This window comes from Parachitinimonas caeni (assembly GCF_030129945.1).
In the GTDB taxonomy this organism is placed as follows: Bacteria; Pseudomonadota; Gammaproteobacteria; order Burkholderiales; family Chitinimonadaceae; genus Parachitinimonas; species Parachitinimonas caeni.
The window spans coordinates 288,358-345,044 of record NZ_JARRAF010000001.1 but is presented as its reverse complement, the minus strand read 5'-3'; the positions used below and the strand labels follow the sequence as shown (position 1 = coordinate 345,044).

General features: G+C 60.2%; 57 protein-coding genes (1 of these 57 running past the window's edge). 47 read left to right on the top strand and 10 right to left on the bottom strand.

Annotated elements, in window-relative coordinates:
- Positions 1–1,711 carry the 5' portion of a PAS domain S-box protein gene (locus tag PZA18_RS01520; protein ID WP_284098999.1) on the bottom strand. Its footprint begins 2,309 nt before the window's first position, so the window shows 1,711 of its 4,020 coding nt (coding positions 1–1,711); the start codon lies at positions 1,709–1,711; its stop codon lies beyond the left edge, outside the window.
- An 823-nt stretch (positions 1,712–2,534) separates the two neighbouring features.
- Between PZA18_RS01520 and parC the strand changes: the two genes are divergently transcribed.
- From parC to PZA18_RS01470, 10 genes are all read left to right on the top strand, one after another.
- Positions 2,535–4,901 (top strand): DNA topoisomerase IV subunit A, encoded by a 2,367-nt coding sequence (gene parC / locus PZA18_RS01515; protein ID WP_284098998.1) that lies wholly within the window; start codon positions 2,535–2,537, stop codon positions 4,899–4,901.
- A gap of 747 nt (positions 4,902–5,648) precedes the next feature.
- Complete coding sequence (locus PZA18_RS01510) at positions 5,649–5,843, top strand: hypothetical protein (RefSeq protein ID WP_284098997.1); 195 nt, start codon at positions 5,649–5,651, stop codon at positions 5,841–5,843.
- A gap of 82 nt (positions 5,844–5,925) precedes the next feature.
- Positions 5,926–7,014 carry a Rossmann-fold NAD(P)-binding domain-containing protein gene (locus PZA18_RS01505; protein WP_284098996.1) on the top strand — a complete coding sequence of 363 codons (1,089 nt, stop codon included), beginning with the start codon at positions 5,926–5,928 and terminating at the stop codon, positions 7,012–7,014.
- Positions 7,011–8,885 carry an asparagine synthetase B family protein gene (locus tag PZA18_RS01500; RefSeq protein WP_284098995.1) on the top strand — a complete coding sequence of 625 codons (1,875 nt, stop codon included), beginning with the start codon at positions 7,011–7,013 and terminating at the stop codon, positions 8,883–8,885. Before PZA18_RS01505 ends, PZA18_RS01500 begins: the two co-directional genes overlap by 4 nt.
- Before the next feature lie 63 nt (positions 8,886–8,948).
- Complete coding sequence (locus tag PZA18_RS01495) at positions 8,949–9,869, top strand: transketolase (protein ID WP_284098994.1); 921 nt, start codon at positions 8,949–8,951, stop codon at positions 9,867–9,869.
- Positions 9,870–10,147: 278 nt separating this feature from the next.
- Positions 10,148–11,080, top strand: a complete 933-nt coding sequence (locus PZA18_RS01490) for a transketolase family protein (protein ID WP_284098993.1) — start codon at positions 10,148–10,150, stop codon at positions 11,078–11,080.
- 9 nt (positions 11,081–11,089) lie between these two features.
- Positions 11,090–11,932, top strand: coding sequence for a galactosyltransferase-related protein (locus tag PZA18_RS01485; RefSeq protein WP_284098992.1), 843 nt, complete (start codon positions 11,090–11,092; stop codon positions 11,930–11,932).
- Positions 11,925–12,935, top strand: coding sequence for a glycosyltransferase (locus PZA18_RS01480; RefSeq protein WP_284098991.1), 1,011 nt, complete (start codon positions 11,925–11,927; stop codon positions 12,933–12,935). Before PZA18_RS01485 ends, PZA18_RS01480 begins: the two co-directional genes overlap by 8 nt.
- Before the next feature lie 242 nt (positions 12,936–13,177).
- A complete protein-coding gene (locus PZA18_RS01475) occupies positions 13,178–13,657 on the top strand; it encodes a type III secretion system chaperone (protein WP_284098990.1) in 480 nt (159 codons plus the stop codon).
- A 9-nt stretch (positions 13,658–13,666) separates the two neighbouring features.
- Positions 13,667–14,560: a hypothetical protein gene (locus PZA18_RS01470; protein WP_284098989.1), complete on the top strand. Its 894-nt coding sequence runs from the start codon at positions 13,667–13,669 to the stop codon at positions 14,558–14,560.
- A 31-nt stretch (positions 14,561–14,591) separates the two neighbouring features.
- On the opposite strand, the gene thiE is transcribed toward PZA18_RS01470, so the two are convergent.
- Positions 14,592–15,236: a thiamine phosphate synthase gene (gene thiE, locus PZA18_RS01465; protein ID WP_284098988.1), complete on the bottom strand. Its 645-nt coding sequence runs from the start codon at positions 15,234–15,236 to the stop codon at positions 14,592–14,594.
- The gene (gene thiD, locus PZA18_RS01460; RefSeq protein WP_284098987.1) at positions 15,237–16,067 is read right to left on the bottom strand and encodes a bifunctional hydroxymethylpyrimidine kinase/phosphomethylpyrimidine kinase; all 831 of its coding nucleotides are present in this window, start codon (positions 16,065–16,067) and stop codon (positions 15,237–15,239) included.
- 57 nt (positions 16,068–16,124) lie between these two features.
- Here thiD and PZA18_RS01455 point away from each other — a divergent pair, with 57 nt between their 5' ends.
- The 9 genes from PZA18_RS01455 to PZA18_RS01415 all read left to right on the top strand — a co-directional run bounded on the left by PZA18_RS01455 (position 16,125) and on the right by PZA18_RS01415 (position 24,223).
- Positions 16,125–16,289: a rubredoxin gene (locus tag PZA18_RS01455; RefSeq protein WP_407951168.1), complete on the top strand. Its 165-nt coding sequence runs from the start codon at positions 16,125–16,127 to the stop codon at positions 16,287–16,289.
- Positions 16,290–16,356: 67 nt separating this feature from the next.
- Positions 16,357–16,593 (top strand): NINE protein, encoded by a 237-nt coding sequence (locus tag PZA18_RS01450; protein WP_284098986.1) that lies wholly within the window; start codon positions 16,357–16,359, stop codon positions 16,591–16,593.
- Between the two features lie 486 nt (positions 16,594–17,079).
- Positions 17,080–17,997, top strand: coding sequence for a DnaJ domain-containing protein (locus tag PZA18_RS01445; RefSeq protein WP_284098985.1), 918 nt, complete (start codon positions 17,080–17,082; stop codon positions 17,995–17,997).
- Positions 17,994–18,818 (top strand): M48 family metallopeptidase, encoded by an 825-nt coding sequence (locus PZA18_RS01440; protein WP_284098984.1) that lies wholly within the window; start codon positions 17,994–17,996, stop codon positions 18,816–18,818. Before PZA18_RS01445 ends, PZA18_RS01440 begins: the two co-directional genes overlap by 4 nt.
- Positions 18,819–18,857: 39 nt before the next feature.
- Complete coding sequence (hemJ, locus tag PZA18_RS01435) at positions 18,858–19,268, top strand: protoporphyrinogen oxidase HemJ (protein ID WP_284098983.1); 411 nt, start codon at positions 18,858–18,860, stop codon at positions 19,266–19,268.
- 33 nt (positions 19,269–19,301) lie between these two features.
- The gene (locus tag PZA18_RS01430; RefSeq protein ID WP_284098982.1) at positions 19,302–19,781 is read left to right on the top strand and encodes a CYTH domain-containing protein; all 480 of its coding nucleotides are present in this window, start codon (positions 19,302–19,304) and stop codon (positions 19,779–19,781) included.
- On the top strand, positions 19,771–21,054 hold the full coding sequence (gene hemL, locus PZA18_RS01425) for a glutamate-1-semialdehyde 2,1-aminomutase (RefSeq protein WP_284098981.1): 1,284 nt from the start codon (positions 19,771–19,773) through the stop codon (positions 21,052–21,054). Before PZA18_RS01430 ends, hemL begins: the two co-directional genes overlap by 11 nt.
- 357 nt (positions 21,055–21,411) lie before the next feature.
- The gene (locus PZA18_RS01420; protein WP_284098980.1) at positions 21,412–23,724 is read left to right on the top strand and encodes a patatin-like phospholipase family protein; all 2,313 of its coding nucleotides are present in this window, start codon (positions 21,412–21,414) and stop codon (positions 23,722–23,724) included.
- 61 nt (positions 23,725–23,785) lie between these two features.
- Positions 23,786–24,223, top strand: a complete 438-nt coding sequence (locus PZA18_RS01415) for a CesT family type III secretion system chaperone (RefSeq protein WP_284098979.1) — start codon at positions 23,786–23,788, stop codon at positions 24,221–24,223.
- Positions 24,224–24,344: 121 nt separating this feature from the next.
- On the opposite strand, the gene PZA18_RS01410 is transcribed toward PZA18_RS01415, so the two are convergent.
- Positions 24,345–25,439, bottom strand: a complete 1,095-nt coding sequence (locus PZA18_RS01410) for an NAD(P)H-dependent flavin oxidoreductase (RefSeq protein WP_284098978.1) — start codon at positions 25,437–25,439, stop codon at positions 24,345–24,347.
- A gap of 104 nt (positions 25,440–25,543) precedes the next feature.
- Positions 25,544–26,152, bottom strand: a complete 609-nt coding sequence (gene gstA / locus PZA18_RS01405) for a glutathione transferase GstA (RefSeq protein WP_284098977.1) — start codon at positions 26,150–26,152, stop codon at positions 25,544–25,546.
- Between the two features lie 110 nt (positions 26,153–26,262).
- On the opposite strand from gstA, the gene PZA18_RS01400 reads away from it, so the two are divergent.
- A complete protein-coding gene (locus PZA18_RS01400) occupies positions 26,263–27,180 on the top strand; it encodes a LysR family transcriptional regulator (RefSeq protein ID WP_284098976.1) in 918 nt (305 codons plus the stop codon).
- Between the two features lie 71 nt (positions 27,181–27,251).
- Here the strand turns inward: PZA18_RS01400 and PZA18_RS01395 are convergent, their stop codons facing one another.
- Positions 27,252–27,527 (bottom strand): accessory factor UbiK family protein, encoded by a 276-nt coding sequence (locus tag PZA18_RS01395; protein WP_284098975.1) that lies wholly within the window; start codon positions 27,525–27,527, stop codon positions 27,252–27,254.
- A 295-nt stretch (positions 27,528–27,822) separates the two neighbouring features.
- Between PZA18_RS01395 and glnK the strand changes: the two genes are divergently transcribed.
- The 10 genes from glnK (at position 27,823) to PZA18_RS01345 (ending at position 36,731) form a co-directional block, all read left to right on the top strand.
- The gene (gene glnK / locus PZA18_RS01390; RefSeq protein WP_284098974.1) at positions 27,823–28,161 is read left to right on the top strand and encodes a P-II family nitrogen regulator; all 339 of its coding nucleotides are present in this window, start codon (positions 27,823–27,825) and stop codon (positions 28,159–28,161) included.
- Between the two features lie 18 nt (positions 28,162–28,179).
- On the top strand, positions 28,180–29,643 hold the full coding sequence (locus PZA18_RS01385; RefSeq protein ID WP_284098973.1) for an ammonium transporter: 1,464 nt from the start codon (positions 28,180–28,182) through the stop codon (positions 29,641–29,643).
- Positions 29,644–29,789: 146 nt separating this feature from the next.
- The gene (locus PZA18_RS01380; protein WP_284098972.1) at positions 29,790–30,410 is read left to right on the top strand and encodes a glutathione S-transferase family protein; all 621 of its coding nucleotides are present in this window, start codon (positions 29,790–29,792) and stop codon (positions 30,408–30,410) included.
- Positions 30,411–30,503: 93 nt separating this feature from the next.
- Positions 30,504–30,995 carry a 5-(carboxyamino)imidazole ribonucleotide mutase gene (gene purE, locus PZA18_RS01375; protein ID WP_284098971.1) on the top strand — a complete coding sequence of 164 codons (492 nt, stop codon included), beginning with the start codon at positions 30,504–30,506 and terminating at the stop codon, positions 30,993–30,995.
- Positions 30,992–32,125: a 5-(carboxyamino)imidazole ribonucleotide synthase gene (locus PZA18_RS01370; protein ID WP_284098970.1), complete on the top strand. Its 1,134-nt coding sequence runs from the start codon at positions 30,992–30,994 to the stop codon at positions 32,123–32,125. The genes purE and PZA18_RS01370 overlap by 4 nt, the downstream gene beginning before the upstream one ends.
- Positions 32,126–32,132: 7 nt before the next feature.
- Positions 32,133–32,915 carry a hypothetical protein gene (locus tag PZA18_RS01365; RefSeq protein WP_284098969.1) on the top strand — a complete coding sequence of 261 codons (783 nt, stop codon included), beginning with the start codon at positions 32,133–32,135 and terminating at the stop codon, positions 32,913–32,915.
- A gap of 25 nt (positions 32,916–32,940) precedes the next feature.
- Positions 32,941–33,819 carry a phosphoribosylaminoimidazolesuccinocarboxamide synthase gene (locus PZA18_RS01360; protein ID WP_284098968.1) on the top strand — a complete coding sequence of 293 codons (879 nt, stop codon included), beginning with the start codon at positions 32,941–32,943 and terminating at the stop codon, positions 33,817–33,819.
- A gap of 106 nt (positions 33,820–33,925) precedes the next feature.
- On the top strand, positions 33,926–35,344 hold the full coding sequence (locus PZA18_RS01355; protein WP_284098967.1) for an EAL and HDOD domain-containing protein: 1,419 nt from the start codon (positions 33,926–33,928) through the stop codon (positions 35,342–35,344).
- A gap of 239 nt (positions 35,345–35,583) precedes the next feature.
- The gene (locus PZA18_RS01350; protein ID WP_284098966.1) at positions 35,584–36,342 is read left to right on the top strand and encodes a BPSS1780 family membrane protein; all 759 of its coding nucleotides are present in this window, start codon (positions 35,584–35,586) and stop codon (positions 36,340–36,342) included.
- 2 nt (positions 36,343–36,344) lie between these two features.
- Positions 36,345–36,731: a diacylglycerol kinase gene (locus PZA18_RS01345; RefSeq protein ID WP_284098965.1), complete on the top strand. Its 387-nt coding sequence runs from the start codon at positions 36,345–36,347 to the stop codon at positions 36,729–36,731.
- A 174-nt stretch (positions 36,732–36,905) separates the two neighbouring features.
- Here PZA18_RS01345 and PZA18_RS01340 read toward each other — a convergent pair whose 3' ends face one another.
- Positions 36,906–37,853 (bottom strand): alpha/beta hydrolase, encoded by a 948-nt coding sequence (locus PZA18_RS01340; RefSeq protein ID WP_284098964.1) that lies wholly within the window; start codon positions 37,851–37,853, stop codon positions 36,906–36,908.
- Positions 37,854–38,019: 166 nt separating this feature from the next.
- Here PZA18_RS01340 and PZA18_RS01335 point away from each other — a divergent pair, with 166 nt between their 5' ends.
- A complete protein-coding gene (locus PZA18_RS01335) occupies positions 38,020–38,988 on the top strand; it encodes an alpha/beta fold hydrolase (protein ID WP_284098963.1) in 969 nt (322 codons plus the stop codon).
- Here PZA18_RS01335 and PZA18_RS01330 read toward each other — a convergent pair.
- Entirely contained in the window at positions 38,963–39,733 is a 771-nt protein-coding gene (locus PZA18_RS01330; protein WP_284098962.1) for a LytR/AlgR family response regulator transcription factor, read from the bottom strand. The two genes, PZA18_RS01335 and PZA18_RS01330, sit on opposite strands and share 26 nt — an antisense overlap.
- A gap of 551 nt (positions 39,734–40,284) precedes the next feature.
- On the opposite strand from PZA18_RS01330, the gene PZA18_RS01325 reads away from it, so the two are divergent.
- From PZA18_RS01325 to PZA18_RS01280, 10 genes are all read left to right on the top strand, one after another.
- Complete coding sequence (locus PZA18_RS01325) at positions 40,285–40,710, top strand: organic hydroperoxide resistance protein (RefSeq protein ID WP_284098961.1); 426 nt, start codon at positions 40,285–40,287, stop codon at positions 40,708–40,710.
- Between the two features lie 48 nt (positions 40,711–40,758).
- Positions 40,759–41,214 (top strand): MarR family winged helix-turn-helix transcriptional regulator, encoded by a 456-nt coding sequence (locus PZA18_RS01320; protein WP_284098960.1) that lies wholly within the window; start codon positions 40,759–40,761, stop codon positions 41,212–41,214.
- A 122-nt stretch (positions 41,215–41,336) separates the two neighbouring features.
- Positions 41,337–44,216: a M16 family metallopeptidase gene (locus PZA18_RS01315; RefSeq protein ID WP_284098959.1), complete on the top strand. Its 2,880-nt coding sequence runs from the start codon at positions 41,337–41,339 to the stop codon at positions 44,214–44,216.
- Positions 44,217–44,344: 128 nt separating this feature from the next.
- Entirely contained in the window at positions 44,345–45,616 is a 1,272-nt protein-coding gene (locus PZA18_RS01310) for a glutamate-5-semialdehyde dehydrogenase (protein ID WP_284098958.1), read from the top strand.
- Positions 45,603–46,613: a DUF2804 domain-containing protein gene (locus PZA18_RS01305; RefSeq protein ID WP_284098957.1), complete on the top strand. Its 1,011-nt coding sequence runs from the start codon at positions 45,603–45,605 to the stop codon at positions 46,611–46,613. Before PZA18_RS01310 ends, PZA18_RS01305 begins: the two co-directional genes overlap by 14 nt.
- 313 nt (positions 46,614–46,926) lie before the next feature.
- Positions 46,927–48,090 carry a methyl-accepting chemotaxis protein gene (locus PZA18_RS01300; RefSeq protein WP_284098956.1) on the top strand — a complete coding sequence of 388 codons (1,164 nt, stop codon included), beginning with the start codon at positions 46,927–46,929 and terminating at the stop codon, positions 48,088–48,090.
- A 143-nt stretch (positions 48,091–48,233) separates the two neighbouring features.
- Positions 48,234–48,905, top strand: a complete 672-nt coding sequence (nadD, locus tag PZA18_RS01295; RefSeq protein WP_284098955.1) for a nicotinate-nucleotide adenylyltransferase — start codon at positions 48,234–48,236, stop codon at positions 48,903–48,905.
- Positions 48,902–49,282, top strand: coding sequence for a ribosome silencing factor (gene rsfS / locus PZA18_RS01290; protein WP_284098954.1), 381 nt, complete (start codon positions 48,902–48,904; stop codon positions 49,280–49,282). Before nadD ends, rsfS begins: the two co-directional genes overlap by 4 nt.
- Positions 49,283–49,294: 12 nt before the next feature.
- Complete coding sequence (gene rlmH / locus PZA18_RS01285) at positions 49,295–49,762, top strand: 23S rRNA (pseudouridine(1915)-N(3))-methyltransferase RlmH (protein WP_284098953.1); 468 nt, start codon at positions 49,295–49,297, stop codon at positions 49,760–49,762.
- 8 nt (positions 49,763–49,770) lie between these two features.
- Entirely contained in the window at positions 49,771–50,361 is a 591-nt protein-coding gene (locus PZA18_RS01280; RefSeq protein ID WP_284098952.1) for a Maf family protein, read from the top strand.
- Between the two features lie 116 nt (positions 50,362–50,477).
- Here the strand turns inward: PZA18_RS01280 and PZA18_RS01275 are convergent, their stop codons facing one another.
- Both PZA18_RS01275 and pyrE read right to left on the bottom strand, forming a co-directional pair.
- Positions 50,478–51,092, bottom strand: a complete 615-nt coding sequence (locus PZA18_RS01275) for a DUF4124 domain-containing protein (RefSeq protein WP_284098951.1) — start codon at positions 51,090–51,092, stop codon at positions 50,478–50,480.
- Positions 51,085–51,732 carry an orotate phosphoribosyltransferase gene (pyrE, locus tag PZA18_RS01270; protein ID WP_284098950.1) on the bottom strand — a complete coding sequence of 216 codons (648 nt, stop codon included), beginning with the start codon at positions 51,730–51,732 and terminating at the stop codon, positions 51,085–51,087. The genes PZA18_RS01275 and pyrE overlap by 8 nt, the downstream gene beginning before the upstream one ends.
- A gap of 77 nt (positions 51,733–51,809) precedes the next feature.
- On the opposite strand from pyrE, the gene PZA18_RS01265 reads away from it, so the two are divergent.
- The 6 genes from PZA18_RS01265 to PZA18_RS01240 all read left to right on the top strand — a co-directional run bounded on the left by PZA18_RS01265 (position 51,810) and on the right by PZA18_RS01240 (position 56,589).
- Entirely contained in the window at positions 51,810–52,580 is a 771-nt protein-coding gene (locus PZA18_RS01265) for an exodeoxyribonuclease III (protein WP_284098949.1), read from the top strand.
- On the top strand, positions 52,570–53,799 hold the full coding sequence (locus PZA18_RS01260) for an AmpG family muropeptide MFS transporter (protein WP_284098948.1): 1,230 nt from the start codon (positions 52,570–52,572) through the stop codon (positions 53,797–53,799). Before PZA18_RS01265 ends, PZA18_RS01260 begins: the two co-directional genes overlap by 11 nt.
- Before the next feature lie 65 nt (positions 53,800–53,864).
- Entirely contained in the window at positions 53,865–54,164 is a 300-nt protein-coding gene (locus PZA18_RS01255; RefSeq protein WP_284098947.1) for an STAS domain-containing protein, read from the top strand.
- 624 nt (positions 54,165–54,788) lie between these two features.
- Positions 54,789–55,694: a helix-turn-helix domain-containing protein gene (locus PZA18_RS01250; protein ID WP_284098946.1), complete on the top strand. Its 906-nt coding sequence runs from the start codon at positions 54,789–54,791 to the stop codon at positions 55,692–55,694.
- Positions 55,691–55,879 carry a hypothetical protein gene (locus PZA18_RS01245; protein WP_284098945.1) on the top strand — a complete coding sequence of 63 codons (189 nt, stop codon included), beginning with the start codon at positions 55,691–55,693 and terminating at the stop codon, positions 55,877–55,879. Before PZA18_RS01250 ends, PZA18_RS01245 begins: the two co-directional genes overlap by 4 nt.
- A 17-nt stretch (positions 55,880–55,896) precedes the next feature.
- Positions 55,897–56,589 carry an autoinducer binding domain-containing protein gene (locus PZA18_RS01240; protein WP_284098944.1) on the top strand — a complete coding sequence of 231 codons (693 nt, stop codon included), beginning with the start codon at positions 55,897–55,899 and terminating at the stop codon, positions 56,587–56,589.
- Positions 56,590–56,687: the final 98 nt, after the last annotated feature.

Sequence of the window (56,687 nt, the reverse complement as noted above, 5' to 3'; positions counted from 1 at the left end):
GCTCGGCAATCCGCCAGTCCCAGACGCCGTGGCCCGCTGCTTCGAGCGCCATCATCCAGCGCGCCTCGTTCTCAACCAGGGTGATGCGGGCATTCTCACGTTCGGTCACATCATGCTGCAGGCCAACGTAGTGGCTGAGCTGACCCCGGTTATCAAACACCGGGGCAATGCGCAGTTCGTTCCAGTACAGGCTGCCGTTCTTGCGCCGGTTATGCAGCAGTACCGTACAAGAGGTTTTCTGGCGGATGGCGTCGCGCAAGGTTTGCAGGACATCCTGATTGTCCATGCCCTCATGCAGTAGTCGCGCATTACGACCCAGCACCTCGTTGGCGCCGTAGCCGGTAATCTGGGTGAATGCTGCGTTGACATAGATGATCGGCATGTCCGGCTCGCTGGCGTCGGCAATCAGCACGCCGGACGAGGCGCTATCGACAATTTTCTGGAACAGCTTGAGTGATTCGCTCTTGCGTCGCTCTTCGGTGATATCGGTCAGGGATACCGCAACCGCGCTGAACTTGAGGCGACCTTTGCCATCACCGGATAGTGGTTCGGTATTCACCGCCAGCCAGCGAATGGCGTCATCGCGATAGGGAATGCCGACCACGACATTGCGACCCGGCAAGCCGGTAAACAGGGTATTGAGGGCCGGGTGCAGGTGCCGGTCAAACGGTTGGCCATCTTCATTCACCGCCTGCCAGAACGGATCGGTACTACCACGGCTCTGCGATTTGGGCTGATTATCCAAGCCCAGCATTTGCCGGGCCGCCCGATTGGCCGTCACGATCTTGCCAGTACGGTCGTATAGCAGCAGGCCCTCGCTCAGCGATTCCACCAGCGAGCGATGGCGTTCTTCACTCTCGCGCATGGCGCGTTCGGCCACCACGGCATCGGTGACATCGGCCGCCATCACCGCCAGGTAGTAGGCATTACCGGCCCAGACCCGTTCAATTGACAGACGCAGATGGTGCAGCCGTCCCACCTTGTCGTGCAGCGGCCACAAGGGCCGGTCATCATCCCGGGCGCCCGAGCCGGCTTCCTCGCCCGCGCAAGGGGTACCCAGCAGGGCCGAGGCCGGCATGATCGACAATTCATCCAGCGTCTTGCCCAGCACATCCCTGGCACTCTGGTTGCAATCGACGATCAGATCACGCAAGGGGTCTATCAAAAAGAACAGGTCTTTGGCCTGATTAAGAATGCCGTGGTAGAGCGCCTCGCTCTCGCGCAGCGACTTGAACAGACGCAGCCGCGATTCCCAGTTGGCCAGCAGCAAGCCCACCGAGTCGAGCAGCAGGTTTTCCGAGAGCAGGAAAGGGCCATCGTCGCCCGCCGGACACAGCTGGCTATAGCCAACCGCCAGATAGCCAAACACTTCGCTGCCGGCAACAATATTGACCAGCCGTACATCGACCATCTGGTCCGACCAGCCATCGGACTGATAATCCACATCACCGACCACCAGCCGGACTTCTGCCAGATGCGGAAAACGATAGGCCGGCGGCAGCCACTGTGCGATGCGGCGCAAGGTATCCAGATTGCAGGATTCGGCGGCATCAACGATCTGCATGATCGAGAACAGGCACTGCAGGCTGCGAAAGCGCACCGTCAGCTCGGGCGTGACCGTACCACTGCTCCGTTCACCCAGACTGCTCGCGTCGTTGTAAGTCAACACTATGATCTCCCCGGCTTCAGCACGGTCCTGTGGCGGGCGCATGGCCCGCCAACGGCAATTTGGCTCCGGTAGCACTTTTGCCACGGCAAAAGGCCAAGAGCCCTCAGGCAGTAGAAGGGGAGTGTCAACCGTCAGAAAGCACCCATCCCGCCCGTCGCGGGGCTTGGGTTGCCCGCCACGGCAGCCAGTGCGTCAAGACACCTGATCGGCATCCCTGCCTTGCTTCGTCCACCAGGCGTTTGCAGGGCCAAGCCGCCCCCCTGGCGCTATCGCACCCCAGGGTGCTGATTGCCCAATACGCTTGCGCAGACGGTGCAGGGAACCTCCTCCCCACGACTACCGCCGACTCCGCCGCAACCGGGTAAGACCGGGCGGTCGTCAGCACTGACAGTCTGGCTCGATGGCGGCATGTCGCCACTTCTGGCTCGTTCCGCCCTCCGGCACCGGGGCGGCGGCCAGCATCGGCCTCTCTGAATTTTTCAAAATACTTCTTGTTTCAACATTTCGGTTTCAACATTTCGGGCGCAGCATGCGCCCAGCCACCACGCCAGCAGGGTTCCGCCCTGCCGGATTTGGCACCACGATCCGGCACAGCACCCCACCTCTGTTGCGAAGAAGTCCGGGGTGCAATGCAGCAAGCGCGCCCGCCTTTGGCGCGGCCAGTTACAATTACCGCAATAAGCACCGCATGCGCGGGCTTGCCGACCTTGGTGCAAGGGCTATCCTGCCTTGTTTCGGCATAGCCAAAGTCTGTGGTTTAAGCAAACCATTTCACCGCGCAAATAAATGATTCGGCGGATTTTTTCGCCAAAATCCGCCATTGGACCCAGCAGGCTGTTCACTTATGTAGGACAGCAGACAAACGATGACTGACACACCTGATCTATTAGATTTTCCCGAAGAACCTGCCGCCAGCGATGGTGGTCAGGGTGGCCGTTATGTCGTGGCTCAGCCCAGCAGCGAGCCGGATGACGGCCAATCGGTGCAACTGGGCCTCTACGCCGAGCGCAGTTACCTCGAATACGCGATGTCGGTGGTCAAATCCCGCGCGCTGCCCGAGGTGGCCGATGGCCAGAAGCCGGTTCAGCGACGTATTCTCTACGCGATGCACGAGCTGGGGCTCGACCACACCGCCAAGCCGGTCAAATCGGCCCGTATCGTTGGTGAGATCCTCGGCAAGTACCACCCGCATGGCGATGCTTCGGCCTATGACGCGATGGTGCGCATCGCTCAGGACTTCTCGCTGCGTTACCCGCTGGTCGATGGCCAGGGCAACTTCGGCAGTCGTGACGGGGACGGTGCCGCCGCAATGCGTTACACCGAGGCCCGCCTGACACCGATCGCCGATCTGTTGCTGGGTGAAATCGACCGGGGAACCGTCGATTTCGTGCCCAACTACGACGGCGCCTTCCGCGAGCCGCAAGTGCTACCGGCCCGGCTGCCGATGCTGCTGCTCAATGGCGCTTCCGGCATCGCTGTCGGCATGGCGACCGAGATCCCCTCGCACAATCTGAGTGAGGTGGCCGACGCCGCCGTCGCCCTGATCGAAAACCCCGAACTCAGCGTTGCCGAGCTGACCCAGTACATCCCCGGCCCGGACTTCCCCGGTGGCGGCCACATCATTTCACCGGCCCGCGACATCCTCGCCGCCTACGAAACCGGCCGAGGCTCGCTCAAGCTGCGTTGCCGCTGGCAGGTGGAAGACCTGGCGCGTGGCCAGTGGCAGATCATCGTCACCGAGCTGCCGCATGGCACCTCAACCCAGAAAGTGCTGGAAGAAATCGAAGACCTGAGCAATCCCAAGGTCAAGAAAGGCAAGAAAGCCCTCTCGCAGGAACAGCTGCAAACCAAACAGCTGATCCTGTCGCAACTCGACCGCGTGCGCGACGAATCGGGGCGCGACCAGGCGGTACGGCTGGTGCTCGAACCCAAATCCTCCCGCCAGAAGCCGGAAGAGCTGATCAATCTGCTGCTGGCCCATACCAGCCTGGAGACTTCCTGCTCGATCAATATGGTGGTCATCGGCCTCGACGGCCGACCGGCGCAGAAGTCGTTGAAGGGTGTGCTGGCAGACTGGGCCAGCTTCCGCTTTGACACCGTCACCCGGCGCTGCCGTTATCGGTTGGGCGAGGTCGATGACCGCATCCACATCCTGGAAGGCCGGTTGACGGTCTTTCTGAATATCGACGAGGTCATCCGCATCATCCGCCAGGCGGACGAACCCAAGCAGGAGCTGATGGCCGCGTTTGCACTGACCGAGCGCCAGGCCGACGACATCCTTGAAATCCGCTTGCGGCAGCTGGCGCGACTGGAAGGCATCAAGCTCGAACGCGAGTTGGCAGAGCTGAAGACCGAGAAAGCCGAGCTGGAGCATCTGCTGTCGAGCGAAACGGCCATGCGCCGGCTGGTGATCAAGGAAATCCAGGCCGACCGCAAGAAGTTTGGCGATGGCCGCCGTACCCTGATCGAAGAAACCGAGCGTGCGCAGATTGCGGTCGCCGTGGTGGACGAACCGCTGACGGTGATCCTGTCGCAAAAGGGCTGGATACGCAGCCGTAACGGCCACGGTCTGGACCTGCAGAATCTGAGTTTCAAGGAAGGTGACAGCCTGTTGGCGACACTCGAATGCCGCTCGGTCGATTCGGTGGCCTTGTTTGGCTCGGATGGCCGGGTCTACACCCTGTTGGCGGGCAATCTGCCGGGAGGACGTGGCGATGGCGTGCCCCTGGCCAGCTTGATCGACCTCGCCGCGAAAACCCGGATTGTGCAGATCCTCTCCGCCAAGCCGGAAACCGAGTTACTGATCGCCGGCAGCTCGGGCTACGCCTTCCTCTGCAAATTCGACAACCTGCTGTCGCGGCAGAAAGCCGGTAAAGCCTATCTCTCGCTTGAGGCGGACGAAGAGCTGTTACGCGTGGTCAGCTACACGCCCGACCCGGCCAATCTGTGCGCCTGCCTCTCCAGCAACGGCAAGCTGCATTGCTTCCCACTGGCCGAGCTGAAAACGCTGGCAGGTGGGGGGCGCGGCATGATTGCGATGGCACTGGACGATGGCGACAAGCTCGCCGCCATCACCGTTTCAGACGGCAAAACCCTGGTACTCAACGGTACCGGGCGCGGTGGCAAGCCACAGAGCCTGACGCTGGATGCCAACGACCTCGCCCCCTACATCGGCAAACGAGCCAAAAAGGGCAAGCCCATCATTGCCGGCCTGAAATTCCCAGGCTTCTAGGTTCTGTTGACGTAACCTTCCGCCCCAAACGCCCGGCCTTTGCCGGGCGTTTGGCTTTGGTGGGGAATTCTCCGAACGCCGCAGTACCCTCACGCATTTTTTTCATTTAAACATCAATAAATACAAACAAACCTGACCGTTCGAACGACCGTCTCTTCGTGGGCATGCATATGCCTTGCCTCAACCCGACGACTCGCCTAAGATCGGCCAAAAATAAGGATTTCGGCGTAATCAATTGCCTGACCCCCTTGGCCAGACGAGGAGGCTCTCACACAGGAAATCGCTTTCAAGAAGTAGAATTTCTCGCCAAAATTCGCTTAAAAAGTCAAATTTTTTGTTTATACCACGCCCTTCCCTGGGACCGTCCGCTACACTGCCCACACCCCCTCTCACCAGCCGACCCGCCTAACCCGACAGCCCGATCAGCGCGCCCCCTCCAACCAAGCCTCTGCGATCCGCCATACCAGACATGGCCAATCAGACTATATTGTTGATATATTTTTACACCATTAAAGTGAAATTTAGCCAAAAAGACTAATTCAATCGAACATAAAAAAAAGATAGTCAATATCTATTATTGCCAACTAATAAAGGCTTCAATACCATTCCGGCCGTGCTCGGAACCCCGACACAAGCAGGATACGTAGCTCTACTGTTGGACAGATGCCTAGCATTCATTCCAAAAATAGCAGTAAATTTACGTAAAATTCCTGTTCATTTACTTTCACCATTTTTTGGAGATAAGAAATGTCCGAAATCAAAGTACTGAAGCAAGAAGAACTGACCGCCGTAGCCGGTGGCCAACAAGGCGAAATCGTTGCGACGCTGCTGGGCCGCGTACGTGGCGACAACACCAAGGGTGGCAGCGCCAAGGGCGAAATCCTCTCGACCCTGCTGCGTCGCATTGACGACGAAGACACCAAGGGCGGTGGCGAGCTGTAATTAGCAGGATGAAGGCTCACAGGTCGCAAGGCCTGTGGGCCTTTTACCGATATCTGTCTGCGCCAAGTTCTGAATACCGCTTATGCCTGCAAAAAAAAGCTCACGCTTTCGCATTGCCATCATTGGCCTGGGGGATCTGGGTCAGCGGCTGGCGCTCAAGCTGGCCGACCATCCAGCGGTAGGTGAATTGCTGCTGCTGGGTCGGCAAACCGAGGCTGGCAGTGCTCTGGCCCGGTTGGTCAATGCCTGTGGTGACTGCCGTGCCCGCTTCATGGCGCTGGATGCCCTGAATGAAGATGCCGTTGCCAGCATGCTGGCGGCCGAACGGCCCGACTTGCTGGTGCAGTGTGCGTCGCTGATTTCACCCTGGCTGTTGTTCGAACGACACGACCCCTTGGCCAAGACCTTGCTGCAGGCGGGATTTGCCTTGCAGCTGCCCGCACAGCTGGCTGTTGTCCACCGCGTCATGCGTGCCTGTCGAGCGGCCGACTTCCGGGGTCCGGTCGTCAACTGCTCGTTTCCCGACGCTACCCATCCCGTATTGGCCTGTGCCGGGCTCGCGCCCACGGTCGGTGTCGGCAATGCCGGCATGATCCTGGGGCTGGTCCGCGCCACCTTGCGCGATCATGGCATCACCTGGCCGTTGCGACTGCTGGCACACCATGCGCACGTCGGCGCTGTCGCCACGGCCAACGTCGCCCGGCTCGCTGCCGAGATTCCGCCGCCCCGCTTGTTTGCCGGGGATAACGAGCTCCCCCCGGAATGGGCCTTTGCCGGACCGGCACTGCCACAAACCCGCGAACTCAACAGCCTGACCGCCGCACACGCCAGCCAGGTGATCGGCGCTCTGTTGCCGGACTCCGCCACCTTGCGCACGGCCGTGCCCGGCCCGCTGGGTCTGCCTGGGGGATGGCCGGTGATCATGGGCAATGGCGCCATCACACTCGACTTGCCCTCGCAGGTCAGCCAGGCCGAAGCGCTGGCTTACCACCAGTCGGCCGCGGTGGCCGATGGCATCGCTCGTATCGACGCCGATGGCACGGTCCATCTGACGACACACCTGCAGCAAACGGTGGCCGCCATTGCGCCCGAGCTGGCGGAACCGCTGTCGCTCGATCAGGCATTCCCCCGCTTTCTATTGCTGCAAGACCTTCTGAGACGTCCCGTATGAACCCACTTCCTACCCTCTATGGCCTGATCGGCAAGACCCGACACGGCATCGCCCGGATTCGGGATGGACTGGCCACACTGCTGCCCGCAACGTTTCCGGCGGCGGCCGATCACCGCTGGCACCAGATGCCGGAAGGGGTGGCACTGTGGAGCCCCCAGGCTGCCGTCGAAGGTCGTAGCGTATTGACCTGGGTTGGGGGGCTGTACGCCAGCCAGACCGGCCCGGCGCCGGATTTGCTGCCCACCCTGCAGCGACGCGGTAGTGCCGGTCTGCGCGATCTGGCCGGTGAATTTGCGCTGGCCCATTGGGATGGCGACAGTGGCCAGCTGCTGCTGGCGCGCGATCCGCTCGGGCAACGCCATCTGTTTATTCGCGAAGAGACTGACTGTTATCTGATCTGCTCGGCACTCGAGCCGCTGCTGGCCGACCCGGCCTTTGCTTGCGAGCTGGATTACGAATCCGCCTTCAATTACCTGAGCTTCGGCATGCCCCTGGCGGGCCGCACCCTTGCCCGCCAGATCAGCCGGCTGCCGGCAGGGCATTGCCTGAGCGGCCGCCCCGGCCAGCCTTTGCTGAGCCAGCGCTACTTCTCGCCACTGAGCCACGATCAGCAGAAGGTTGTCGATGCGCCCTACCAGCAGCAGCTGATTGCCACACTGGATGACGCCATCACGCGGCGAGTGGTCGAGGGTCGGCAAGCCCTGTTGCTGTCGGGTGGCGTCGATTCTTCGTACATTGCCGGCACCGTTGCCCGCCGTTTTGGCGGCGAGCGCTTCGATGCCTACACCATTGAATTTACCGACCCCGGCACCCACAACGAGGTCGATTTCGCGGCACTGGTAGCCAAGGAAGCCGGCATCCGCCATCAGCCAGTACCGCTTGGCGTGGCCGATGCCCTGAAGGGTCTGGAGCGCGTCCTGCAGGCGGCCGAACCTTGCAGTGCCTGGGCCGCCATCACCCACTGGCACATCCTCGGGGAAATCGGCAGCCAATCGCACCAGCATCTGCTGTCTGGCCTGGGGGCGGATGAGGTATTTGGTGGCTACAGCCGCTATCTGCGGCACTACCGGCTGCTGCGGCTGTTCGATGCCGACTGGCCACACGCCGCCCAGATCGACGCTGCCGATGCCGTGCTGTGGAACCCGCAACTGACCCGCAGCAAGCACTTTCCCGGTGTGCCGCGCTTCTTCGACGACATCGCCCTGCGGCAAGGGTTGGCCGAACCCTACCGTGGCTGGAATTTTGCGCCGTTGCTGGCGACGTTCTACCGCGAATGCCGGCAAATCAAACCCGAGGCGCATCTGTTCGAGCTGATGGTGGCGCACGAATGCCAGCACCGAATACCCGATCTGCTGTTCACCGACTTCGAGCCGATCGGGCGCGAGCTTGGCATCCGCACGGCCTATCCCTTCCTCGACCCGGCCGTGGTGCAACAAGCCTGCGCTCTGGGGGCTTCCGAACGGTTCTTTGTGGAAAACGGCCGCTGGCGCAACAAAAAAGCCCTGCGCGAAATGGCGGTTGGCCGCGTACCAGAGGCCGTACTGCGGCGCTCACCCATGTCGTACAACGCCCCGTTTGTCATCTGGATGACCGACCCAGCCTTTGGCGCCCGCGTCCGCAGCCTGTTGCACGAAAGCGGGCTGGCGCACAGTGGTCTGGTCTCGACCGCCTGGCGCAACAAGATCGACCAGACCGTGCGCAGTCTGGCCAGCCGCCGCCTGCCGGGCCAGCAAAAATTTGCCGAGCAGATGTGGGCTTTCATCACCCTGGCCGGCTGGTACGAACGCTGGGTCGAGCGCAAATTGCCAGCCAGCTTTGGCGGCGCCGCACCGACAGCGGCCCACGCCGAGGCCGGACTGGTCAAGGTTTGAGAACCGGACGCTGTTGACTGACTGGACTGACTGGACTGACTGGACTGATTGAATGGACTCCTCATGCTGACATCCCCAAGCCCTGACACCTTGCAGGTCCACCGACACCCCGAACTATCGCTGGCCGATGAAGCCCGACTGCTCCGGCAGGACATCCTGACCACGCTTTACGACACGGGCGGCGGCCACTACGGCGGCAGCCTGAGCGTGATCGACCTGCTGCTCACGCTCTACCGGCGGGTACTGCGCATCGACCCGGCCACCGCACGCCACCCCGAGCGGGATCGACTGATCCTGTCAAAAGGTCACGCCGCTGTGGCCTTGTATGCCGTACTGCGCCGACTCGGCTACTTCGACTGGCCACTATCGGGCTATGCCAGCTTTGCCTCGGCGCTGGAAGGGCATCCCGACATGACCAGCGTACCCGGCGTCGATTTTTCGACCGGCTCGCTCGGTCAGGGCTTGTCGGTTGGCATCGGCATGGCGCTGGCCTTGCGCAAGAGCGGTCAGCACATCTGGGTGGTGTTGGGTGACGGGGAATGCCAGGAAGGCCAGGTTTGGGAAGCTGCCATGCTGGCAGCCATCAGCCGCCTGGATCGGCTGCATGTGATCGTCGATTGCAATCGCCATCAGGAATGGGGGTGGACCAGCCCCGATGGCAGCCGGCCGCCGCCGCTCCCCGGCATTGCTGACAAATGGCGCGCGTTTGGCTGGCAGGTGTTCGAGTGCGATGGTCATGACTACGCTGCGCTGGAAACCACCCTGCAGGCTGCCAGCGCAGAACGTGCGCAGCCATCAGTCATCATCGCCCACACCGTCAAGGGCAAGGGCCTGCCCCTGATCGAGCGAGATCCGATCCGCTTCCACTGCGATGCCGTCAGTGCCGATGAGCACGCCGAGCTGTTGGGTTCTGTTGACCTTGGGTTTTCAGAGCGCGTTTCGCCGGGAAATGGCCAGGAACAAGGCGCAGAGCACACCGCATAGCCATTCTATGCAAGCGTTCTGCAACACCAGGGCAGGGCGTCGTCAGAACTTGCTGATTTCGCCCGCTAAACCGCGCTTACCCTGCCTAGGCTCTGTTGACGTTTTGTTTCCGGTCGCGCCGGGCCGAGTTTTGGGGCATGGCGAGGCAGGGTGAGTGCGGTTTAGCGAGCTAACTAAATAAACGAACCTAACGACGCCATGCCCCAAAAATCGACCCGGCGCGACTGTAAACCTTACGTCAACAGAACCTAACGCCAACAGAACATAAGGAGCCTGTCATGCTGATGAAACTCGCCGACCACGCCGGCAAGATCCTGGCCGAACTCGCCTATGCCGACCCGCGCATCTTTGTGCTCGACGGCGATCTGGCCGATTCGGATGGCGCCATCCACTTTGCCCAGCGCCACCCACAACGCTTTCTGATGGCCGGGATTGCCGAGCAGAACATGGTGTCGGTAGCCGCCGGCATGGCCGAAGCCGGCATGCGGCCGGCCGTGTTCTCGTTTGCCGCCTTCCTGTGCTACCGCGCCTACGACCAGATCCGTATCTGCCTGAGCCAGGCCAACCAGCCCGTCATGCTGATCGGCTCCCACGCTGGCGGCCTGTTGGGCCGCAACGGCAAGACCCATGCCGCCGTCAACGATCTGGCGGTAATGCTGTCATTGCCCGAGATGCAAGTCTGGGCCCCTGCCGATTGGGCCGATGTTGAACTCGCCATTACCCACAGCCTGCTCGATTCAGCCCCCAGCTATATCCGCCTGCCGCGCCGCCAGTTTGAGGAAGCCACCCATCTGCCGGGCATTGCAGCGGGCAGCCGCTGGCTGCGGCCCCGGCAGCGGGTCTGCATTGTCTCCACCGGGCTCGCTACCCACTGGGCCATGGCCGCCGCCGAACTGCTGGCCGGCCGGGGTCTTTCCATCGGTCTGCTGCACTGCGCCCAGCTCAAACCGGCCCTGCAATGGCAGGAAGAGCTGGCCAGCGCCGACCTGATCGTCAGCATCGAAGATCACAGCCGATTTGGCGGGCTGGGCGCACTGATCGACCGGCTGCACCTGCCCGCCGCCCGGCTGACACTGGGCTGGCCCGAGGAATTCGGCGGCAAGTCCGGCCCTGACGACGAACTGCTCGACTACTACGGCCTGTCGCCAGAGCGCATTGCTCAAGCCATTGAAGCCCGTGTGCGCCAACCCGCGACCATCAACCATTCCTGAGGAGCTTTCATGCTTTCGATCATCGTCTCCTGGCGCGACCGCCTCGAACTCAATCAGGCTCTACCCTCCTTGCTGGCAGCCGCCCGCAAAGTGGGCGGAGACGTCAATATCGTCAATTACTCCGGTTCCTCCAGCCTGCTGCTGCAACAGCTCGGCCAGTACGCCGAGGCAGTCCGGGTGATCGAGATTCCCAGCCAGCAATACTTCAACAAGGCGGCCTCACAAAATATCGGCGCCGCCCACACCCAGCAGCCACTGCTGTTCTTCTGCGATTGCGACATCATCCTCAACCCGGATAGCGTCGCCGCCATCGTCGGCCAGCTGCAAAGCCGGCCCGATACTTTTGCCACCCTGGCCGGGGTACGGGAATCGGAAACCAACTCGCGTGGCGGCAAGCATGTCGTGTCGTTCGGCTACGAATTGCGCATCCGCACGGCCGACGGTCGAGTCCTGAATATCGTCGATAACGAGGAAGACGCCGAAGAGGGTACCCGTCAGGCGCCGGGCCTGCTGTTTGTGCGGCGCCAGCACTTTCTGTCGATCAATGGCTACAACTCCGACCTGCACGGTTGGGGCTGGGAAGATCAGGACATGATTTCCCGACTGACGCTGGGTGCCGGCCTCACCCGGCTGATCGAAGGCCAGGCCATCCATATTTCGCACGATGACTATGCCCGTACCGCGTTCTACCCGCCTGTCGCCTCGCGCTGGGAGAGCCGTGACCGCATGTTCCGCAAGGCGCTGTCGAATTACGACGAAGCCAATTTTCAGGGTAGCTACCAGCGCGACGTCAGCGCACTGGGCCCCAAGGTCTGGGTACACGAAACCATCGTCGAGGCCGTGAATGCCTGATACACCGCTTCGCCCCCGTCTCTCGGTGTGCATGATCGTCCGTAACGAAGCCCACACCTTGCCCCGTTGTCTGCAAAGCATTGCCGGCCTGTACGATGAGCTGTGCATTGTCGATACCGGCTCGACCGACGACACGCTGGAGCTTGCCGCCCGCTACGGCGCCAAAACCAGTCGCTTTACCGACTGCAACGGCCCCGATGGCAAGATCATCAACTTTGCCCTGGCCCGCGATGCCGCCCTGGCACTGGCCAGCGGCGACTGGGTGCTGCAGATCGACGCCGACGAGATTCTGGAAAGCGGTGCAGAGGTCCTGCACGAGCTGCTCAGCCTTGCCAAGGCCGACTATCTGGGCGTCACCATGCGATCGGAGGGCGGCGAGTGGAGCTCGGGCCGCCTGTTTCGCCGCGCCAAAGCCCTCGGCTACCGCAGCCCGATTCATGAATACCTGGAAGTGGATGGGCCCTTTGCCAAGGTACCGCAGATCGTCATTCACAACCTGCCTGACAAAACCGGCAAGGAAAGCGCCTCCGACCGCAATATCCGCCTTTGCCTGCTGGCGCTGGAGCAAAGCCCGGACGAAGGCCGCCTGCTGTATTACCTGGGCCATGAATACCGCCGCCTGCAGCGCTATGAAGATGCCATCGCCTGCTATAGCCGGGCGCTTGACCTGGGCAACTACCCGATCGGCCTGTTCCACTCGGCCTACTATCTGGCGCTGTCGCAGATGCTCAGCTACCAGTTTGCCGACGCCCTGGTCAGTGCCGAACGCGCCATTGCCATCGACCCCCGCTATGCCGAAGGCCACTGCATGGCCGGCGACGCCAGCTCGTGTCTGGATGACCTCACCACCGCACGCCAGCACTACCTGAACGCCCTGCAATGCGGCCAGCCCCCAGCCGACGCGGTGTTGGCAGTACAGCGCTGGACCTACGACGAACACCCCCGCGCCCGCCTCGCCGCCATCGAACAGGCCCTTGCCACCGACACCAGCGCTGTCACCTGAGACGCCAGCCCGGCGACTATCCCGGGCAGTGTGTTGACCTACCCACACTGCCCGCACCCAAACCCACATCCCTCATCCGCCCCCAACCCAGCATCCGGGTGCCCGCCTTGGCCGTCCGTTGCATGGGTGATTGCGGCAAGCCGACATTCGGTCAATATTCAATGTTCAAACCGGATCGACACTCGAACCTGATGATCCGGCCCCCCCAATGCAACCATCCGATTTACGCGAGGACACAAACCATGCCGTTTTACGAACTGATTCTGCAACTGGGCCAGAAGCTGGGGTTGGATACCTCGGCCATCACTCCCGACACCGCGTTTATTGAGGTCAACTACCCGAATGGCACCCAGATCGTGCTCAGCCATCTGGCTGAACGCAATGAAATCGCTGCAGCCTCTGCCCTGTTCCACCTCCCCGACGGGCCGCAACGCGGTCTGGTCTGCGAAGCCCTGCTGGCTGCCCAGGCTTTTGGTATTGATACGGATGGCTGTTATTTCGGTGTGCAGGCGGGCGCTGGCAAGTTCATCGTCTCGACCACGCTACCGCTGGATCATGTGGAGGAAGGTGCGCTGGAAAAGGCGATCGAGCGCGTCTACCGCGCCCGTCAGCAATGGTGGGAGCGCTATGACAGTGGCCGCCTGATTGCGGATGGCACCTCCGAACCCTCTGCCAGTCCAAGCCCGGAAGTTCCTGGTTTTGGTGCCATGGCGTTTGCTTGAGGAGAGATCATGGCAACTTATATTAAGGGATACACTCCCCCAACCGTCCCCCAGACCCCGTCCATTTCGGAGGACATGCAACCGCTCAGTCTGGACAACAGCCAGCAACCCAGCAATCTGAAGCAAGCCTCTCTCGACAATGACTCGATTCCACAAAATCTGAGCGACAAAAGCAACATTGCATCGTCGAGCAAGCAGGAAGACATTCCCAAACCCAAAGAGCTGAAGCCAAAGGATGTCAACGCCCAAGCCCAAGGCGTGAGCTATGCACAGAGCTTTTTCGGTGCAACGGCCTACGTGGTCAACTCATTCGGCAACTGGTCAGCGTCTTCCAGCAACAGCTTCTCTCAGCTCGAAAGCCGTAAAGCAGGTCTCAGTGCCGAATGGAGTACTTTGAAAGGTGACGGCGATTTCACCAGCACCGTTTTGAGTAAGCTCGATGGGGTATTCGCCTCTGGCACGACATTCGTCATGCATAACGGCAAAAACAGTGAAACCACTGGGGATCATGCACTTTTCCGTGCAGCCCTGCTAAGTGGTGCCCATGTCATCGTTGAAGACGGTGGCGCGCTCCATAAAGAGATGCTGACTGCCGCCAAAGACGCCAACCAGAAAGTCGGCACCAAGGGCTCCAGCCACCATCCGAATGGTTCAGATCAATGTCGCCTGCCATTGGCGCTCAACAAAGACGGTGGCGAGTTGTTGATGGGTAAAACTGCCAGTGGTGATACCTGGTTTCAACTGGAGAAATTCGGCGCCGACAGTTCAGGCCACTTTGGCTCGGATGGCTATATGGGCCATGTCGCCAGCAGTAGCGAGTATGTTCAGGTTGGCCCGTTCGGCAATAGCAAGATGAGCGAAAAGGACGGCAATCATATGGTGGTGATTCCCAACAAGGACTGATGCCGCACCGAACTGGCATCGGCCGGTATGGTCAGGCCGGTGTCAGGGAGGATGCCGAGGGCCGCCAGGCCGCCTTCAATTGGTGTGTGGCGGTTGCGATATCCGGGGCGTCAAACAGGGCGCCGATCACGGCGATCAGGTCAGCAGCGGTCAGCTCGTGAACATTGGCGGTGCTGATGCCACCGATGGCACATACCGGCACGGCCAGGCGTGCACGCGCCTCAGCCAGAAGCGACAACGGCGCCCGCACGGCCGCCGGTTTGGTGGAAGACGGAAAGACGGCACCAAACGCCACATAGCTGGCACCGGCCGCGACGGCTGAATCCGCCAGGGCCAGCTGGTTGTAGCAGGAAGCGCCCAGCAGTCGCTGCGGCCCCAGTCGGTGGCGGGCGGCAGCAAGGTCGCCGTCATCCGCCCCCAGATGCACCCCATCGGCATCCACCGCCAGCGCCAGTTCCAGATCGTCATTGATAATCAAGGGCACCGCGTACCGGCGGGTCAGCTGGCGCAGGGCAGCTGCCTGCTGTCGCTGCAAGGCCGGTTCGGCCAGCTTGTTGCGGTACTGCAGTACCGCCACGCCGGCAGCCAGCACGCTCTCAACCTGTTGCAACAAACGCGCGGTATCGGGCTGGTCCGGGGTGATGGCGTACAGGCCGCTCAGTGAAGCCGGCTGCATTTACTTGTCACCTTCATCGGTCGCGACCTCACGCGCCCAGAACAGGCGGTCGGGCACAAACTGCCCCATGCCAGGCCGGAAGGCTGCGCGCAGGGTCTGGTAGGTGAACTCCTGCGCTTCCCGCACCGCGGCAGCAATGTCCACGCCATTGGCCAGGGTGCCGGCAATCGCCGAGGCCAGCGTGCAGCCGGAACCGTGATAACTGCCGGGCAGACGCTCCCAGCTATCTACACGCATGCGACCGCTGCGGTTGTACAGCGTGTTGACGACCACCGGCGTATTTTCGTGCGTCCCCGTGATCAGCACATATTCACAACCAAACTGGCGGATGCGGGTTGCCGCCTCATCCACGGTCATGCCTTCCTGCTCGTCCGGATCGTCCGAAGCCAGGCGCCGGGCCTCAAAGCTGTTCGGGGTGACGATGGTAGCGTGCGGGAGCAGCAGTTCGCGGGTCGCAAGCACGATGTCTTCAGAAGACAGTTCGTCCCCTCCGCCCGACGCGAAGACCGGGTCCAGCACCAGTGGGATCTCCGGGTAATCAGCGGCAATCTCGGCAATCACGGCCAGCGCCTCGATGCTGCCAACCATGCCCACCTTGAATGCAGCCACCGGCATGTCTTCCAGCACCATGCGGGCCTGGTCGGATACCCATTCAGCCTCGACCGGCTGGAAGTCTTCGACATTGGCCGTATCCTGCACGGTAATGGCAGTGACAACGGGCAGGGGATGGCAGCCCAGCGAAGCCAGCGTCAGGATGTCAGCTGACAGGCCGGCGCCACCAGAGGGATCGTTTCCGGCAAACACAAGAACAATGGGAGGAACTGGGGTCATCGGCGCAGTGGTATTTGGGTTTAAAATGCAAATTTTAACGCAATACGGAATATACCCATGAAGAAGTACATGTGTCTGATTTGCGGTTTCATCTATGACGAAGCGGCAGGACGGCCTGAGGACGGTCTGGCAGCCGGTACACGCTGGGAAGATGTGCCTATGAACTGGACCTGTCCAGATTGCGGTGCCCGCAAGGAAGACTTCGAGATGGTGGAGATCTGACGCCTCCTGCCTTCAGCCCCAACGCGAGCCGGGCCGGTGTCCGGCGCCTCCTGCCAGCCCACATGCCATGCAAAACCCCAACCACCCCGTCTGGTTACATCGACTGCTGGCGCCACTGATCCGCCTGGTATTGCGCCATCAACCCGCACAGGCCAGACCGGTCAGCCCGAAGATTCCTGAGCTGGCCTTGCTACTGTGCTTGCTGCTGGGCTGGGCCGGCGTGCATCGCTGGTATCTAGGCTCTGTTGACGTTTTGTTTCCGGTCGCGCCGGGCCGAGTTTTGGGGCAGGGCGAGACAGGGTGAGAGTAGTTTAGCGAGCTAAATAGGCGAACCCTAACGACGCCATGCCCCAAAAATCGACCCGGCCCGGAGGGTTTCGCCGGATTTGGGCCTGCTGCCGCGTTAAAATCCGCTTGCTTAGCCCACTAAGCGGCGCGCTTTTTGCCTTGCATCAGGCCCAAATCCGACGAAACGCGATCCGGAAATAAAATGTCAACAGCGCCTAGGTCGCCCACTCAGCGGTATCCTGCAGGGGCTGACACTGGGCGGCGTTCTGGTCTGGTGGTGGCTGGATCTGGTACGGCTAGGATATGGCGGTTTGCATGATGGCCAAAACCGCCTCGTCAACCAATGGCGTCTGTTTCAGGCAGACGACGGCACAGAGGACTGACCCTGGCCGACCGTCCCGTTATACATTGATTCAAATATCTGTTTTCTGTTTTCTTAATTATTCAATCGACAATCCCTACAAAAACAATAATAAGACCGCACATCAGGACAACATAGAAGATGAGCTCCCCCGGAAAGACCCTTTATGCGCTGCTCAACGTCTCTGCCGACGCCAATCAGCTCAAACTTGATGCCGCCTATCAGGCCATTCTGCGCCAATACGCTGACATTCCCGATTCGCCTCAAAAGCAACAACGGCTTGAAACGCTGAAAAATGCCTACGACCTGTTGTCGAACCCGGTTCGTCGTTCGGTTTACGATGCCAGCCTCAAATCAGGCAGCGGCCCCACGGTGGAACTCAGCTCACTGAACGCCAAACCCAGCAGCAGCCGCTTCAATCTCAAGTTCAACGGGGCCCGACTTGATGCCCCCCAACTGGGGCTGATCGCCATTGCGGTGGTCACTTGCCTGGGCTTGGGTGGTTATTTCATTGCCAGCCGCAGCGTTCACGATGGCCTGACCACCGTGCAACGCGAAACGCTGGAGATGCAGCAAGCAGCCATGAAGCGTCAAGAAGCGGCAATGGAAGCGGCCGAACGCGAAAATAACGGCACTTCCACCCATTCCGAATACATGGCCCAGCAACAGGAACGCGAGCGGAAATTCAAAGCCGAGCAGGAAGAGCGCCAGCGCGACCGTGAAATGGATAACTGGCAAAGCGAAGTCGGCAGGCGCATGGAGCAGGATGCGCGCCAGGCTGAACGCAGCAAGCAGCAGGCCGAGTACGCCAAGCGCGAGCAGGAGCGGCAGGAGCGCTATCAGCAAGAACAGCAGGCTCGCGAGGCGCTGTCGCGGGTGGATCAGGAGCGCCGGCAGATGATGGAAAAGCTGATCAGCGAAAAACGCTTTTCCGAGGCCCGACAGTTTGCCAAGACCGAATACGACTACAGCCGCATCGACAGCGCTGAACGCTATGCCCGCCCGAGCGTCAAAGTCATCGAATCCTCCAATTCCGCCAACGGAAGCTATCGCCCATGAAAACCTGGTATTGCGTCGCCGCCATCGGCCTGAGCTTGCTGACCACCGCCTGCAACCGGGTGGAAACCACTGAAAAAGGCACCGTCGGCATCGAGCGCAAGCAAACGATGCTGACCTTGCTCTCGACAGAGCAGGTCAATCAGATGGCGGCGTCGTCTTACCACCAGACCTTGCAGAACGCTGAATCGCACGGCCGACTCAACGCCGACCACGCCAAGGTGCAGCGATTGCGGCAGATTGCCAAACGTCTGATTCCGCAGGTCAAGGTGTTCCGTGCCGACGCCTTGCAGTGGAAATGGGAGGTCAACCTCGAATCCAATCCACAGTTGAATGCCTATTGCGCACCGGGCGGCAAGATCATGTTTTTCACCGGCATCATCGACAAACTGCATCTGACCGATGATGAAATCGCCGCCATCATGGGGCATGAAATCGCCCACGCCCTGCGTGAACATGGCCGCGAGCGCATGTCGAAAGCTTACAGCCAGCGCTTGTTGGCGCAGGGTGTGTCGGTGCTGACCAAGGGCAAGTACGACCAGCAGATCGACATTGCCATGGGGGTAACCGATCTGGCCTACAACCTGCCCAACAGCCGCCAGAACGAAACCGAGGCCGACCAGATCGGGCTCGAATTATCAGCGCGCGCAGGTTATGACCCACGCGCCGCGATCCGGCTCTGGCAGAAGATGGGGCAGGCCAGCCAGGGTCAGCCACCCCAGTTCCTGTCAACCCACCCATCGCACGATAGCCGCATTCGCGATCTCGAAGCGAAAATGCCTCTGGTTCTGCCGCTCTACGAAGCCGCCAACCCACAGCGCTAAACCGTAACCGCCCCTCCCGCCAACACAAGCAGACCCCTCATGCTCTGGATCAAAGCCCTGCACGTCTTCTTTGTCATCAGCTGGTTTGCCGGCCTGTTTTATCTGCCCCGCCTGTTTGTCAATCACGCTCAGGAAACCGACCCGACCACCCTGGCCCGGTTGGGCCTGATGGAAGCCAAGCTCTACCGTTTCATGACGCCACTGGGCGTGCTGGCCTTGCTGTTCGGGGGCTGGCTCTGGCTGGGCTATGGCTTTGCCGGTGGCTGGCTGCATGCCAAGCTGGCGCTGGTGGTGGGGCTGGTGGCTTATCACGGCTGGTGCGGCAGGCTGATGAAGGATTTTGCAGCCGGCCGAAACCGGCGCTCGCACGTCTGGTACCGCTATTTCAACGAAATACCGGCCGTCGTTTTATTGATTGTGGTGATGCTGGTGGTAGTCAAACCGTTCTGACCACCGCGCCACCAGCAAGAAAGGAATCCCCTCATGGGAATGGAAATTGAACGCCGTTTTCACGTCGCCAACGACAACTGGCGCGCGCTGGCACAGGGCACATGGTACAAGCAGGGCTATCTGTCGGTAGACCCGGATCGCACCGTGCGGGTACGCATCGTCGGCGACCAAGCCTGGCTGACGCTGAAAGGCCGTGTCAGCAATGTGTCGCGGCAGGAATTCGAATACGTGATCCCTCTCGCCGACGCCAACGCCATGTTGGGCAGCATGTGCCCGATGCTGGTCGAGAAAAAGCGTTACCGGATCGAGCGCGAAGGCCTGGTGTGGGAAGTTGACGAATTTTTTGGCGCCAATACGGGCTTGATTCTGGCCGAGGTCGAACTGGCCAGCGAAGACCAGCCCTATACCGCGCCCGACTGGCTTGGCCACGAAGTGACTGAAGACCCACGTTATACCAATGCTTATTTAAGCCAACACCCCTACCCCACCTGGAGCCAGCAAGATGACCAGTAATCAAAGTCTGTTCGAACGCGCCCGCCAACACATTCCCGGCGGCGTCAATTCGCCGGTGCGCGCCTTCGGCAGCGTTGGCGGCACCCCCGTATTCCTGGCCAAAGGGCAGGGCGCCTACGTCTGGGATAGCGAAGGCCGTCGTTATGTCGATTATGTCGGCTCGTGGGGGCCGCTGATTCTGGGCCACGCCCATCCCGCCGTGATCGAAGCGGTTCAGCAGGCGGCCGTCAATGGCCTGAGCTTTGGTGCGCCGACCGAAGCCGAAATCGAGCTGGCCGATTTGCTGTGCGCCCGCCTGCCCTCCATGCAGATGGTGCGGCTGGTATCAAGCGGCACCGAAGCCACCATGAGCGCACTGCGCTTGGCGCGTGGCTACACCGGCCGCGACAAGATCGTGAAATTCGAAGGCTGCTACCACGGCCATGCCGACTCGCTGCTGGTGAAAGCCGGCTCGGGCCTGCTTACCTTTGGCAACCCCAGCTCAGCCGGCGTGCCGGCTGCCGTGGCCAACGACACCATCGTGCTGCCCTACAACGATGTCGAGGCGCTCAAGGCCTGCTTTGATGCCCACGGCCATGAAATCGCCGCGCTCATCGTCGAGCCGATTGCCGGCAATATGAATCTGGTGCAACCCAGCCCGGCCTTTGTCGCCGCCATGCGTGGGGTGTGCGACCAGAGCGGCGCCCTGCTGATCTACGACGAGGTGATGACCGGCTTCCGCGTGGGTGCAGGCTGCGCCCAAGGTCTGCATGGCATCACGCCTGATCTGACCACCTTGGGCAAAGTGGTCGGGGGTGGTATGCCGTTGGCCGCATTCGGCGGCCGGCGCGAGGTCATGGAAAAGCTGGCACCGCTTGGCCCGGTCTATCAGGCCGGCACGTTGTCCGGTAACCCGGTTGCGGTGGCCGCCGGTCTGGCCACCATGAAACTGATCGGCGAGGCGGGCTTCTTCGACCGTCTGGCCGCCAAAGCCACCCAGTTGTGCGCGGGTTTGACCGAAGCCGCCAAGGCAGCAGGCGAAACCTTTAGCGCCCAGTCGGTTGGCGGCATGTTCGGTGTCTATTTCAGCGCCCACTGCCCCGACAGCTACGCCGATGTGATGGCCTCAGACCGTGCCCGCTTCAACCGCTTCTTCCACGCCATGCTGGAAGAAGGCGTTTATCTTGCCCCCTCGGCGTTCGAGGCTGGCTTTGTCTCGTCGGCCCATACCGACGATGACCTTGAGTCCACCCTGTCAGCCGCAGGCCGCGCCTTCGCTCGCCTCAAGGCCTAGAGGACGTCACTTGCAGATAACGGCGGTTTTTACCGCCGTTTTTTATTGCCTTTCGCCATCTGAATATGGCGCACCTTCAATGCAATAAAATTCAACACTCAATAAAAATTGGTTCATTTAACTCTCTATTCAAACGTACTTAACAATCTGAAACAAGAAAAAATCATCAATGTGAGAACTCAATTCTTATTGTTTATTAAGGATTTTTTACTCATAAACTCGAAGAGCGTCTGAAAAATCGGGTGGATGTAAAAATTCACCTCCCATTTCAATAATCTGAATCAGAACTGTCCATTTCAGTTCGCTACTTATCAGGCGATACGTTTAATTTTCGCAATTTGATACAGGAGCAAAACAATGGACATGGATGTACGTGGCAATTTTCTGGCAGACGTTTACGGCACTTACGGCGCGGAAGATATCGGCACTCATTCCCCCGATTCTTCAGACCTTGAGTCTTCGCGCCAATTAGAGCGCTCCAATTCATTAACCCAGCAAGACACGGATTTGCAGATTGGTCATACCGCTCAGGCATTGCACATTGGGGTGGAGGGTGGCGGCACCACACTGGCTGCAGGAATCGGCCAACGCCACGTGGGTATTACCGCTCTGGACAACGGCAAGGTGGAACTGACTCTGGACCGCCCGCCGGTGCGTCAGTTGGTGTTTGCCGGGGGTGGGGCCAAAGGCAATGCTTACCCAGGCGCCATTTCAGCGCTGGAAGAATCCGGCGTGTTGCAAGGCGTCAAAGCTTTGCATGGTGCATCAGCCGGTGCCATCACCACCTCGTTGCTGGCCTGCGGCTTAACCGCCAAGGAATTCAATGACCTCTCGGATAACCTCGAATTCAAGAAATTGATTGGTGGTGTGGTGGAGCATGGCACCAATTTCAAGGGCGCACTGAAAGGTCTGAAGCCCGGCAATGACTTTCAGGCACCTGCCGAAGGGCTGGAAAAGGAAATTCGGCATCAGGCCCGCGTGGCGGTACTCAACCGTCTGGTACCCCGCTGTCAGGTCGGCGATCTGAGTCCGTCTGACCAGACCAAGCTCGAAGCCGTGCGCGATAAGCTATTGAATGACGGCGCGGTTACCTTCGGTGATCTCAAGTTGTTGTCGCAGCACATTCCCGAGATCAAGGAACTGCACATGACCGGCACAGCCGGGGACAAGCATGGCAATAGTGCCTTGGTCGTGTTCAACGCTGAATCCTCTCCCGATATGGATATCGCCAAGGCAGCGCATATTTCAGGCGCTTTTCCGCTGGCATTCCGGCAGGTGGAGCACACGCTGGACCACGGTGGTACTTACAAATTTCAGGATGGCGGCGTGATGCTGAACATCCCGGTACCCGAAATTATCAATCCCGCACTGGAGCAAGGCCCGCTACCCAACCCGGACAAGATCATTCTGGCTTTCCAGGGAGAGGGGCTCGACAAGCTGATGAAGGGCGAAGACACCACCAAGAAAGGCGGTCTCGGCAGCCGGATTGAAGATATGGTGACCTCTACCGATACCACGGCCTCGAAGTACTTTGAAAAACGCGAGCTGGCGCGGTTTAAAGACCAGATCGTGCCGGTGCGGCTGATCAATGAGCATGGCAATTTCACAGGTCGTGAAAATGGCACGTTGAACTTTGATATGTCCCTGCAAGCCCGCCAGGCTCTGCAACGCGATCTGCACGACGATGTACTCAATCATTTAATGACACGCAATGAGCAACCGATTCGGGCGCAGTTCGACTCTGTGCCGCAGGCCTTGTTCGCGCTGGATGCGACGGAGTTCAATGAGCTGGCTGCGGCAGGCGATGCCTTGCCCATCCACCAGGCAGTTGCTGAAGTAGCCAACTTCCGCCGCGATGCCCAGGCAGCCGTTGACAATCTCGCCACCGAAGCAGCCATTCTGACGAGCACTGGTAAGCCCTTGCTGCCAACGATGTCGCCGCTGGTAGATCATCTGGCAACCCTCAATGCCCTGGCCGGAGATGACCCGGCCAAGATTGAGCATTTGGCCCGGGTACTCAATCAGCCCGGCAATCCGGCACTGGCTGGGACCATGGAAAGCTTGAAAAACATCTACCGCCAGAACGGGCCTGTGCTGCAGAAAGGACTACCCGCCATCCATGCCGCCGTACAGGAAGGTATTCGCCGTGATGTAAAAGTTGCTGCATCCAACCTGATTCGCGAGCACATCTACCCGGCACGGATGCGCCATGTCTCGCCTAGCGATCACAACATCCAGATCCTCGACCGGGCAGAGGCCATGTTGCGCAAGGCGGAAACGCACGAGGACATCAACCAGGCCATGCAGCTGGTCAAGAAAAGCTATCAGAAGTCATGGACCAACCCGTTCTCGTCTTCGACCATCAGCACCGCCTCGCAGGCGCAGAATCAGGACTGGGGCAGATTCGCCGAAGCCCCGCAGAAGGTTGCACAACGCGCCATCAATGAAATTGTGCTACCCGCCCTGGGCATCCCCAAACAAACGGATGGCAACAAGAAGATTCTGGAGTTCGCCCTTCAGCACTTGAAAGAAGCGATCACCCCTGAGCAGGTCAACGCGGGTCTCAAGATCATCATCGACAACTATCAGCATCGGGGTAGTGGCCCCCACCTGACAGCGCCGGCAGCCGTCACGGCCGCCCGCAAGTTGATGATTAATACCGATAACTAAACCCTGGAAGCCCTGCCTTGGCCAATCGCGAGGCAGGGTTCAACTGCAAAAGGAAAAGACCATGACAAGCGCTCTGGAAATCTTGCTGAACGACTACTGCAACTTCAACAGCCTTCCCACTCCCAGACCGGACGCTGCCGGCGCATACCTGTTCACGCTCGAAGACGTGGCAGTGCATGTCATCAGCAAGCAAGGCCAGGTCGTCTATCTGGGCGCGTGGATCGGTGAACTGCCACTGGACCCACACCCTGGTCTGGTGCTCAAACTGCTTCAGGCCAATGCGCCGGATTCCAGCCACCAGCCTTTCAGCATCGGCCTGGATCAGGCATCGGAACTGCTCTGCTGGGCACGCATCCCTCTGGCGGCCCTGACAACCGACCACTTCGACGCCCTGTTACGCAACCTGGCCTTGACCGTGCGTCAGTGGCGCGAGGAGTTGGATAGCGACGAGGCCATTCCGCTGAACGAGCCGGTGTTCAATGCAGCCATGCTGGCCTGAATCGTTCTCACATTTGACCGACTCCAACCGACACCTCACCGATCGCCCGACACCGCGTATGGCCTCAGCGGGAAGGGCGATCCCGGCCAGAACTCAGCCACCACCAACTCGTCGGCAGCCCCTACCCATTGCCCGTACGTCTCGCATCAAGAATTTCCCCGGTTTGCGCCACCAGTGAATCCATCAAGGCGGCGGCATCGGTCTCACGTAGCAGTGCGGCCGATTGACCACACCAGAGCGCCATCAGGTCAGCCCGGCCTTGGGCCAGTGCGGCCGCTTTGAGCGTGCCAGCCACCCAGTATTGCAAGGGATAAGGTGGCAGGCTGGCTTCGTAGCCTTGCAGCGCATCCATCAACCGATTGCGGATGCCCCGCGCCAGCCGGCCGCTGAACGCCCGGGTCAGCCCGGTGTAGCGGGCCTGTGGGCTGAACAGCATCTGCCGGTGCAACGCGCTGGCGGACGACTGCTGGCAAGCGAGGAAGGCGGTGCCGATCTGCGCCCCGTGCGCCCCCAGTGTCAGTGCTGCGGCAATGCCCCGGCCATCGGCGATGCCTCCGGCTGCAATCACCGGCACCTTGACGGCATCGACCACCTGCGGCACCAGCGCAAAGGTGCCGGTCAGCGAGGCTTCGGCCGAGCGCAGGAAGGACACACGATGGCCGCCGGCTTCAAACCCGGTGGCGACGATCATATCGACGCCCGCTTGTTCCAGTGCCACGGCCTCGTCCACCGTCGTTGCGGCGCCCAGAGTCTGGATACCCAGCTCGCGGCAGCGTTGCAGAATGTCGGGCGAGGGAATGCCGAAGACGAAGCTGAACACCGGCGGCCGAGCCGCCAGCACGGCTTCGACCTGCTCGGCATAAGGTGGCCAGAATTGTTCGGGCAGGGTCGGCGGTGCCATACCCAGCTCGTCAAAAAAAGGCTGCAGTGGCTGGATGTATTGCGCAAACGCGGCCTCGTCCAGCTGCAGGCGCTCGCTGTCGGCCTGAGGAATCCATAAATTGATGGCAAATGGCTGCCGGGTCCGCTCGCGTATTGCCCTGACGGTTTGCATGATCTGCTCAGCGGTCTGGTGATGGGCACCAAAGGAGCCCATACCGCCCGCTTCGCTGACCAATGCCGTCAGTTCAACCGATGAAAGCCCCCCACCAAACGGGCCTTGAATAATCGGCACCGACAGGCCCAGCTGTCGGGTCAATGCAGTTTGTTTCCACATGAGTTGTCTCCTGCCGGCCTCGCCCGGCTGGCGCCAAGGTGGCACCACCGGGCGATAAGGCTCTGTCTTTTCAACACCAACGCCGCAGAAGCAGCATTGGCCACTCAGCCCGGCAGACCTTCTGCCAGCCGCGCCTGCTTGACGGCTGGCCGCTCCGCCACCCGGCGCAGGAAAGCCTGCAGCTCGGCATAGGGCGCCAGATCCAGCCCCACAAACGACGACCAGCTGGCAACGGTGTAGAGATAGGCATCGGCAATGCTGAAGGTATCGCCGGTCAGATAGGGTCTATCCGCCAGCTGCTGCGATACCCAGGCAAATTTCTTTCGTAATTGCGCTTGAAAGACGGCTTTGCCTTGGGCGTCAACCTCCGGGTTGAACAGCGGCGCAAAGCTCTTGTGCAGCTCGGTGCCAACATAGTTGAGCCATTCCAGCACCCGATAGCGGGCCAGACTGCCCACGGCAGGCAGCAGATCGGTACGGCCGAAGTGATCGGCCAGGTATTGGTTGATGACCGGTCCTTCGGTCAGGCGTTCACCGGACTCCAGCACCAGCATCGGCACACAGCCCTTGGGGGCGAGTTGATAGTAATCGGCCCCATCTGCGGTTTGGTGGCGCCCCAGATCGACCTTTTCCAGACTGAATGACGTCTGCAGCTCACGCAGCACGATATGAACAGCCAAAGAACAGGCACCGGGAGAGAAATACAGCTTCATGGCATAGGCTCCTTGTTTACAGGTGAGGACATCTCGGAGCACAGCTTATTTGTAACCATCAGGCTGATAAATGGCATAGTAAACACTACATTCATTACGCCATGTAACAAATGAAGCGCCAATTCGATAACCTCTTGTTAGGCAGCATCGAGCTGTTCTGCCTGGCAGCAGAGCAGGGCAGCTTTACTGCTGCCGCCCAGGCCGCCGGCATTACCCCGGCCGCCGTGAGCCGTGCCATGGCAAGGCTGGAAGCACGGCTTGGGGTGAAATTATTCTTGCGCACCACCCGCCAGATCCGGCTGACCGAGGGCGGGCAGTTGTACTTCGAGCGCTGTCGCAATGCGCTGGGCCAGCTGCAGGAAGCAGAAAACGTACTGGGCGGTATTCAGAGTGTTCCCGCCGGTACGCTGCGCATCAGCCTGCCAACCACATACGGTCATTTCCGCGTGTTGCCACTGTTGCCGGCGTTTCTGGCAGAGCACCCGCAGATCAAAGTCGAAGTCCATCTCAGCAACCGCAATGTTGATTTTGCTGACGAAGGTTTCGATCTGGCGATTCGCGCCAGGGCACCGGTCGATTCCGGGCTGGTTGCCCGCAAGCTGGAGGATGCCGAGCTGGTGGTGGTGGCCGCCCCAGCCTATCTGTCACAGCGGGGCAACCCCGATACCCCGCAAGCCTTGGCGACGCATGAGTGCATCCAGTTCGACCTGCCCAGCAGTGGCCGGCAGGTGCCTTGGCTGTTCCAGCAAGGCGGGCAAATGATTGAGTGGCCGACGCAAGGCCGTTATCACTGTGCAGAAGATCTGTTGGGAGGCATCACGCTGGCCCGACATGGTGCCGGTCTGTTCCAGGCTTACCGGTTTACGGTCGAAGCCGACTTGCAGCATGGTCGGCTGGTTGAGGTGCTCCAGCCATTTGGCGGCTGCTCACGGCCATTTTCGCTACTCTATCCGCACGGTCGACTGGCGCCGCTACGGGTGCGGGCCTTCGTTGAATTTCTGCTGGAACGGTTAGCGCCCGCCGGCTAAAGCAAAAACCTACAAAAAGAAGGCCCTTCTCTGGTCAGACCAGGAAGGGCCTCGCCACGGCGATAGGGCGTTTACAGCTCGTCTTGCGGGTTCTGCACGGCCTGCGGGGTCGTATCCACCCGGCCTTCCAGTGCGGCGAGGCGCTTTTCCATATCGCCGAGCTTTTCGCGGGTACGGGCCAGCACTTCCTGCTGCACCTCGAACTCCTCGCGGGTTACCAGATCCAGCTTGGCAAAGGCGGCGGACAGCACAGCCTTCATATTCTTCTCGATGTCACGGGCCGGGCTGGACGCCAGCACTTCTGACAACTTGCTGCTGACTTCATCAAACAGACGTTGCGACAACATAACGATCTCCTTGTGATGCTTGGTTGAATGGGGTTTGTAAGCAGTTTAGCAGGCAGCAAGCCAGCTCATATGTGCTGGATCAAGCCGTACATCCGGCCCGCCCAATCATGGCGCAGCGCTGCACCAAAGCCGCCCCCAGACCACTCCCCCCGCACCACAGCGGTGCGCACCTCAGCCCCCTGCCTGACAACATCATCATAACGCAATGATTTATCAGTATTTTATTACTTGGCACAGCTCATGCTAGGTGCAGACCAGTCCGATTGATATCCCACCATCCCGCGAAGGAGCAACGATGAAATTCGTTACCGCCATCATCAAACCATTCAAGCTGGACGAGGTACGCGAAGCCCTCTCCACCATCGGCGTACAGGGCATCACCGTTACCGAGGTCAAAGGTTTCGGACGTCAGAAGGGCCACACCGAACTGTATCGCGGGGCGGAGTATGTGGTGGATTTCCTGCCCAAGGTAAAGCTCGAAATCGCCGTCAAGGACGATATGGTGGATCAGGTCATCGAAGCCATCGAAAAGGCCGCAAACACCGGCAAGATCGGCGATGGCAAGGTGTTCGTCTTTGATCTGGAACACGTCATCCGCATCCGTACCGGCGAAACCGGTGCGGATGCCCTGTAATCCTGCAAGGAGACTGCCATGAAAAAGCTACTGGCCTCTCTCGCGCTGATGGGTGCCGTGGGCCTTGCCCTACCGGCCTTGGCGGAAGACGCCAAGCCGGCGGCACCCGCCACCGCCCCCGCCGCACCAGTCGTTGACGCCCCAGCGGCTGCACCACAGGCACCGGCCACCCCCGCCACCGTCAGCGGCGAGGCAACCAGCGCCCCGGCTACGCCAGCCGCCAGCCCAGCAGCGGCGGCGACTACCGCCGCTCCCGCCCCAGCCGCCGCACCGGAAGCCCCCAAGCTTGATGCCGGCAACACCGCCTGGATGCTGGTTGCCACGGCTTTGGTCCTGTTCATGACGATTCCGGGCCTGGCGCTGTTCTATGGCGGCATGGTCCGCAAGAAGAACGTGCTGGCCACGCTGATGCAAAGCTTCGCAATTGCCGCGCTGGTTACCCTGCTCTGGACTGTGGTTGGCTACTCGCTGGCCTTTGCTCCCGGCAACGCCTTGATTGGCGGGCTGAGCAAGGCCATGCTCAACGGCATCGGCGTGAACACCCTGAGCGGCACGATTCCTGAAAGCGTGTTCTTCATGTTCCAGCTCACCTTTGCCATCATCACCCCGGCGCTGATCACCGGTGCCTTTGCCGAACGGATGAAATTCTCGTCGATGCTGCTGTTCATGGCGCTGTGGTCACTGTTGGTGTATTCACCCGTCGCCCACTGGGTGTGGGAAGCCGGTGGCTGGCTGTTCAACGGTGAGGGCGCCAAGTTCAAGGTACTCGACTATGCCGGCGGCACGGTGGTCCACATCAATGCCGGCATCGCGGGTCTGGTCTGCGCCTTTGTGCTGGGCAAGCGGGTAGGTTTCGGCCGCGAAGCCATGCCACCGCACAATCTGGTTCTGACTCTGGTCGGCGCTTCGATGCTGTGGGTAGGCTGGTTCGGCTTCAACGCTGGCTCAGCCCTGGCGGCAGATGGCCGTGCCGGGTATGCCATGCTGGTGACACAGATCGCCTCGGCCACGGCAGCGTTGAGCTGGATGTTTGTCGAGTGGTTCGCCAAGGGCAAGCCATCGGTGCTGGGCATTGCTTCTGGCGCCGTAGCCGGGTTGGTGGCGATTACGCCAGCCTCGGGTTTCGTTGGCGTCGGCGGCGCCTTGGCCATCGGCCTGATTTCAGGCGGCGTCTGCTACTGGGGGGCTACCGGCCTCAAGCACCTGCTGGGCTACGACGACTCACTTGATGCCTTCGGCGTACATGGTGTGGGCGGCATTGTCGGCGCCATTCTGACCGGGGTGTTTGCGGTCGAAGAAATCGGCGGCACCAAGGGTGACATCGTGGCGCAGCTGGTTGGCGTCGGCGTCACCATCGTCTACAGCGGCGTCATGACCTTCATTCTGCTGAAAATCGTCGATGTCATCCTTGGCCTGCGTGTCGCCGATGACGAGCAGCGCGAAGGCCTGGATCTGGCACTGCACGGCGAGCGAGTCGAGTAAGCCAGATCACCCAGACCGCTTTCGCCAGCACAACGGGCGCACCCATTCCGGGTCGCGCCCGTTTGTTATGGGGCCGCATCTGGCAACCGCTTTGGCGCATAATCGACCGCTTCAGCCACCCCAAAACAAACTCACGGAGCTCCACCATGCTGACGCTATACACCTGGAATACGCCGAACGGCCGCAAGATTTCCCTGATGCTCGAAGAATGCGGCCTGCCTTATCAGATCGAGAAAATCGACATCATGAAAGGCGACCAGTTCACCCCGGCTTATCAGGCCATCAGCCCCAACGGCAAGATCCCGGCCCTGGTTGATACCGATGGCCCGAATGGCGAACCGTTTGCCTTGTTCGAGTCGGGCGCCATTCTGATCTATCTGGCCGAGAAGACCAGCCGCTTTCTGCCTGCCAGCGGGCCGGAACGCTACCGTACCCTGCAATGGCTGATGTTCCAGATGGGTGGCTTCGGGCCAATGCTGGGGCAAGCCCATCACTTCGGCCGGTTTGCGCCGGAGAAAATCCCCTACGCCATCGAACGCTATCAACGCGAGGCGAATCGTCTATACGGCGTACTCGACCGCGAACTGGCACAACGACCGTATATCGCCGGCGAGTACTCGATTGCCGATATGGCGCTCTACCCGTGGGCGTTGCGGCACGAGTGGCAAGGCGTCTCGCTGGAGGCCTATCCCGCCGTCGCCGCCTGGATGAGCCGCCTGGCCGAACGGCCAGCCATCCAGCGCGGCATGGCCGTAGAAATGTCGTAAACACACCCGCCGCCAGTTGCGCGTTGCAAACGTGCTACGCGCCCCGGCGGCTTTTCGCTAGAATCCTGTTTTTGAAACCTATGGAATACCAACATGGTTGAAGTCGGCCTGGTGATGGGTAGCACAAGCGACTGGGAAGTCATGCAAAACGCAGCCCGTCAGTTGCAAGCCTTCGGGATCAGTTTCGAAGCGCGTGTGGTCTCTGCCCACCGCACACCTGATCTGCTGTTCGAATACGCTGCCACCGCAGCCTCCCGTGGTCTCAAATGCATCATCGCCGGCGCGGGTGGTGCCGCCCACCTGCCGGGCATGCTGGCTTCCAAAACTGCCCTGCCAGTGCTGGGTGTGCCGGTTCCCTCCAAATACCTGCGCGGCGAAGACTCGCTGCTCTCGATTGTTCAAATGCCCAAAGGCATCCCTGTTGCCACCTTTGCCATCGGCGAAGCCGGGGCCGCCAATGCCGCACTGTTCGCGATTGCCATGCTGGCAACCGACCGCCCTGAACTCGCCGCCAAACTCGCCGAGTTCCGCTCGGTACAGACCGAGTCTGTACTTGCCATGACCTTGCCGGAGCTGGAGCCGTGAGCCAAGTCATTCTGCCGCCCGCCATGCTGGGTATTCTTGGGGGGGGCCAGCTAGGCCGCATGTTTGCCGTCGCCGCCAAGACCATGGGCTACAGCGTGACGGTGCTGGACCCGGACCCGAATGCCCCTGCCGCTGCCTTTGCCGATGTTCATCTGCGCGCCCCTTACAACGACCACGCCGCCCTCAAGGAACTGGCCGAAACCTGCGCAGCTGTCACCACCGAGTTCGAAAACGTCAACGCAGATTCGATGCGTTGGTTGGCCCGGCATATTCCGGTCAGCCCATCGGGAGACTGTGTGGCAATTGCCCAAGACCGGATTCTCGAAAAGTCATACATCCGCAAGGCGGGTTTGGCGACGGCTCCGTATCTGGCACTGGAAACCGTATCAGACCTCAATCATGATCTCGCCCCCTATCTGCCCGGCATTCTGAAAACCGCCCGGCTGGGCTACGACGGCAAAGGCCAGATCAACGTTGCGACGCCAGCCGAAGCGCGCGCCGCTTATGCCGATCTGGGCGGCCAGCCCTGTGTGCTGGAAAAGCGGGTGCCACTGGCGCTCGAAGTCTCGGCAATCGTCACCCGCACCTCGGCACATGAAGTCGCCGTATTCCCGATTGCTGAAAATCGCCACGCCCAAGGCATTCTCGACGTCAGCATCGTGCCGGCACGCATCCCCTCCGAACTGGCCGAGCAAGCCCGGCAGATGGCCCGGCAGCTGGCTGAAACACTCGACTACGTAGGGGTTCTGGCGGTTGAATTCTTCGTACTCGAAGACAACAGCCTGGTGGTGAACGAAATGGCCCCTCGGCCGCACAACTCCGGTCATTACACGATTGATGGTTGCGCCACCGACCAATTCCAGCAACAGGTCCGGGCCATGTGCGGTCTATATCCCGGTCGCACCGATCTGCTCTCTCCGATTGTCATGGTCAACCTGCTGGGCGATGTCTGGGGCGAAGCCGGCAGCGAGCCAAAATGGGAAGTCCTGATGCAGGCGCCCAATGCCAAGCTGCATCTGTATGGCAAGAAGGAAGCGCGCCCTGGCCGCAAGATGGGCCATTTCTGCGTCCTGGCGCCCGATGCCGAAGCGGCCATTGAGCAGGCCGAGGCGATCAAGAGCACCTTGTAACGCCATCATGTTCGACGAAAACCTGCCGCTTGACCCGAACAAACTGGCGCTGCACCGGCCAACTGCCCTGAAAATCGCGCAGGAAATCTTTCGCCGTTTCATTGCCCCGCCCGAGCAGCACTATCTGCATGTGCGCCCCAAGGAATTCCGGCATGTCGACATCGGCTTTTATAACGATGCCTCACGCCAGCTCAATCTGGTGGGGTTTCGCCATCAGGTGGATGTCGAGCCGGTGCATGAGACGCAGATTTCCGGTCGCCGCAGCCTGCTGCGGGTGATGATCAGCCGTGACAATCGAACCTCAGCCTCCATTCTCGAAACCGGGGTACGCGAGCCACGCGGTTTTGCCGAGCGCTGGCGCAAGCTGCTGGGACGCTGGCCGAAGACCCGCCAGATCGTCGAACTGCACTCGGTGCTCAACGATGGCAGCTTTCTGATCACCGATAATGTGGGCTCGACCCATATGTTTCGCGAGCCCCCCAAGATCCGTCGGCTGTCCTTGCCGTCTTACACCCCGCTCAATCATCTGGTTGCCGCGCATACCGATCAGGTCAAGGTCTACATTGCCACCCGCCAAGGGGTGGCTTCGACCAGCGTTGGCACCTGGGAAGCCGATCTGCGCGCCCGTAACGATATGCACAACCTGCGTGTACGCTACCGGCGGGAAATTGGCGGCATCGCACCCGATGAGCTGGAGAAGATCACGCAGGATGCCTACCCCTATGTCCGGGATACCGTGCTAGGAGAATTACGGCAGCTGATCGCCGAACACCACACGCCCCCTCGCTAATCCATTGCCAGCCACAGGAGTCGCCATGACCGGCCTCACCCAATCCAATCTGCAAAGCCTCAAGCGTATTTATCAGGGCAAAGTGCGCGATCTGTATGAGATCGACGCCAATCGTATGCTGATGATCGCCACCGACCGCCTGTCCGCCTTCGATGTGATCCTGACAGAGCCGATCCCCGACAAAGGCAAGCTGCTGACAGCCATTTCGAACTTCTGGTTTGCCAAACTGGCCAGCGTGGTGCCCAACCACCTGACCGGCGAAAAGCCCGAAGATTTTGTCTCCGCCGCCGATCTGCCCCAGGTAGCCGGGCGTGCTGTAGTGGCCAAACGGCTCAAGCCGGTGCCGGTTGAAGCCATCGTGCGCGGCTATATCGCCGGTTCGGGCTGGAAGGATTATCAAAAGACTGGCGCCATCTGCGGCATTGCCCTGCCTGCAGGTCTTAAAGAAGCGTCGAAGCTGCCTGAGCCGATCTTCACCCCCTCCACCAAGGCGGCGGTGGGCGACCACGATGAGAACATCTCGTTTGACGAGCTGACCGGCAAAATCGGTGCCGAGCTGGCTGCCAAGGTTCGCGATACCGCGATTCGCCTGTACCAGGCCGCCAGCGAATATGCCGCCAGCCGTGGCATCATCATTGCCGACACCAAATTTGAATTCGGTCTGGATGCCGAGGGCAATCTGACCTTGATGGATGAAGCCCTGACGCCGGATTCCTCGCGTTTCTGGCCGGCCGACAGCTACCGGGAAGGCATCAGCCCCCCCAGCTTCGACAAGCAGTTTGTAAGGGACTGGCTGGAATCCACCGGCTGGAACAAGCAGCCACCGGCCCCCACGGTGCCAGCCGATGTCGCGGCCCGTACCGCCGACAAATACCGCGAAGCGCTGGAACGGTTGACTGGCTAACCCGACGGCCACTCCTCCAAACGCCCTGCCATGCAGGGCGTTTGCTTTTGGGAGGCACGCTACGCCGTCTGCCTTGGGTTTTGCCGGGGCTCGGCTATTCTGCAAGATGAGATCATTGCGTCTGCGAGTAGCCAACATGCTGGACTTCCTGAAGAAATTGCTTGGTGGAGGCGATAAACCTGCGCCGCCCAGTCCGCCCCCCACGCCAGCACGTCCGGCACCTGCGCCACCTCAAGCCACGCCAGCGGCGGCCGCAGCGCCACCTGCAACGGCCAAGCCTAGCGCGGCCCTGGCCGAGGAAAGGATGCTGCAGCGTGAAATCGTGCTAGACCGCGACTTGAACGTTATCGGTTACGACTTCCGTCTGCGCGAGAGCGTGCTCAAACGCAAAGTGCATGTCACCCACAATGTGTCGAAGCTGTACGACGAGGTGCTGTTGCGCAATTTCCTGGCAGATGAAGCCACCAAGCCGTTTGGCCAGAAGCGGATCTTTCTGAATATTTCGGTCTGGGCGCTCGACAGCCCCTTGTTCAAGCTGCTCTCCAAGGCCCAATTTGTGCTGATGTTGCGCTACGACGAAGAGTTCTTCACCAACCCGCTGGAACACTTTGAAAAGCTGCAGGCGCTCAAGCAGGTCGGGTTTCAGATTGGTTTTGATCAGTTCCCGATCAAACCGGAGCTGATCTCGTTATTCCCGTTGGCGGACTATCTGAAGCTCAGCATTGCCGGCAAGGATGTGCAGGAGCTGTCAGGCGCGATCTCGGCATTGGGACAGGCCGCGCCGGAGTCGGAAGTCGTGGTCGGTGATATTCATTTCTTTGAAGAGCTGCAGGTGTGCCGCCAGTTGCAGATTCATTATCTACAAGGCAGCTACCTGCGTTATCGCGAGTATCAGGAAGATGCCGCCATCGACGCCAATTATCTGCGCCTGCTGGAGGTGTTGAATCTGGTACGGGCCGAGGCGGAAACGCCCATCATCGCCAACGCCATGAAGTACGACCCGATGCTGACCTTCAAGCTGCTGCGGTATGTAAACTCGCCCGGCGGCGGCCTGATGACCAAGGTGGATTCGCTGGAGCGGGCGCTGGTGGTGCTCGGCCACCAGAAGCTGTATCGCTGGCTCAGCCTGCTGATGTTCAGCCATGACCAGCAGCATGAATCCAGCCACTCGGCACTGCTGGAAACGGCACTGATCCGGGGTCGCATCATGGAAACACTGGGTCGCAAGACCTTCAAAGGGGGCGATATCGACCAGCTGTTCACGACAGGCATGTTTTCCATGCTCGACGCCTTGCTGAAGAAACCCCTGCCCTCGATCCTGGAAAAACTCAGCCTGCCGGCGGCCATCAATCAGGCACTGATCGACCACGGCGGCCCCTTCGGCAATTTACTGAAGCTAGCCCTGCAAAGCGAAGACGGTGATCTGCCTGAAGATCCGGCGCTTTACGCTGCCTGCGGCGTCAGCCAGCTGGAAGTCAACCGCGCTCAGATCGAAGCTCTGCTTTGGGTGGAGGAGGTTGTTTAAGCCAGCCGGGCGGGATGGGCCTCCCGCTCGTCTGCATCATCGCCTCTTGCCTGCTCCTGCCCCCAATCAACTGTTCACGCATGCCGTCCCCCGAGGTTCACCGCAGCCCCTGGGCGGCATTGTCATCTCTCTTTCGGCCCGATAGTCCTGGGCTCTGTTGATGTCAACCGAACTTGACTTGCCCGTCAGACGGTCTCAAGTAAACTGAGGACACCGACTTAATAAAAACGGAGATACCCATGCAACAAGATTCTGGTGGCAAGGTCCACTACCACGTAGCCGGTGCTGATGCTGGCTGGAAGTGGCTGACGGATGGATTCACCTTGTTCAGCCGCAATATCGGCGTCTGGATCGGCATCGCCGTCCTCTACGGTGTGGCTTACTTTGCCATCTCGCTGGTTGGCCTGAGTTTAGTGGTTTATCTGGTCGCGCCGGCCATTGCCGCAGGCATGATGCTGGGTTGCCGTGATCAGGAGGAGGGCCGACCACTGGAAGTCAACCACCTGTTCAAAGGATTCCAGTCACCGCAATTTGGCAGTCTGCTGGCACTTGGCGCCTTGACCCTCGGGTTCACCATTCTGGTCATCGTCGTTGCCGTCATCCTCGCCGTGATCATACTGGGCAGCAGCCTGATCACTGCCTTGATGGCCGACCAGGGGGCAAATGTCTGGAGTCAGTTTGATACGACGAAGACCATCATTTTTGTCATGGTCGAGCTGCTGGTTGTGATGACCGGGCTGTTGCTGGTTGGCCTCGCCGGCTGGCTGGCCCCCTGCATGGTGATTTTCGACAATATGAATCCGATCGAGGCACTACGGCACTCGCTGATCATCGGGCTGAAAAACTGGCTGCCACTGACGGTATTCGGCCTGGTGGTCACCATCCTGGCTATCGCCGCCTCGATCCCGCTGATGCTTGGCTGGCTGGTTCTGACACCCGTGCTCTGGTGCGCAACCTATACCGCCTGGCGCGATATCGGTCAGATCCGCAGGGGGTAGGCATGGAAAGTCCGTTCAAAGGCAAGTCTGGCTTGCAGCGCATCATCAATGCCACGGGCTATTCGCTGGCGGGTTTGTCCGCTGCCTGGCAGAACGAGGCGGCTTTCCGGCAGGTGGCTTTGCTGGCGGTGGTCGGCATTGGCGTTGCAATCGGGCTGGGGCTGCCCATCTGGAGCAAGGCCATTCTGATTGCCAGCCATCTGATGACGCTGGTTATTGAGCTGTTCAACTCTGCGATCGAAGCCGCTGTCGATCACACCTCGCTTGAACGCCACCCGCTTGCCAAGCGCGCCAAAGATCTTGGCTCTGCGGCCCAGATGGTGGGCCTGACCAGCCTGAGCATCACTTGGTTGCTGTGTCTGTACAGCCACTACGTACGGCCGTTCTGAGTTCGATTGCGAGGTTCAACTGCCGGGGGTGTCCCATCATCCCTCGACACGCCGAACCAGAATTCCCACCGGCCCACTTACGAAGCCCTTGCCGCCCTGCGCTGCAAGGGCTTTGTTCTTTCTGGCTCTGCTGACGTTTTGTTTTCAGGTGCACCACGTCAACAGAATCCGCATTTATTCCCCCGCAGCTTTTTCCGCTTCTTTTGGCCAGTAGGTCGTCAGCCAGCGCAGCAGGTCGGCACTTACCTCATCACGATTGTTGTCGTTGAATAGTTCGTGGCGCCCCGCCGGATACAGGCTGACACTCACCTGCCCGGCACCGGCTTGCTGGTAGCGCTGCGCCAGCTGACGCATCCCCAGCCCACCCAAACTGACCGGATCGTGAGTGCCGGCAATCAACCATAAAGGCATGGCTGGCGGCAGCACACCGGGTCGCTTTTCATCCTGCTCCAACGCAGCAATGCCTGTCAGCAGCTGATACCACAAGCGGGGTGAGCAATCGAAGCCACATAGCGGATCGGCAATATAGCGATCCACTTCCGCCGCATCCCGCGACAGCCAGTCAAAAGCGGTGCGATTGGGCAGAAAGCGCAAGTTGAAACTGCCAAAGGCAAGCTTGCTGAGAAAAGTGCTCGGTTTGTCCTCTCCACGACGCCGTCCGACCCAGGACGCCAGATGACTCATCAGCCGGGCAAACGGCGCCTGACGGAAGCCGGTGGCAGAAACCACCGCACCGGCGTAAGCCGTTGGCGCCCGTTGCAAGGCCGCACGGGCAATGAAGCTACCCATGCTGTGGCCGAGCAGGATGATGGGCCGATTGGGATGCTGCTGACGGGCATAACCCGCCACCTGCAGTACATCCGCCACGACCTGCCCCCAGTCAGCCTTGGGACCGAAGTCTCCCAGCGTGCCAGCGGGTGCGGTTTGCCCATGTCCACGGTGGTCGTGGCCATAGACGGCAATGCCATGCGCGTTCAGCTGACGGGCTAATCGGTCATAACGCGCCATGTGCTCAGCCATGCCGTGTGATATTTGCAACACCCGTTGGCAGTCCCCCACCGGCAACCAACGATATGCAGCCAGCGAGATACCGTCACTGGCAGGGAGGGTGTAGCGCTCCATGAAGGCTGGATTCCTTATGTAAGTAAATGATCAGGCGATTAGGCTCTGCAGGCGCCATTGTGCGACAGCGCGGGCCAGGAGGGTGAAGCCCAAGCGCTGATGACGGAACAAGCGCATACACATCACCAACAGCGCCTACAATAGACCGCCTACCTGAGGGAGTGCCATGAAAAAAAGCTTGCTGATTACGCTGGTGATGGCCGCGATGCTGGGTTGTGGAGCGGTGGCCAGCCGACCGCACTGGGCCGATCTGGCCATTGGAACTGAGCGCTGGCTGTCTGATCTGCACCCCAAGCAGATCGAAGTGGACGGCCATGTGGTGCATTACCTCGACAACGAGGCTTCAGACAAACCCGTTTTGCTGCTATTGCATGGCTTTGGCGCCGATGCCGATAACTGGACGCGCTTTGCCCGTCAGCTGGATCACGACTACCGGATCATTGCTCCCGATCTGCCCGGCTTTGGCGCAACCGGTTATCAGCCGACTCAGCATTACGGCCTGCAGTCACAAGTGGCGCGGCTCAAAGCCCTGGTCGATAAGCTGGGCATACAACGCTTTCATCTGGTCGGCAACTCGATGGGCGGCTATATCGCAGCAGAGTTTGCGGTCAGGTATCCCGACCAGCTCAGCAGCCTTGGCCTGTTTGATGCAGCCGGGGTGGATATGCCGGTGAAGAGCCCGTTTTATCACTCGGCAATGGCAGGCAAGAATCTGCTGCTGGTCAGCAAGCGGGAAGACGTTGATAAAATCTTCCAGCTGGTGTTTCACGTGGAGCCGTTCATACCGGGGTTCATGCGCGAACACTATGCCGAGCGGCAAATGAAAATGCGGGATGGACAGGCCAGAATTTTCGAAGAAATCTTCGGGCCACGCGACTGGCTGGAGAACCGGCTGTCGCGAATCACTGTGCCCACCCTGATCATGTGGGGGGACCGCGACAAGGTGGTCGATCCCTCCAGCATTCCGCTGTTCCAGGCAGGCATTCGCCAGAGCGTGGTGGAAGTCATTCCAGACTGCGGACATTTGCCAATGGTGGAACAACCTGCCGAAGCAGCCCGCCGCTTCAGGCGCTTCCTGCAGAACCTGCCGGCAACGCCCAATCGGTCGGCTACAGCGCCGCCTCACCTTTCTTGATTTCACGGATCACATGCTGCTGGCGGCGGCTCACCGCCAGCTTGTCGGGCAAGTTCTTGAGGATGGCATGCCAGTGCACTTCGCCATCCACCCCGACGGCCTTCTCAAAACCCACCAACGCCGAGCGCGCCACCAGACAATTGCGGTGAATACGCACCAGTTTGTCACCAAACTCGGCTTCCAGATGCGTCAGCGACTCTTCCAGCAAATATTCGGCATCGGCGGTCCGCACCGTCACATATTTCAGCTCGGCTTTCAGATAGCAGACCTGCGCCACCGGGATCAGCCGCACACGCCCGCGCTCTGACACGCTCAGATACTGCCGGGCCTTGCTATCAACCCGTGCCAAAGCCTCGGCTACCGGCGGCAGCAAACGATGCGCCCGCTGCAACGCAGCGGTCAGCCGCTCCTGTCGGATCGGCTTCAGCAAATAGTCCACCGCATGGACCTCGAACGCTTCAATCGCGTGTTGATCGTAGGCGGTTGTGAAGATCACGGCCGGGGGGTGGGTCAGGCGGGTGAAATGGCGGGCCAGTTCCAGGCCGCTCATCCCGGGCATGTTGATATCCAGCAAAGCAATGTCAGCACGATGCCCACTCAGCCATTCCAGTGCCTCCCAGGCATTCGATGCACAGGCCACCACCTGATGGGGTACCTCGGCAGCACAATCTGCCAGCACATCTTGAAGACGATTCAACGCCGGCTGTTCATCATCAACCAGCAAAAGTCGGAGCGGCCCATTCATGCGTTACGACCTCGAAGCAGTTAATGGCTTCTTGTTGGTAGATCAGGCTCGCCAGGACAGCACTGCACGTCGCCGGCACGCTGCACGGCGCCCGCAAGGCAGAACGTCTACAAGAACCTGAGAAATCCAGTCATCCCAAACGTGCACGGGGTTACCTAGGCACCGGCTTGCGGCATCAAACCGGATCAGGACTGGCAACACTCTTCGTTGTAGGAAAAATTTGCCAAGTTGCCCAAAGGTAAGCCCATGAATTTCCAATTTTTCACGCCGGGTTCTCCTTCCGGCCCGGCGCAGCGGGCATTCCATTCACAGCAAAATCACGCCGGATCAAAGGAAAATCCATGCCCCATGACGGACTCAGCCACAGGCCAAGCCATCAGCCAAAGGGCCGATCAGGTACCGCGCAACCGGGCCCTACACTTTACCGAAAGCCACGACCACACGGAAATCACGCCCCTCCCGAGAAATATTTTTCACAAATATATTGCACACAATTTATTTGTTAGCTACTATTCATCCATCGCAACGCAGTCACCAACAAGGAGCACATCATGTCCGTACAAGTTCTCTACACCGCACAAGTCACCGCAACCGGCGGCCGCGAAGGCTCGATCAAGTCTAACGACGGCAATCTGGACGTACGTCTGGCCCTGCCCAAGGCGCTGGGCGGTCCTGGCGGCGAAGCCACCAACCCCGAACAGCTGTTTGCAGCCGGTTACGCTGCCTGTTTTGAGTCGGCGATCCGCCACGTAGCACGTAGCCAGGGCATCAAGATTGATCAATCAGCCGTAACCGCCACCGTTGGCGTAGGCCCGCGCGCAGCCGGCGGCTTTGGCCTGACCGTGGCACTGGAAGTCTCGTTGCCAGGACTGGAACGCTCGGTGGCCGAAGCACTGACCGAAACAGCTCATACCCAGGTCTGCCCCTATTCGCATGCCACGCGCGGCAACATTGACGTTGCCGTGAGCGTCAGGTAAAACCGGCGCCCGGCCATTTGGCCGGGTTTTCCACTAGTGACAAACACCATGCAAGATGCCGCCGACTGGCTAAAACTCGACGTACAGCTGTGTTTCAGGCTGTACGCCGCCTCCCGCTCCATGACCCGCTGCTACCAGCCACTGCTGGCAGAGTTGGGGCTCACCTACCCGCAATATCTGGCAATGCTGGTTTTATGGGAAGAAGACAGCCTGACCGTCAAGCGGATAGGCGAACGCCTGCAGCTGGACTCCGGCACCTTGACCCCTCTGCTCAAGCGCATGGAGCAGGCCGGGCTCCTGCAAAGACAACGCCGGATTGAAAACGAACGGGAAGTGCGAGTCTGCCTGACTGATGCCGGCAAAGCCTTGAAGGAAAAAGCCGTCGCCGTACCACAAGCCCTGTTCACCACCCTGAATCTGACGCTGGAAGAAATCAGCCAACTCAGCCACTTGCTGGACAAGCTGCTGCACAACACCGCCCAGACTGCTGCCGGCAGCGAGTAAGGCCAACCAAACCGAAGCCCATCGGCGCCCGCTGCCATGGTCGAAATGTTTTGCAGGCAGCACCACCGGCCAGAGGCAAATGCCGCATAATCGCAACCTTTGCCGCTGCACGATTTCTTCTCATGATTCAACAAGCTATCGCCCACTTCCGGCGACAGTTGCTACCGCTTCACGCCACCCCGGAAAACCCACCCTTCGCCACGCCGCAACCGCGCCGCCGCTATCAGGCGACCATGCTGGCACTGTGTATCGGCCTGCTGCCGGACCCACCAGCGCTGGCAAGCGATGCGCTGCCTGCCGGGGTCACCCAGGCCGCGAGCGTTGAAGGACTCCGCGAATACCGGCTCGCCAACGGCTTGCGGCTGGTACTTGCCCCGTCTGCTGCCAGCGCCAGCGCCGTCGTCAATCTGACCTACCGGGTCGGCTCGAAGCATGAAAGCTATGGCGAAACCGGCATGGCTCATCTGCTGGAACATCTGCTGTTCCGGGGCACGCCTGCCATTCCCAAGCTGGATCTTGAGTACTCGAAGCGGGGCATGCAGTCGAACGCCACAACCTTTTTCGACCGCACCAACTATTTCGAGGTATTCCCGGCATCGGATGCCAATCTGGAATGGGCCTTGCGCATGGAAGCCGATCGCATGGTCAATGCGTTCATCGCCAAGGCGGACCTCGATAGCGAGATGAGTATCGTCCGCAACGAGATGGAGCGTGGTGAGAACAATCCTTACACCGTGCTGCAGGACCGAATGCTCAGCAGCGCCTATCAGTGGCACAACTACGGCAAATCGACAATCGGCGCACGCTCAGATGTGGAGCGCGTTGATATCCCCCGTCTGCGTGCGTTCTATCAGCGCTTTTACCGCCCAGACAACGCCGTGCTGACCATCGCTGGCCGCTTCGACACCGCCAAGGCCATTACCTGGACCCAGCAGTATTTTGGCCCGCTGGCCAAGCCGGATCAGGCACTGCCGCCCATCCCTACCCGTGAGCCGGTACAGGATGGCGCACGCGAAGTCGTGGTCGAGCGCACGGGCGACAACCAGCTGCTTGGACTGATCTATCACACGGTCCCTGGCAGCCATCCCGATTCTGCCGCCATCGAATTACTGAATCGCGTGCTGGCCGACAGCCCCGACGGCCGCCTGCACCAGGCGCTGATCAGCACTGGCAAACTGGTGGGGCTTGGTCACTGGGCCGCACATCTGGCCGACCCTGGCTATACCAGCTTTACCGTGGAACTGAGCCGCGACGCCCGGCTGGACCTGATCAAGCCACGGATATTGCAGGTGTTGGAGCACACCCGACGCTACCCGATCAGCAAAGCCGAGCTGGATCGTGCCAAGGCAGGCTGGCAGAACAGTTTCGACAAGATGCTGAAAAGCCCGGTGGATCTTGGCATCGGTCTGTCCGACGCCATCGCCCAGGGCGACTGGCGATTATTGTTCAAGTTTCGCGATCAGATCGAAGCTGCCACGCCCGCCGATCTTCAGCGGGTCGCCGATCGTTATCTGATCGAATCAAACCGTACATTCGGCCGATTTCTGCCACGTAAACAGACTCAGACGGCCTTCAGCGAAGAAGCGCCGGATCTGGACAAGCTGCTGGCCGACTACCAGGGGCGCCCCGCCATGCCGGATGGCGAGGCGTTCGATGCCAGCCCGGCCACCATCGAGGCACGTATCCAGCGCCACCGGCTCACCAATGGCATGCGGCTCTCGCTACTCCCCAAACAGAGCCGAGGCCAGTCGGTCACCGGGTCACTCACCTTGCACTATGGCAACGACAAAAGCCTGTTTGGTCAGCGGGAAATTGCCAACCTGACCGCAGACCTGCTGACACGCGGCAGCCACGGTCCCAAGGCGCAGAATCTGCAGCAGCAGCTCGACGCCCTGCGTTCCACGCTCGACATCAGCGAAGGTGAGCAGACCCTGACCGTGCGCTTCTCGACCGAGCGCAACCATCTGCCAGCCATGCTAAGACTGGTGAACCAGCTGCTGCGGCAACCCACCCTCCGTCCGGTCGAACTGCAACAACTGGTCGCCGAGCGGCTGGCCCAGATAGAAAGTGCTCGCAGTCAGCCCGATAGCGTTGCCGATATGGCCTTGTTGCGACACTACAATGTGCAGCCCAAAGGCGATCTGCGCTATAGCCGCAGCTTCGAAGAGCGGATTGCCGAGCTGAAAGCCGTCAAACCCGCCGACATCCGCCAGTTCCATCGCCGTCACTATGGCACCAGCCATGCCGAACTGGCTCTGGTGGGGGACTACGACGTCGCGACGACGCAAACGCTGGTTGGTGAGCTGTTCGGCAACTGGCAGGCACCCACCCCCTACGAGCGGCTGAGCGAAGCTTTTCCGCGCCAGGCTGCCACCTCATTGACCCTGCAAACGCCAGACCGCGCCAACGCCAGCTATGTCGCCAGCCTCGCCATGCCGTTATCCGATAGCGCCCCCGACTACCCGGCGCTGACGCTGGCCTACTATGTTCTGGGCGGTGGCCAGCTCAACGCCCGCATCCCCGAGCGTCTGCGTAATCAGGAAGGCATCAGCTACAGTGCATGGGCCACTTTGAGCGTTTCAAGCACCGATCCGATAGGCTATCTGAGTCTGCTTGCCAGTTTTGCCCCGGAAAACCGGCAACGGCTGGAACAGGCCGTTCAGGAAGAGTTGCAACGCTTTGTTCGCGATGGCATTAGCCCCGAAGAGCTGATTGAAGCGCGCAGCGGCACCATCCAGACCCTCCGTCTGGATCTGGCGGACGATGCCAACCTGGCCAGCACACTCAATCAATACGACGAACTCGATAGAAATTTGCAATGGCTAGTAGACTACGAGCAGAGGCTGCAGTCACTGACCGTCGAGGACGTCAACGCAGCCATCCGAAAACATATCGACCCCCGGCAACTGACCCAGGTCTTCGCTGGCGATTTCAAGGCCACCAGCCAGCAGGCGGCCGCGACACCGGCCAGCGTCCGCCCGGCTGCGCAATCCACCGACTGAACGGGGCCAAGCGCCGGTAATCGGTTTAGAATCGATCAGGAAAGGGGAGCACCCGCCGGCGTTGGCAGCAAAACCAGGGCCGTTGGCACACACCGCCTCCCTACCGAACACAGCACGGGAGTACCGCAATGGATATCAAGGAATACATGCAGGGGGTCGGTCGCGCCGCGCGGCAGGCTTCCCGGGCCATGGCCAAAGCCGATAGTGGCGCCAAGAATGCCGCGCTCGAAGCCATCGCCATCGCAATTGAGCGCGAAGCCGAACGGCTGCTCGCCGCCAATGCCTCCGATATGAAAGCCGCCGAGGCAGCCGGGCTGGAACCCGCACTGCTCGACCGCCTGGCACTCACCCCTAAAGGCGTTGCTGCCATGGCCGAAGGGCTGCGCCAGATTGCCAAGCTGCCCGACCCGATTGGCGAAATGGATGACTTCAGCTACCGCCCATCCGGCATTCAGGTCGGCAAGATGCGTGTACCGCTGGGGGTGGTCGGCATCATTTACGAGGCCCGTCCGAATGTCACCGCCGATGCTGCAGGTCTCTGCCTCAAATCTGGCAATGCGGCGATCCTGCGCGGGGGCTCCGAAGCGGTCCGGGCCAATCAGGCGATTGCCGAATGTGTACGAGAAGGTCTGGCCCGCGCCGGTCTGCCGGAGCTGGCCGTGCAGGTCATCGAAACCACCGACCGCAGCGCCGTCGGCGAGCTGATCACGATGCCGGAATACGTTGATGTGATTGTTCCACGTGGCGGCAAGGGTCTGATCGAGCGGATCTCCCGCGAAGCGAGAGTGCCCGTCATCAAACATCTGGATGGCGTCTGCCATGTGTATATCGACGACGATGCCGACCTGGACAAAGCCGTACGCATTGCCGACAACGCCAAAACCCATCGCTACGGCACCTGCAACACCATGGAAACGCTGCTGGTGGCGCAAGCCATGGCGCCCAAAGTACTGCCCTTGCTCGGCCGCATCTACACCGAAAAACGGGTAGAACTGCGCGCCTGCGCGGCCTCTCGCGCCCTGCTGCAGGAAGCCGGCTTTCAGGATGTCGCGGTCGCCACCGAGACAGACTGGCACACCGAGTATCTGGCACCGATCCTGTCGATCCGCATCGTGCCCGGCATGGAAGAAGCCATCAGCCATATCAACCACTATGGCTCGCATCACACCGATGCCATCGTCACCGAAAACTACAGCCGGGCCCGACGCTTTCTGCGCGAAGTCGATTCCGCCTCGGTCATGGTCAACGCATCCACCCGTTTTGCCGATGGTTTTGAATACGGGCTGGGCGCGGAAATCGGTATTTCAACCGACAAGATTCACGCACGTGGCCCGGTGGGCCTGCAAGGGCTGACAAGCCAGAAATGGGTGGTATTGGGCGATGGGCATGTTCGAAGCTAAGTCATTACTGCCTCCTGCGCCAGCACAGCTGCTGGCTACCGATGGCACCCCGCTGTGCGGGCGCTTCGCCGGCCGGGGCGGTGCCGCAGACTGGTCGGCGTTACGCGGTAGCTGGCAACGCGGGCCTCTTTGGCGCCGTCTGCATCACAAGCGCTGGCTATACGCCGGTTTTGGCAACGCGCACTGCTTTATCGGTTGCGCCGTCGTCGATACCGGCTGGGCTGGCGCCGCTTTTGTCTACGTGTTCGATCGCCACAGGCGACAGGTCTGCGGTGGCATGTCACTAACCGGCCTGCCGGGCCTCAACGCCCAGCTGGCCAACCTGCCGGACACCCCCCAACAATTCCGCCAGGGCAAAAAGCTGGTGCGCTTTGGCTATGCCGGCAACGAACGCTGGACCATTCTGGCCGAAGATGGATCAGGCTTCCGGCTGGAAGCAGAGCTGGATGGCAGCAACGCCGCCCCCTGGCTGCTGGCAGTGGGCCCGGTAACCGGCGGTAGCGTTCACTCCACCCACAAGTCAGCGGCGCTGCACGGATCAGGCTACGTACAAATGGGCCAGGACCGACTGAGCCTGGATCACACACTGGGCAGCCTGGATCACTCCAACGGCTTGCTGCCGCGCCACACCAGCTGGCGCTGGGCCTGTGCCCACGGCCAGCATGTCGGATTCAATCTTCAGTCCGGTTATTTCGGCGATCACGAAAACGCCTTGTGGCTGGATGGCGAACTGATACCGCTGGCTGGCGCCCAGTTTGAATTCGACCACACCCGCCCCCTGCAACCCTGGCACATCCGCACCGCCGATGGCCTGCTCGATCTGCGGTTTGAAGCAGAAGGGCTACGCCAGGAAAATCGCGATCTGCTGATTGCCGCCAGCCGCTACGTGCAGCCAATCGGGGTATTCAATGGCTGGGTCAAGCGCAGTCCCGATGCCGATCCGGTCCCGGTCCAGCAACTACTGGGCGTCACCGAAGATCATTACTCGCGCTGGTAAGCGTGTCCGGTCGCCCCGGCGCTGGGGCGACCGCTGGGACTGGCCCGGTTTAATGTGGCTCTTCAGATCGGGCTTCCCCGGAAATTGCGGCCTCAACAGGCTCCCGAAGCCACCTCCAAAAAAAAGTCTACTTCCCACCCCTGACGTCTTGGACGTTGCCACAACCACCACCTATATTGGATTCGTGTCGCTGTCACAGGCCGCTACCAACCCGGTGCCGCCGGCACCCAAACCGAAACCAACGATAGACAGGCGGTGCGTCCCGTGCACGCCTGCATGGCAGGTCGATCCTTCTGACTCAATTGGTGGAACCATGCAAAAGCTCTCATTCTCCCTGCGCGCTTATCTGGCATTCGTTTTCCTGGCCATCATCTACCTGGCAATGGCCATTGCTGCCGTCAACAAGGCATCGGATGGCGTCGTGTGGACCCTGGCGCTGATCGGCGTGCTGGCCGCATTGTTAGGTGGTGGATTCTGGGTGACCCGCGCCAAACAGAGTATCGACAAGATTGATCGCAGTCTGAAACGGATCGAGCAGGGGCAATTCAATCTGCGCCTGAATATCGACGCTTCCGACGAATTTGGCGAAATCATGCAGCACGTCCAGTCGCTGGCCAAAGGCTTGAGCACCCTGGTCAACGACGTCATCGAAGCCTCGGAATCCATTGCAGACCACGCCGATGGGCTTGCCGATGCGGTCAAAGATCTTTCGCAGCAATCACGCGAACAGACAGACCGGGCCCGGGGCGTCAGCGCTGCCGTTGAAGACATGACCCATGCCGTCACCGAGATCAGCGAGAACACGCAGGCCACCGCCGAGAGCGCTGCCAAGACACAGGAGATTGTCCACACCGGGGAAAGCCAGATGCAGCAAAGCATGGACTCGACCCGCCGCATCGTGGATGTGGTCAGCGAGTCACGCAATGCAATCCTCGACCTCAATGCCGCCGTGCAGCGGATCGGCGACATCACCATCGCCATCAAGGAAATCGCCGACCAGACCAACCTGCTGGCCCTCAACGCCGCCATCGAAGCCGCCCGCGCCGGCGAACAAGGCCGTGGCTTTGCCGTGGTCGCCGATGAAGTCCGCAAGCTGGCCGAACGCACCCGCGCCAGCACGCTCGACATCACCAACAACGTTACCAACATCAAGCTGGTCACCGACGCTACGGTGATGACCATGGATACCGCAGCCGAAGAAGTCGAGCGCGGCACCGAACTGATCCAGGCCAGCAACCGCAGCCTGCAGGAAGTGCTGCGGGCCGCCAATCACACCACCGAAATGACCGGGCAGATTGCGCAGACCCTGCGCCAGCAATCGTCAGCCTCGGCGGATGTCTCCGGCAGCATCGACAGCATGGCGCGGCTGATCGAAGCCAGCACCAACAATGTACAGCGCGTCGCCAATGCGGCAGATCAGCTCGCATCTACCGCCCAATCCCTACGCAAGATGGTGCGCCGCTTCGAAAGGGCGTGACCACATATCCATGCCTTGCCCGTCCCCGCTACACTGCCGCCTTCGGGCGGCAGTGCCGTTTCTGCCCGACCCATTCCTACTCATTCAACCCAGCCAGCCGCCAACCATTGGTCAGGCCACGGCGTTTTTGCACGACCTCACTCATGCTGAGCAGCCCCCATCCTGCGGCCGTCGGAGTTTATGGCGGCACCTTTGACCCCATCCATCAAGCCCATCTGCGCGTGGCCGAAGAATTTGCCGAAGCCTTCGGGCTATCACAGGTTCGACTGATCCCGACAGGTGAGCCACCGCATCGCAATAGCCCCGCCACCCCAGCCGAACAACGGCTGGCGATGGTGGAAGCCGCCATCGCCGGTAATCCGCGCCTGATGGCCGACCCGCGCGAAGTGCATCGTCGTGGTTATTGCTACACCATCGACACCCTCGGCGAGTTGAAGGCGGAACTACCACCGGGTACCCCTCTCGCCTGGTTGGTTGGCGCCGACGCCTTCCTCAGTCTGCATCGCTGGAAGTGCTGGCAGGAGCTACTCGACCTCGCGCATCTGGCAGTTGCGGTCCGCCCCGGCTTCGACCTCGAATCCTGGCAAAAAACAGCGCCGGACCAGCTACTTGCAGCGGTACAACCAAAACTCTCCGACGAATCGGCTATACCTGTAGCACCTGTGCCCGGTAGAATTACCTTTTTGTCAACCACGCCGCTCGCCATCTCGTCCACTCGCCTGCGCGCCGATCTGGCCGCCGGGCGATCCGTTCGTTATCTATTGCCTGACCCGGTTCTCGAATACATCGAGCGGCACCACCTTTATCAAATATGAACGACACACCACAACTGACTATTGATCAAATGCGCGCCCTGGCCGTTGACGCTCTGGAAGACGTCAAAGCCAAGGACATTCTGGTAATGGATACCAGCAAGCTCAGCCCCCTGTTCGAATGCATGATCGTCGCCAGCGGCGATTCGAACCGGCAGGTTAAAGCCCTCGCCAACAATGTGCGCGAGAAGCTGAAGGAAGCCGGTGCACACGTCGTCGGCATGGAAGGCGAGATGTACGGCGAATGGGTACTGGTAGATTTTGGCAATCTGGTCGTACACGTCATGCTGCCGCCGGTGCGCGACTACTACAATCTGGAGCAGCTCTGGGGGGGACAGAAGCCCGTCAGCGCACCCGGCCCTCGCCCCTGGCAAGCCTGAGTCGTCTAGCAAGTGAAACTGCATATCGTTGCCGTCGGCCACAAGATGCCGGACTGGGTGGAAATCGGCTTCAAGGAATACAGCAAGCGCATGCCGCGCGAAGCCAGTATCGAGCTGACCGAACTCAAGCCGGGTCAGCGCAGCGGCTCCAGCGTTGAAAAAGCCATGGAAACCGAGCGCGACCGCATTCTGGCTGCGCTTCCCTCCGGGTGCCGCAAAATCATTCTGGATGAACGCGGCGCGGCCTGGACCACGCTCAAGCTCGCAGAAAAGCTCAAGCGCTGGCAGCAAGATGGCCACGACGTCGCTTTCGTCATCGGGGGCGCAGATGGCCTGCACCCGGATGTGAAACAACACGCCGACGAGCTGGTACAACTCTCCGCCTTGACGCTACCGCATGGCATGGTGCGGGTATTACTGGCCGAGCAGCTCTACCGTGCGGTCACCGTCAACCAAGGCCATCCCTATCACCGCGAGTAAGCTGTCGCATGGAAAAACCCCTGATCTATCTGGCCTCTACCAGCCCACGTCGGCGCGAACTGCTCAAGCAGATCGGCGTACCTTATGAATTGATCAACGGCGAGGTGGATGAAACCGCCCAACCTGCCGAACCCGCTCATCTGTATGTTGAACGACTGGCCCGAGCCAAGGCCGCAGCAGGCTTTCTCACCCTGCAACAACAAGGGTTGCCGTCGCGGCTGGTGCTGGCGGCAGATACCACGGTCGCACTGGACGACCAGATCCTCGGCAAGCCCGCCACGGCAGCCGAAGCAGAAGCCGTTCTGGCACAGTTGTCTGGCCGACAGCATGAGGTGCTCACCGCCGTTGCAATCAGCGATGGCGAGCGGGTTGAGTGTGCCGTATCGGTGAGCCTCGTGCATTTCGCCCAACTTGGCACCGAGGCCATTGCGGCTTACGTCGCCACGGGTGAGCCGATGGACAAGGCCGGCAGCTACGGTGCCCAGGGCAAGGCAGCAATGTTTATCGAGCGTATCGAAGGCAGCTTCTCCGGCGTCATCGGCCTACCTTTGTTTGAGACCGCACAGCTACTGGGCCGGTTTGGATATCCCTTGCCCTAGGTTCTGGACGTTTCCTGACGCCAAAAAAAATGGCGATTGTGCATTCCACACAATCGCCATTTTTCTTCAGATTGCTAAGGGTTAGCTCAACCTCGAACGCCCCGCAAACACCCAGACTATTTGGCAGCCGCAGCGCCGCGCAGTTCAACCAGGCGCTTTTTATCTACTTCAGCCTTTTGTTTGACGACCTCAATCTCGCCCTGCTTCTGCACAATCGTCTGCTCCAGCGTTTTGATTTCACGCTCGGTATTTTCGATGTCGGTCAGCAGATCGGCTGGCGAAGCCTGCTTCTTCCGGGCATAACGCTCCTGCTGCTTGCGATATTCCCCCAGGCGTTTATCGGCTGCCTGCTGCCGCAATTTGTTCGACGCAATCGCCGCTTCCAGCTGCTCGATATTGCGGTCGCGGATAATGTCGATTTCCTTGGTATTGCTGAAGGTATTGACCAGCGCCTTGTCGCGTCGCAGGCGTTCCTGCTCTTCACGTAGCCTGGCGCGTTCCGCTTCCTTGCCTTTCGGGTCGTCTTCCTGATAACCCTCGTTCTTGCGTATCGTCAGGCCTTGCTTGTTCAGTTCGGACGTGCCTTTGGGCGTTTGCTGCAAAGGTGGTTTGTCGCTGTACTGGATCTTGCCGTGCTCATCGACCCATTTATACAGTTTTTCGGCATGGGCAACGCCCGCTCCCAACAATAGGGCCAGTGTTACCAAACATGCCGGGATGCTTCTATTCATTGCGGACCCCGTACTGCTCGCGGTAAACCTGAGCAGCTTGCAAATTTTGTTCCATATCCGGCTGCTTCGCCAGAAACCCCATCAGATCCTCCAGCGAGGCAATGCTGGCCACTGGAATCCCGTACTCTGCTGTCACTTCCTGTACTGCCGACAGGTGCCCCTGTCCCCGCTCCATCCGATCCAATGCAATCAGCACGCCAGCCGGTGTGGCGCCATTTTTGCGAATCAACTCAATCGACTCGCGCACAGCAGTCCCGGCAGAAATCACGTCGTCGATGATCAGCACCCGGCCCTTGAGAGGCGCCCCAACCAGCGTGCCACCCTCGCCATGATCTTTTGCTTCCTTTCGGTTATAAGCGAAGGGCACATTGTGACCTTTTTCGGCTAAGCGCAACGCCGTGGCGGCGCCTAACACAATTCCTTTGTAGGCCGGTCCGAACACCATGTCGAACTGAATTCCCGATGCCAAGGCTGCTTCGGCGTAAAAATCCGACAATCGGCCAATTGCCGCGCCATCATTGAACAAACCGGCATTGAAAAAGTAGGGAGATAGCCGACCGGCCTTGGTTTTGAACTCACCAAAGCACAAGACATTTGCCTTGACGGCAAATTCGATGAATTGGGCGCGGAAATTCGACATGGATTACCCTCGAAAAAGTGGATGGGACAGGCAATAGCATATCATTGGCGTTTTTTGCCGACCGCAAGGAAGTGCCGATGCGCATCGTTTCTGCCAACCTCAATGGAATTCGTTCTGCCGCCAACAAGGGTTTTCTGGAATGGCTAGCCAACAGCCAGGCTGACGTGGTCTGTCTGCAGGAGCTGAAAGCCCAGTTGCCGGACCTCAGCCCGGAAATGCTCGCCCCCACGGGCTATCACGGTTTCTTTCACCCCGCAGAGAAAAAGGGCTACAGCGGCGTAGGCATCTACTGTCGGCGCGAACCAGACCGGGTCGTAACCGGTTTGGGCATTGCAGACATCGACGCCGAAGGCCGCTATCTGCGCGCCGATTTTGGCCCTTTATCGGTGGTATCGCTGTATTTGCCGTCAGGCTCCAGCTCGGAAGAACGCCAGCAGATCAAGTTCAGCTTCATGGAACGCTTCATGCCAATGCTGCAGCAGCTACTGGCCGAACAACGCGAAATCATCCTGTGTGGCGACTGGAATATCGCACACCAGCCAATCGACCTGAAAAACTGGAAAGGCAACCTCAAGAATTCCGGCTTCCTGCCGGAAGAACGCGCCTGGCTGACCGACGTTCTGGGGCTGGGTTGGGTCGATACCTGGCGTACCCTTTATCCGGAAGCTCCGGGCTACACCTGGTGGTCGAATCGAGGCCAGGCGTATGCGAAGGATGTGGGCTGGCGCATCGACTATCAGCTGGCTACGCCCGGAATCGCTCAGAAGGCTCGCATGGCCAGCATCTATAAAGACCAGAAATTCTCCGACCATGCGCCCTTGATCGTGGACTACGACCATGCTGGCTAAGCCTTCCATCTGGACCGTACTGGCTTCCCGGCCAATCTGGGTGTCGTTGCTGATGGGCTTTTCCAGTGGCTTGCCGCTACTGCTGACGGGCTCGCTGCTGCAAGCCTGGATGACCGATGCCAAAGTCTCTCTGGCGGAGATCAGCCTGATGTCACTGGTCGGGTTGCCCTATACCCTGAAATTCCTGTGGGCACCGCTGCTGGATCGCTTCATTCCGCCATTTCTGGGCAGACGTCGTGGCTGGCTGCTGCTGGCCCAGCTGGCGGTACTTAGCAGCCTGGTGATGCTTGGCAACACCGATCCGGCGAGCAACCCCTGGCTGACCGCCAGCATGGCCCTGTTGGTGGCCTTTTGCTCGGCCACACAGGATATTGTGGTGGACGCCTACCGCCGCGAAGACCTGGCCGACCGCGAACTGGGGCTGGGGGCGTCGATGTACGTCAACGGCTATCGCATCGGCATGCTGCTGGCGGGCGGGGGAGGGCTGATCCTGGCTGACCATATGCCATTCTCGGCGGTCTATACGGTGCTGGCGGCCGCCATGCTGGTGGGCCTCATCACCACCCTGATTGCGCCAGAACCGCCCGTGCCGCACGGCACACCCAGCACACTGCGTGGCGCAGTGGTCGAGCCGCTGCGGCAATATTTCGAGCGGGAAGGCGCCTGGCTGATCCTGATTTTCATCCTGCTCTACAAACTTGGCGACACCATGGCCGGTGCCATCACCACACCGTTCTATCTGGGCCTGGGTTTCAGCAAGACCGAAATCGGCGCAGTGGTGAAGCTGTTTGGGAGCTGGGCCACCATCGTTGGCGGCACCTTGGGCGGGCTGCTGATTCTGCGTCTCGGAATCCGCCAGTCCTTGTGGTGGTTTGGTTTGGGGCAGATGGTATCAACCTTGGGTTTTGCCATTCTGGCCAACATCGGCCATAGCCGGGAGGCCTTGGTTGGTGTGATTACCGTCGAAAACCTGACCAGCGGCATGGGCACGGCCGCGTTTGTCGCCTTTATGGGGGCGTTGACCGACAAGCGCTTCACCGCAACCCAATACGCACTGCTTTCCAGTCTGATGGGCATCCCCAGGGTGCTGTTTGCCGCCCCAACCGGCTGGATCTCGCTGCAGACCGGCTGGCCCATGTTCTTCCTGCTCTGTACGGTCATTGCAATCCCGGGCTTGCTGATGATCCGCACGGTGGCCAAACCGGAGAGCGACAGCTGAAGACGCCAGCAGATTTGCGGAAATCGCCTAGACTGTAAGCAAACCGACCGTAGACGGAGTTGATCATGCAGGCGCTTTCCGCAATTCAGGGGAATAAGGCAACCATCAAGCTGGATGGCCACTTTACGTTTGAGGGTCATCGTGAATTCAAGCGGGCCACCAATGAAGTCGTGGATAACCACAACGTCACCGAACTCGAAATTGACTTCGAGAAAGTCGATTACATGGATAGCGCGGCACTGGGCATGTTGCTGTTGCTCAACGAACGCATGCATGGCCGCTCGGTGAAACTGATCAACTGCAAAGGCACGGTCCGCTCGGTGCTGGATGTCGCCAACTTCGCCAAGATCTTTACCATGGTGTAGTGCTGCCGCCGCACCCGCCTAAAACGCAGGTGCGAGCAATGCCCCCTCCTCAGGCAGTGCACGGAAGCCCCAACACAGGGTCATACCCAAGACTTCAACCCCCGCCTGGCCCGCAAGGCCACCCCATCTCGAACATGCAAGCCATCGGCTGATTTTGGGCCTTGGACGCTGTTGATGTTTTGTTTCCGGCCACACCGGGCCGAGTTTTGGGGCTGCGTGAGGCAGAGCATGAGCGGTTTGGCGAGCTGAATGAGCGCCGTCTGACGACACCATGCCCCAGCCCCGATCCGGCGAAATGCGATCCGGAAATAGGAGGTCAACAACGCCCACGCCGCCTTGAGTCCCGACGATTCCTTCCCACCCGCCTGCGCAGAACGACAGCAAACTCGATCATTACGCTTGCAGAAGCCAAAGCCCCACCCAGCCTGACCAAGCAATTTACTGCACTGCATCATCAATTTCAGTTAATCACCTGAAAAAAATAAAATTTCCTGAACACACCAAGATGAGGCTGGAGCGCGGATTAGCATCAATACCATTGGTATTCTGGTGTCCTGCATTTAGCAATTGTCAGTAATTTTGACTACGTGCTAGATTGCCCACTCTTCTCCAATCGAGGTGAGCATGGGTAGATATGAAGAAAAATATGCAGCGCCCGTCAGTAGCCAGGAGGCACTGGCGCTGCAGGTAGACAATGCGGCGAAAGCCTACCTCAAGCCAGGTCAGGGGGCCGCCAGCTGGCTGGCCGAACGCCTTGGACATCAACCATCGCGCTCATCTCTGTCGCGCATGCTCAGCAAGCAGACGCCCGTCACGCTCGAATTACTCGATCGCATCGCCGCCGCGTGCAAACTCCCCGCTGCAGATGCCATCAATCCCGCCCGCGTCGGCCGGCAAATCGAAACCGGCATCCTGCTCTGCAACGGCCGGGCCTATAGCTGCCGCTTCGCACTTGGTGGCAAACTCGATGCCCTGAATGTCGCACAAGGAGATCTGATCGCCCGCTGGCATGAAGGGCGCTGGTTTGTCGGCACGCGCAATTTGCCAACACTGGGCGTCGGCTATGCCGTCACCAGTCTGCTGGAAACCTCAGCCCGCCCCTTGCCCACCCGCCAGCAGGCTGTGCGCCTGTTTTCCTTGAATGAAGACTGGCTTGCCAGCATCGCTGCGACTCTTGGGGCCTGTGGTTATGTCGTCAGCAGTCACACCAAGCATGACGATCTGATTGCTGCGGCGGGTAGCGGACTGGATGCCATCGTGATTGAAGGCAGCCCATTTATCAGCAAAGCCGCTGAAATCTTCGTCAAGCGGGTACGGATGCGGGTGCGCTCCCATGTGCCGGTGGTGTACGCTGCACTGGAGCACTCGACGTTGGGCGAATTTGGCCGGGTATTACCGGGCGGCAATAATGAGTACGCTGTCGATTTATGTCCGGATGCCATTCAGACCATGCTGTCTCAGCTTCTGGCGGTAGCGTCCGCGAGCGAGTCCTCCCCCATTCCTAGCCTTATGGAGATTACAGCCAAATGAAACTGAGCACTCAACTGCCAGAAGTCCTGAGCGATGACCAGCTGGAGCAGGTGATCGGCGGGGCCGGGCAGACAACCGAAACAGAACCGGGTCAGACGCATGGGGATGTCCGACCCGCGAACCGTACAACGACACGAACCAAGGTCATTGCGCCCCAGCAAGAAGGGCCGTTTCCTGTCGTTTAATCAGACCGAGGGTTGGAATGAGTAACTTCCTTGCCGAACTGGCCTCCGCCAAGAGTGAGCGAGAGATACGCACCCTGCTGCGCCAGATTGCCGATCACGCAGGATTCGAAACCTACGCACTGGCCGTTGGCCATGCCCCCGAGAAGGGGCTGCCGACAACGGTCTGGCACAACTTTCCACAAGGCTGGGATGGTGTTGGTGAACCAGGCATGGTTGAACGCGATCCTGTGGCCCGACTGGTGCGTGCGCCCAACCCTGCGCCGGTCATCTGGGGGCAGACGCTCTATTGGCGGGAAGGCGCGTCCGACCTATGGGAACTGTTCAGCAGCAAGGGGATTCGCTCAGGCATCGACGTGCCGATCCGTAATCCGGATGGCACCAGGCTGGTGCTCACCCTGGCGACCGACCAAGACAATCTGCCTCGCGGAGAAGAACTGATCAGGCAGATGAACGTTGCAGTGGGTGCTGCCCATTGTTTCGGCGCCGTGGTACCGGGCATCGTCGAGGCACAGCAGTTTGCTGCCAGCCTGCCACGTAACCATTTCGACCTGTTGTGCTATGTGCTGGATGGACTACCGCTGGAAGCCTTGTCACGACGCTTTCAACGAACGGAAAGACAAATCCTGAGCCTATTGCGGCAGCTCGCCCACAGCGCCGGACTGGGCAGCCCGATGGCCGCCGCCGTTCTGGCCACGCGCGGCACGCTGTAGGCACCGTTGCCAGCCGCTCAGGCAACCCGTCACGACCCGCCAAGCTCTTGCCAATACATCGCTCCGCAGGCACTGCCTGCGGGCGTTTCCGACCGGCA

Coding starts and splice junctions, on each gene's coding strand:
- gstA (WP_284098977.1), bottom strand. CDS start 26,152: ATGAAGCTGTATTTCTCTCCCGGTGCCTGTTCTTTGGCTGTTCATATC.
- PZA18_RS01280 (WP_284098952.1), top strand. CDS start 49,771: ATGGAAAAACCCCTGATCTATCTGGCCTCTACCAGCCCACGTCGGCGC.
- PZA18_RS01385 (WP_284098973.1), top strand. CDS start 28,180: ATGAAAAAGCTACTGGCCTCTCTCGCGCTGATGGGTGCCGTGGGCCTT.
- PZA18_RS01275 (WP_284098951.1), bottom strand. CDS start 51,092: ATGAATAGAAGCATCCCGGCATGTTTGGTAACACTGGCCCTATTGTTG.
- hemL (WP_284098981.1), top strand. CDS start 19,771: ATGACCAGTAATCAAAGTCTGTTCGAACGCGCCCGCCAACACATTCCC.
- PZA18_RS01245 (WP_284098945.1), top strand. CDS start 55,691: ATGAAACTGAGCACTCAACTGCCAGAAGTCCTGAGCGATGACCAGCTG.
- PZA18_RS01395 (WP_284098975.1), bottom strand. CDS start 27,527: ATGTTGTCGCAACGTCTGTTTGATGAAGTCAGCAGCAAGTTGTCAGAA.
- PZA18_RS01505 (WP_284098996.1), top strand. CDS start 5,926: ATGCCTGCAAAAAAAAGCTCACGCTTTCGCATTGCCATCATTGGCCTG.
- PZA18_RS01445 (WP_284098985.1), top strand. CDS start 17,080: ATGAGCTCCCCCGGAAAGACCCTTTATGCGCTGCTCAACGTCTCTGCC.
- PZA18_RS01500 (WP_284098995.1), top strand. CDS start 7,011: ATGAACCCACTTCCTACCCTCTATGGCCTGATCGGCAAGACCCGACAC.
- PZA18_RS01400 (WP_284098976.1), top strand. CDS start 26,263: ATGAAGCGCCAATTCGATAACCTCTTGTTAGGCAGCATCGAGCTGTTC.
- PZA18_RS01340 (WP_284098964.1), bottom strand. CDS start 37,853: ATGGAGCGCTACACCCTCCCTGCCAGTGACGGTATCTCGCTGGCTGCA.
- PZA18_RS01420 (WP_284098980.1), top strand. CDS start 21,412: ATGGACATGGATGTACGTGGCAATTTTCTGGCAGACGTTTACGGCACT.
- PZA18_RS01325 (WP_284098961.1), top strand. CDS start 40,285: ATGTCCGTACAAGTTCTCTACACCGCACAAGTCACCGCAACCGGCGGC.
- PZA18_RS01380 (WP_284098972.1), top strand. CDS start 29,790: ATGCTGACGCTATACACCTGGAATACGCCGAACGGCCGCAAGATTTCC.
- PZA18_RS01440 (WP_284098984.1), top strand. CDS start 17,994: ATGAAAACCTGGTATTGCGTCGCCGCCATCGGCCTGAGCTTGCTGACC.
- purE (WP_284098971.1), top strand. CDS start 30,504: ATGGTTGAAGTCGGCCTGGTGATGGGTAGCACAAGCGACTGGGAAGTC.
- rsfS (WP_284098954.1), top strand. CDS start 48,902: ATGAACGACACACCACAACTGACTATTGATCAAATGCGCGCCCTGGCC.
- nadD (WP_284098955.1), top strand. CDS start 48,234: ATGCTGAGCAGCCCCCATCCTGCGGCCGTCGGAGTTTATGGCGGCACC.
- PZA18_RS01265 (WP_284098949.1), top strand. CDS start 51,810: ATGCGCATCGTTTCTGCCAACCTCAATGGAATTCGTTCTGCCGCCAAC.
- hemJ (WP_284098983.1), top strand. CDS start 18,858: ATGCTCTGGATCAAAGCCCTGCACGTCTTCTTTGTCATCAGCTGGTTT.
- PZA18_RS01320 (WP_284098960.1), top strand. CDS start 40,759: ATGCAAGATGCCGCCGACTGGCTAAAACTCGACGTACAGCTGTGTTTC.
- PZA18_RS01350 (WP_284098966.1), top strand. CDS start 35,584: ATGCAACAAGATTCTGGTGGCAAGGTCCACTACCACGTAGCCGGTGCT.
- PZA18_RS01455 (WP_407951168.1), top strand. CDS start 16,125: ATGAAGAAGTACATGTGTCTGATTTGCGGTTTCATCTATGACGAAGCG.
- PZA18_RS01330 (WP_284098962.1), bottom strand. CDS start 39,733: ATGAATGGGCCGCTCCGACTTTTGCTGGTTGATGATGAACAGCCGGCG.
- PZA18_RS01365 (WP_284098969.1), top strand. CDS start 32,133: ATGTTCGACGAAAACCTGCCGCTTGACCCGAACAAACTGGCGCTGCAC.
- PZA18_RS01485 (WP_284098992.1), top strand. CDS start 11,090: ATGCTTTCGATCATCGTCTCCTGGCGCGACCGCCTCGAACTCAATCAG.
- glnK (WP_284098974.1), top strand. CDS start 27,823: ATGAAATTCGTTACCGCCATCATCAAACCATTCAAGCTGGACGAGGTA.
- PZA18_RS01260 (WP_284098948.1), top strand. CDS start 52,570: ATGCTGGCTAAGCCTTCCATCTGGACCGTACTGGCTTCCCGGCCAATC.
- parC (WP_284098998.1), top strand. CDS start 2,535: ATGACTGACACACCTGATCTATTAGATTTTCCCGAAGAACCTGCCGCC.
- thiD (WP_284098987.1), bottom strand. CDS start 16,067: ATGACCCCAGTTCCTCCCATTGTTCTTGTGTTTGCCGGAAACGATCCC.
- PZA18_RS01305 (WP_284098957.1), top strand. CDS start 45,603: ATGTTCGAAGCTAAGTCATTACTGCCTCCTGCGCCAGCACAGCTGCTG.
- PZA18_RS01470 (WP_284098989.1), top strand. CDS start 13,667: ATGGCAACTTATATTAAGGGATACACTCCCCCAACCGTCCCCCAGACC.
- PZA18_RS01310 (WP_284098958.1), top strand. CDS start 44,345: ATGGATATCAAGGAATACATGCAGGGGGTCGGTCGCGCCGCGCGGCAG.
- pyrE (WP_284098950.1), bottom strand. CDS start 51,732: ATGTCGAATTTCCGCGCCCAATTCATCGAATTTGCCGTCAAGGCAAAT.
- PZA18_RS01345 (WP_284098965.1), top strand. CDS start 36,345: ATGGAAAGTCCGTTCAAAGGCAAGTCTGGCTTGCAGCGCATCATCAAT.
- PZA18_RS01490 (WP_284098993.1), top strand. CDS start 10,148: ATGCTGATGAAACTCGCCGACCACGCCGGCAAGATCCTGGCCGAACTC.
- PZA18_RS01360 (WP_284098968.1), top strand. CDS start 32,941: ATGACCGGCCTCACCCAATCCAATCTGCAAAGCCTCAAGCGTATTTAT.
- PZA18_RS01335 (WP_284098963.1), top strand. CDS start 38,020: ATGAAAAAAAGCTTGCTGATTACGCTGGTGATGGCCGCGATGCTGGGT.
- PZA18_RS01495 (WP_284098994.1), top strand. CDS start 8,949: ATGCTGACATCCCCAAGCCCTGACACCTTGCAGGTCCACCGACACCCC.
- PZA18_RS01475 (WP_284098990.1), top strand. CDS start 13,178: ATGCCGTTTTACGAACTGATTCTGCAACTGGGCCAGAAGCTGGGGTTG.
- PZA18_RS01430 (WP_284098982.1), top strand. CDS start 19,302: ATGGGAATGGAAATTGAACGCCGTTTTCACGTCGCCAACGACAACTGG.
- PZA18_RS01355 (WP_284098967.1), top strand. CDS start 33,926: ATGAGATCATTGCGTCTGCGAGTAGCCAACATGCTGGACTTCCTGAAG.
- PZA18_RS01450 (WP_284098986.1), top strand. CDS start 16,357: ATGCAAAACCCCAACCACCCCGTCTGGTTACATCGACTGCTGGCGCCA.
- PZA18_RS01255 (WP_284098947.1), top strand. CDS start 53,865: ATGCAGGCGCTTTCCGCAATTCAGGGGAATAAGGCAACCATCAAGCTG.
- PZA18_RS01300 (WP_284098956.1), top strand. CDS start 46,927: ATGCAAAAGCTCTCATTCTCCCTGCGCGCTTATCTGGCATTCGTTTTC.
- PZA18_RS01240 (WP_284098944.1), top strand. CDS start 55,897: ATGAGTAACTTCCTTGCCGAACTGGCCTCCGCCAAGAGTGAGCGAGAG.
- PZA18_RS01250 (WP_284098946.1), top strand. CDS start 54,789: ATGGGTAGATATGAAGAAAAATATGCAGCGCCCGTCAGTAGCCAGGAG.
- PZA18_RS01415 (WP_284098979.1), top strand. CDS start 23,786: ATGACAAGCGCTCTGGAAATCTTGCTGAACGACTACTGCAACTTCAAC.
- thiE (WP_284098988.1), bottom strand. CDS start 15,236: ATGCAGCCGGCTTCACTGAGCGGCCTGTACGCCATCACCCCGGACCAG.
- PZA18_RS01315 (WP_284098959.1), top strand. CDS start 41,337: ATGATTCAACAAGCTATCGCCCACTTCCGGCGACAGTTGCTACCGCTT.
- PZA18_RS01510 (WP_284098997.1), top strand. CDS start 5,649: ATGTCCGAAATCAAAGTACTGAAGCAAGAAGAACTGACCGCCGTAGCC.
- PZA18_RS01480 (WP_284098991.1), top strand. CDS start 11,925: ATGCCTGATACACCGCTTCGCCCCCGTCTCTCGGTGTGCATGATCGTC.
- PZA18_RS01410 (WP_284098978.1), bottom strand. CDS start 25,439: ATGTGGAAACAAACTGCATTGACCCGACAGCTGGGCCTGTCGGTGCCG.